A 57,671-nucleotide genomic window follows, 5' to 3' on the forward strand; every position below is an offset into this window, starting at 1 on the left:
TCTAGACGAACCATGCGTAATGCTTCCATTACTCTTGGTTCAATCTCTGCTGCAGGCGTTTTCTGCATACGAAGACCAAAAGCGACATTGTCAAAAACGGTCATGTGTGGAAACAGTGCGTAACTTTGAAATACCGTGTTGACGTGTCTCTGCTCAGCAGGAACCTGTGTTACATCTTGGTCATCCAAAATGATTTGACCGTTATCCGCCGCTTCAAAACCAGCAATCATTCGTAAAACTGTCGTTTTACCACAACCAGAAGGCCCAAGAATCGTCAGAAACTCACCATGATTAACATCCAGATTTAAATTACCGATGATTTCCTTACCATCGAAACTTTTACTAATACCAGATAAACGAATAACTGGCTTTCCTGCTTGCGGTTTTGCGTTCAACGTCTGTATTTCCCCCACGTTCAAGCTGGAATAATCCCAGCTGATGTGACACTAGCCATTCACTTTTGAGGCGCGCATCATAATCACCAAAATTGTGAAATTAAAGCATTTTCTTATCTTGAAACAGAAAAAATTTTGCAGGCAAAAGTCATCATTCCTTACCATACTGTTTTTATAAGATTAATTGGCATTTAAACACAGTTTGATAGCACTAGCCTCTGTTCAATAATTGTTTTCAATTTCATAACTTTGAGAGTGGTTAATTATCAACCATACAGTTGAGATTGCAAGGATAGTACGTGAGTTGTGATGTTAGATGTGGAAAGATTTCTTTATAATAACGGCCACATTAATTGACTGGAATTCCAGTGAAAATTTTACAAGTTAATCTTGGATAAACTATGAACGACGATTTTGAGAAAGATTTCAATCTTGGGGGGAGTGTAGAGCGAGCTTTGTCTGGCAACTACGAGCTTAAAGCTGGGGCTGTTTTCAATGAGGCTTGGCGAGCAACCATCCAGCACTTTTTATCCTTTTCTCCTGCTATTATTGTATTGCTTTTTGTCCAGTTAGGTATTTTCTATATCGCGTTACAACTACAGTTGGGTGATCTGACTGTTATTCTTGATGCATTTGAGAATCCAGAATCATTCACTAACGATATTGTGTCTTCTATTTATGTCGCGAACTTTAGTTATGAGGTGATCAGCGCTCCAATTTATGCAGGGATCAGCTTGATGGCCATGAGCCATATCGCGGGCCTAAAGACTAAGTTGCGCCATGTAGGCAAAGGGCTGCAGTTTACTATTCCCGTGATCCTAGCAACGCTGATGAGCCTAATGCTGCAAGGCGTAGTTGGTATGATCTTCCCTCTACTGTCCCTGTATCTTTCTTTAGCGTTTAGTCACTCTATCTTGTTGATTTGTGAAAAAAGAGTGCCACCAATGCAGGCGCTATTGTTATCACTTCGCGCTATTAACAAGAAGATTTTTGTCGTCGCAGGGCTTTACTTAGGCGTGATGTTGATGTTTATTATCGCTGCGATGTTCTACGGTATTGGCTTGATTTTTGTGTTGCCATTCTTCTTTCATTTGAAAGGCATACTCTACCGAGAAATGTTTGGAATTAAGCTCAAGATCGTTGCAACACAGAAAAACGACAATGATCACGATGGTAACTCACAGGTGTTTGATGCCTAATTCTTTAAAATCAATAAGTTTACGAGTGGCGGCTACCTGTATAGCCGCCACTTTCATTTCTATTGGACCGTATTTACACTACGAGCAACAGTTTAAATATGTTGAGAATCCTGATGTGCTGTCCGGGACAATTAAGCATGTCGATTTGTCTCATTTGCCACACATTGGTGATATCCCTGACTTCAACGCAATAAAAGACACCAAAGAGAAAAAAGCGGCGTTTTTTGATTTTTTAAGGCCTAAAATAGCACTTGAGAATCAACGAATTCGCCATGAACGAGCGTTTCTTACTTCTTTAAAGGTGGGACAAATCACTCAAGAGCAAGAAGAGTACGCTCAGCGACTAGCGGCTCTGTATTCTTTGCCTTTGAGCGACAACAAAGTCGATCACGCGTGGTTGGGTGAAATGCTTGTGCGAGTGAATGTCTTACCAGAAGCGCTGGTTCTAACTCAAGCAGCAAATGAATCTGCGTGGGGCACTTCTCGTTTTGCCACTCAAGCGAACAACTTGTTCGGCCAATGGTGTTATAAAAAGGGTTGTGGAATTGTTCCTGCGCAACGTGGCGCAGGCAAAGCTCATGAAGTTGAAAAATTCGATTCTGTACAGCAGTCGGTTCATGGCTACTTTATGAATGTTAATCGAAACCCAGCGTATGCTGAACTGCGTGAAATCAGAGCTTCTCTAGCCGAAAAGAACAAAGACCTGTTATCGGTCGCAACGGCGTCAGAGTTAACTCATGGATTGCTAGCATATTCTGAACGTGGCATTGCTTATGTACACGATCTTCGCGCTATGATTCGTCATAATAACGCCTACTGGACACAATAAAATAACGGATAAAATGAAAAAGTTAAGCCTAAGTCTATTGGGAAGTGCGGCGCTAATTCTTGTATCGCCAATAACCCAAGCTCAAGAGTACATGTTCACGTACTCAAAGTTATACACCCAACTCAAAAACAACAATAAAGAAGGGCATGACAACGTGAAAGTTGGCGTCTTCTTTGTGGACGCAAAAACTAAGCAAATTTGTACAATAGAAAAAGCTTGGATGGAAAAAGAAGAGCACTATGAAGAGTTTGTTATCCCTGCTTCACAAGAGTTGCCTCTGCCAGTCGATAAAAACTTAAAGTCAGCGAATCCGTTGGTTTTTGTCGATACTCCAAAAGATACTCGCTGCGATTACTCACTTGTCGTGATGACCAAAGAACCATTACAGGGTAACGTTTCTTACGAGCAACTTAAGCCTCTTCTACCTCAAATGCAGACGATGCTGGAAGATTTAGGCGGTATGTTTGCGGGTTGGTTTACACCTAAAGTTCAAGGTGTGACGATGGAGTTTGCAAATCAACTGAATGATAAAGTGATTTTCTCAAACGGAACCGAAAAGCCAATTGTCAATGGCAAGATACAAGTCGCACTAAGTGAAATAGGGCAAGGTGGCACAATGACACTACCAGAACCGACGATGCGAGTGCTACCTTATCTGCCTAACGCAAAGAAGTGAACACTGAGAGTTTAGAAAGGGCTGCAATTGCGGCTCTTTTTTCATTTGTGACGGTAACTAAGCTACCTTTCGTGTCCTTTTCTTAATGTCTCAATAAGACAAGCATTTAATCCTGCGTAAAAAGCTCGTATAATCCACGCCCCAAAGAAACCCATGTTAGGAAGTCCTAGTCGATTTATCGGCGATGTGAGAGCCCGCAATGAACCAAATAGATACAAGAAAAGAAACCCTAGAATTCAACAAGCTTCAGAAACGCCTGAGAAGACATGTTGGAAATGCCATTACTGATTACAACATGATCGAAGAAGGCGATGTTGTGATGGCATGTATTAGCGGTGGTAAAGATTCATTCGCGATGCTTGATATCCTGTTGAATCTTCAAAAAGCTGCGCCAATCAAATTTGAAGTGGTTGCGGTAAACCTAGACCAAAAACAACCGGGCTTCCCTGAGCATATTCTGCCTGAGTATTTCGAAACACTGAATATCCCTTACTACATCGTAGATAAGGACACGTATTCAGTCGTAAAAGAGAAGGTGCCAGAAGGCAAAACCACTTGTGGTCTGTGTTCACGCCTACGACGTGGTACGTTGTATTCATTTGCAGAGAAGATTGGTGCAACTAAGCTTGCGCTAGGTCATCACATGGATGACATCGTCGAAACAATGTTCTTGAATATGTTCCACGGCTCTCGCCTTAAAGCGATGCCACCAAAGCTGCGCTCTGATGATGGTCGTAACGTGGTCATTCGTCCATTGACTTACTGTCGTGAAAAAGATCTGATCAAATACGCTGAACACAAGGATTTCCCAATTATTCCGTGTAACCTTTGTGGTTCTCAAGAGAACCTTCAGCGTCAATCTATAAAAGCAATGTTGATTGAATGGGATAAGAAGACGCCAGGGCGTGTGGAAGCGATTTTTAAATCAATTCAAAACGTAAGCCCAAGCCAACTAGCAGACCGCGAATTGTTCGACTTTGTTAACTTACCGCTAGACCGTGAAGGTAACCGCGAAGAGTATGAATTTAATGAGGCTGTCGTTTCTTCGACGAATATTGATGAATCAATGTTTATCGATGTTACGAACATCTAACTCGTAAAAAGGAGGTCAATTAGACCTCCTTTTTTGTATTCAACGCTTTAACTGTCCCCAAACAAAAATCCCCCTTTATTAGGGGGATCTATTAGCGTCTGTTTGAAAGCGCTCATAAAGAGAGATTAGGTTGCTGTGTTTGGATCAAGAGGACTAATGTAGCCTTTTGGTTTTAGAGCCAATACATCGCAATTTATTTTATCGATCACGTGCTCAGCTGTATTACCAATAAAGACAGCAGAAAGCCCGGTTCGCCCTGTAGTGCCTAAAATAACCATTGCAGCATTCAAGCGCTCTGCTGCTGCTGGAATGACATCTTCAGGTAAGCCTTGCTCAACAATCGTTTGCTCTTCATCAAGGCCGTGTTTTTGGCGTAATGCTTTCATCGCAGTTAAGTGATGACCTCGAACGGCATCGGTATAAGTCGTTGGATCAAACTCAGGAAGTTCAATGGTAATGTTCGCCGGTGTAACGGGATACGCATTAACAAGGTATGGTTTGGCATCCAGTCGGGTGGTGACTTCTTTTAGTCGCTCGACCATGGCATCGTTGAGATCAATATGAGTTGGATTTTCAGAGCCTACGTGCACCGAGGCAAGAATGCTTGCTTGTTCTGGCCAATCTGCATTTTTAATCAGAAGTACTGGGATAGGGCATTTACGTAACAAGTGCCAATCGGTCGGAGTGAAAATCACAGATTCTAACACGTCGTGCTTACGTGTGCCTTTAATGACTAGGTCATGGCTGCCTGCATAGACCTCAGCGATAATTGCTTCGTAAGGACGGTTGTGCCAGACGACACATACATCAAAGTCGAAGCCATCGTTTAGATAAGGTTGAGCAATTTTACGCATCCACTGCTCACGTTGATGGATAACACCTCGACGCATAGCATCTCTTTCATCCACTGATAGCATTGACGTCATGTCATAAGAGAAATCGTAAATGGATAAAAAGAAAGTGATTCGGCTTCTAGATACACTTTTTTGAGCTAATTGAACAGCTCTTGCAAGTGCGGGCTGCTCATCATTATTGATGTCAGCTACAACAAGGATCTTACTGTATATACTCATAACTAAGCCCACTTCTATTGCAAAACCAGATACTGAATATAAATTAAATCAGTATTTTGGAGTACTCACCGTACATTTTTACTGTAGCTTAGTTTGGGTAACTTTTTGAGGACTTTCGAAAGGAATTTATGAGAAACATGATGTAGCTCATTTTCGAGCTACATCAATAATTGGGGTGTATTATTCTTTAGTTACACCAGCAAGTTCCATCAATGCATCGTGGTCTAAGATAGTGATATATTTACCTTTTACACTTAGGATCTCGGATTTCTGGAAACGACCCAACAAGCGACTGATTGTTTCCACTGTAAGACCAAGATAGTTACCAATATCACCACGAGTCATCGTTAAACGAAACTCTCTAGGGCTGAAGCCACGTTGAGAAAAACGAGTTGATAGGTTGTATAGGAAAGCCGCTAGACGTTCTTCTGCATTCTTTTTAGAAAGAAGCAAAATCATTTCCTGATCACCTTTAATTTCGTTACTCATCAAACGCATAATTTGCTGGCGAAGCTTAGGCATTTTACCTGATAGGTCGTCTAAAATTTCGTATGGGATTTCACATACCATCGACGTTTCAAGCGCTTGAGCAAAGCTAGGGTGGGAGTCACCTGTAATGGCATCGAAACCAACTAGGTCTCCGGCCAAGTGAAACGCTGTGATTTGCTCATCACCTTGCTCTGTGATCGTATAGCTCTTGATGGTACCAGAGCGGATAGCGTACAGAGATTTTAGCTCGTCACCAGCCTTAAAAAGCTCTTGTCCTTTTTGGATAGGCTTCTTACGTTCGATGATTTGGTCAAGCTGATCAAGTTCTGCCTCATTCAGAGTGAACGGGATACACAGCTGACTAATGCTACAATCTTGGCAATGAATGGCGCAACCGCCTGATTGGATACGCTTTGTTGCAGGTTTTTCAGAAATCATAACAACCTTTCACTATTTGATATACATCAATATTTTAGCATCGCTTAATCCTAAAGGGTAGCAAAAATGTCACCTCAATAGAGTTTAACGTTATATGAAACCGAGTAACTCCATGGCTCCTACAGCAGTGTACGAACCATACCCAATAAGGATTAATGCTGAAATATTTCTAAATATTAACGATTTTTGTAATTTCTGAAAATGGTTGGCACCATATCCAATAATCAGCATTGCCGGAAGTGTTCCGAGGCCAAACGCGAGCATAATAAGACCACCGTTTATTGCGCTGCCTGAAACCGCCGACCAAGTTAGCGCAGAATAAACCAAGCCGCATGGTAACCAGCCCCAAATGAAGCCAAATGGTAAAGCATGAAGAGGGTGCTTTAATGGCAACAAACGCTTACCAGCAGGTGAGATAAAGCGCCAAATGTGCTGTCCTAACTTTTCTATTAACAGTAAACCTTGCCACCATCTAGCAATATAAAGCGCAACCAGAATCATGAACAGTGCGGCAATCAGCCTTAACCAAGCAAGAGAATGCGTTAATCCACTTAGCTCAGATAAACCTGATATTGCTCCGCCTACTAATGCACCGATTACGGCATAGCTGCTCAGTCGCCCTAGGTTGTAGAAGAGTGGAATAAGGGGGGAGCTTTTACTTGTAGAAGAGCCCATGGTAAGCAGAGACGCGATACCACCACACATTCCCATGCAATGACCGGCCCCGACGAGGCCGATCATCAAAGCACCAATAAAGTCAGGAGTCATAAAGGTTGCTATTTTTTATCACTATTAGATTTGTCTTCTTCATCAAGAAGAATGTTATGTCCTTGTCGTTCTAGATCTTCAAACTGATCACTTCTTACTGCCCAAAGAAAAACGGCAACAGCAACACAAACGAGAACGATAGCGATGGGAATCAATATATAAAGACTTTCCATGTTTGCTTTCTCTACTTATTTCTCTTTGAGCAGGCGCAAAGAGTTAGATACAACGATAATTGAGCTTGCAGACATGCCAACTACTGCAATGTAGGGAGCCACTAAACCAGCGACAGCTAAAGGCAAAATTAACAGGTTGTAACCCAAAGACCAAGCCAAGTTTTCTCGAATAATCTTTCTTGTACGCAGTGCAAGCAAACGTGCCTCTAGTAGCTTTTCGAGATTATCCCCAAGTAACGTCATATCTGCAGATGCTTTAGCGACATCCGTACCACCGCCCATTGCAACAGAAAGATGAGCTCCGGCGAGAGTAGGTGCGTCATTGATGCCATCGCCAACCATCATTGTGATACTGTCTTCATCAAGACTCTTAAGGTACGCGAGTTTGTCTTCTGGTTTTGCTGACGCAACGACGTGATCGATACCAATTTCATTCGCTACAGGTCGAGCGTTTGAGAGAGAGTCACCTGTTAGCAGCGTTGTCTTAATTCCAGCGTCAGCAAAACGTTGAACAAAGGCTGTGCTTTCTTTTCGGATAGGGTCGCGGTAGTAAAAGCTAGCGACATGCTCGCCATCAACTGAAAGATAGACCGCATGGCTTTCATCGCTTTCCTTGCCTTGAACAAAAACCGCACTGCCTATCTTAACGATTTTGCCATTCCAGATCCCCTCAATCCCTGAACCAATCACGTTTTGCACTTCATACACAACAAAGTCGTCATTGGCGTAACTTGCAAAAGAGCGAGCGATAGGATGGTTTGCATGAGCTTCTAATGCTGCGGCTAGAGAGAGACAATCTTCTTTTGGAAGATCACTCAACACTTTTGTATCGCAGATCTCAATATCGCCTTTCGTCAGAGTACCTGTTTTATCTACAACTAAGTGGTTGATCTTACATAGCGTCTCGAACACATGACCTTTACGAAGCAAAATGCCAAAGTTTCCCATACGAGAGGTAGCACAAGTTAGAGCAGTTGGAGTCGCAAGAGATAGGGCACATGGACAGGTGGCTACCAATACGGATAGCATGATCCAAAACGCATCATCTGGTTTTGTTTGATGCCAGTAAAACCAAGTACCAGCAGAAATAATAAGAATTGCTCCAACAAAGTAACGAGCAACAACGTCTGCAATTTCTGCGATTTTAGGTTTGGAGTGTTGAGCTTCATCTTGTAAACGCACGATATTGGAAATCATTGAGTCGGCTTTGGAACTCATGACCTCTAGCTCAAATGACTCATCACCGTTTAGTGTTCCTGCATAAACCGCATCGCCTTCTCGTTTCACAACATGTACGGATTCACCCGTTAGCATGGATTCATCAATATGAATACGACCCGAAATAACTTTGCCGTCAGCTGGGATATGTTCACCAGGAAGGACGCGAATACGATCACCAACTTTTAGAGTTTTCACTGGTATTTGCTCGCCATCCAGCGTCGTGGCGATCGCTGGGATCAACTTTAATAGGTTACCACTCGCCGCTGCGGCTTTGCGACGCGCTCGCATCTCTAAAAATCGTCCAACCAATAGGAAGAAAGTGAACATTGAAATCGATTCGAAGAAGACTTCGCCCTGTTCTGTAACGGTTGCTATTAAGCTGGCTACATAGGCAAAAATAAGTGCAATCGAGACAGGCACATCCATACCGAGGGTTCGGCCTTTGATGCTTCGCCACGCATTTAAGTAAAACGGAAGAGCAGAGTAGAGTAGGACTGGCGTAGCAAAGATCAAACTTACCCAACGAAAGTAATTTTTAAACTCCGGTTCTAGGTCACCAAAAACTTCTAGGTACAATGCGACGGCTAGCATCATAACTTGCATGGTAGCTAAACCAGCAATACCTAATCTGTATAAGTATTGCTTCATCATTCGATGATAAGAGGCTTCTTGCTTATCAGCTTCAAATGGTGCGGCTTTATAACCCAATTTATGAATGACAGATAGGAGCTCACTTAATCGCACCTGAGTTTTGTCCCAGGCTAGTAATGCGCGGTTAGTGGTTGTATTCACGCGGATAGACACTAACCCAGCCGTATTAGAGACTTGCTTTTCGATTAACCACGCACAAGCTGCACATGAAACGCCTTCTAAAGAAAGAGTTACTTCAGAGACATTTTCACGATTTCGCACAAATTCTGATTGTACATCTTCATTATCATAATGAATTAAAGCTTGGAGTTGCTCTGGTACTAAATCTGCTTTTTCCGCAGGCGCAGTTCTATATTGATAGTAGGATACTAAGCCGCTGTCTACGATGGTTTGAGCAACCGTCTCGCAGCCAGGACAACACATCTTGCGGGATTCACCGAGTATATCAACTTTAAAATCCGTGTTGGCTGGTACATCTTCACCACAGTGATAACAGGATTCACACATATGCTTACTTCATTAACGGTGTTGACGAGGCAGGAAATTCAACTTTACCTTGGATCATCCATTGTTGGTCATGTGGTTGTAGTTCGATAAACCAAGGACCTTGAATAGATTCTTCTGCCGTTAGGCGGTAATTACCAGATGCATCCGCCGTTACGAGCTTTGTAAAGTCACGATCAGGAAGAGTACGATGAGTGAAAGTGGCCGTTAGAGCAGGGTAATGAGATAGCTTCCCTTTAGCGAAAACAATCACAACATTGTTATTTTCAGAAGAAATCTCTGCGTTAAGACCTAGGTCACGAGCGACATTCATTTTACTAATGTCGATGTTAATGCCTTTGCCTTTTTTATAGTAATCCTCGGCGACTAAAGAAACAGAGTTGTTCGAGAAAACGACCACAGTAATCACAGTCCAAACTACGACAGTAAGAGGAAGGATGATTAGGAACCACGGCCAAAATTGTTTATACCAAGGCTTTACCATAAAAAAGTTCTCAACAGCTAAATGAAAAAATGTAAGGCGTTAAATTTAAAGGAAAGACAGCCCCTATGAAAGGGGCTGTTATTGCTATGTTACTTAATATCTCAGTTACTTACTCTCTGAGTTACTTAAGCTCCAGACATAAGAGGCAACGAGCTGAACTTTATCTTCACCCAAAATGTCTTTCCACGCGGGCATTACACCTGAGCGGCCGTTCATTACGGTTTCGGTTACAGCTGCACGAGAGTCGCCAAATAGCCAATCTTGGTCTGTAAGATCAGGTGCACCGACTGCAGGGTTACCCTTACCATCAGTACCGTGACAAGCTGCACACACGACGAAACGTGCTTTACCTGCCGCTGCTTCACGAGCATTCACTTTACGACCAGATAGGCTAAGTGTGTAGCTTACAACTTCTTGCACACCTTGCTCACCAAGCGCATCTTTCCATGCTGGCATTTGACCAATACGGCCATGCATGATGGTTGTTACGATTGCAGCTGGTTCACCGCCGTATAGCCATGCATCATCAGTTAGGTTAGGGAAACCTTTCTGACCACGAGCATCAGAGCCGTGACATTGAGAACAGTTTTGCAAAAACAAACGTTGGCCAACTTTTAATGCTTCAGGATCTTGCGCAATTTCAGGAATTGGGCGTAGACCACTGTCATTGTGCGCGAGTTTACGGAATGCTTCGCCGAAGTAAGCGTCGGCATCATCCAGTTCTTTTGCATATTGGTTTAGTTGCTTGTTCTCTTGTGCTGCAGCGATGGCTTCTTTTGACTCTTCTAGTGAGCGAACGGTTTGAGCCGAACTCTGCCAGTTTAAAAAGCCCTTGAAGCTACCTAGACCTGGGAATAGGGCAAGGTAAACTGCTGCGAACACAAATGTGCTTACAAACAGGTAAGTCCACCACTTTGGTAGAGGGTTGTTTAGCTCGCGAATACCATCGTACTCGTGGCCCATGTCTTCCCCTTCCTCGACGCCCATTTTATCTTTAGCGCACCAAGTCAGGAGAATCGCACAGCCTACCAGCGTACCGACAGTAATCACGATAATCCAGAGACTCCAGAATGTAGTCATTACTTCTTCACTCCTTGGTTATTTGGGGTCGTTTGTTCTTCGTCAGCAAACACCAAGTTGGCATCTTCTTCAAAGCGTGCTTTACGCTTTTTACTAAATGCCCACCATACGATGCAGATAAAACTAGCGAAGAGTACAACGGTATAAATACTATGAATTGTACCGAAATCCATATGATCCCCTTACTTCATTGCATGACCAAGAGACTGAAGGTAAGCGATGATTGCATCCATCTCTGTTTTACCTTCTACTTCTTTAGCCGAATTCGCGATCTCTTCATCAGTGTATGGAACACCGAACTGATCACGAAATAGCTCAAGTTTCTTCTGAGTTAGCTTACCGTCTAAAACGTTTTCAGCTAACCACGGGAAACCTGGCATGTTTGACTCAGGCACAAGCTCACGAGGATCTAGTAGGTGAACGCGGTGCCATTCATCAGAATAACGACCACCAACACGAGCTAAATCCGGACCTGTACGCTTAGAGCCCCAAAGGAATGGGTGTTCCCAAACACTCTCACCAGCAACAGAGTAGTGACCGTAACGTTCAGTCTCTGAGCGGAAAGGACGAACCATCTGGCTGTGACAAACGTTACAACCTTCACGGATGTAGATGTCACGACCTTCCATCTCCAGAGGAGTGTAAGCACGCAGATTCTCTACAGGTTCAGTCGTTTGCTTTTGGAAAATCAGAGGAGTGATCTCTACAAGAGCACCCCAGCTGATAGCAAACACGATAAAAATAGCCAACAAACCGACATTACGTTCTAAGATTTCGTGGCGATTATTAGAATTATTACTCATTCTTAAATCTCCTTATGCCGGATGTGGGATAGCTTTTAGGCTTTCTTTTGGTGCACTTACCGTTTTGTACGTGTTGTATGCCATTAGGAACATACCAGATAGGAAGATAAATCCACCTAAGAAACGTACAAAGTAGAACGGATAAGACGCTTCTACAGACTCAACAAAGCTGTAAGTTAGCGTACCGTCAGAGTTAACCGCGCGCCACATCAGACCTTGCATTACACCAGAGATCCACATCGCAACGATGTAAAGAACGGTACCGATTGTTGCTAGCCAGAAATGCACATTCACGAGACCAACAGAGTACATACGCTCTTGGCCAAATAGGCGAGGTACTAAGTGATATACAGAGCCGATAGAAACCATCGCAACCCAACCTAACGCGCCAGAGTGAACGTGACCAATGGTCCAGTCTGTGTAGTGAGAAAGTGCGTTAACTGTCTTAATCGACATCATTGGACCTTCAAAGGTAGACATACCGTAGAATGACAAAGAAACGATTAGGAAACGTAGGATAGGGTCATAACGAAGCTTATGCCATGCACCAGATAACGTCATAATACCGTTGATCATACCACCCCAAGAAGGAGCAAATAGAACCAGCGACATCACCATACCTAGAGACTGAGTCCAGTCCGGTAGCGCTGTATAGTGAAGGTGGTGAGGGCCTGCCCAAATATATAGAGAAATAAGCGCCCAGAAGTGAACGATAGATAGACGGTAAGAATAAACAGGACGTTCAGCTTGTTTAGGAACGAAGTAGTACATCATGCCTAGGAAACCAGCGGTGAGTAGGAAACCTACCGCATTGTGTCCATACCACCACTGAACCATCGCATCCACTGCGCCTGAGTAAATCGAGTAAGATTTACCAAGTGACACAGGAATAGCCATGCTGTTCACGATGTGAAGTACTGCTACTGTGATAATAAAGGCACCGAAGAACCAGTTTGCCACATAAATATGTGACGTGTTTCGCTTCACCAGTGTGCCGAAGAACACCACCGCATATGATACCCATACTAGCGCAATTGCGATATCAATAGGCCATTCTAGCTCAGCATACTCTTTACCCGATGTTAAACCGAGAGGCAAAGTAATGGCTGCTGCCAGGATGATTGCTTGCCAACCCCAAAAGGTGAAGGCAACGAGTGGGCCACCAAAAAGACGTGTTTGACATGTACGCTGTACAACATAATAAGACGTTGCGAACAGAGCACTTGTACCAAACGCAAAAATTACCGCATTAGTATGCAGTGGACGTAAGCGACTGTACGTCAACCACGGCGTATCAAAGTTTAGCTGTGGCCAAACTAATTGAGCGGCAATCAAAACACCAACAGCCATACCAACTATGCCCCATAAAATGGTCACAAGGGTAAATTGGCGAACGACTGTATAGTTGTAGTTTTGTTCAAGCTGCTTTACTTGGCTCATTTGCATGCTTCCAATTTCTAATTAACTACACTTTTACTTCCAACACGACTTGCGTCGTAACACCACCCAAGTAAACTCTAGAATTCAAGTGTTATCATCACCTTATTTCCATTGCTGACTTTAATAAAAAGTGGCATTTTCAGCGTGACACTATACTTGAATTAACAATTCAATGACAGGGTAGTAACCTTACTGGCCCCCTGGAAATCATTTTTTATTTAAAAAGTTTGAAGTTTGTAACAAGGATATTAGTAATTATGCCTGCACAAAAGTTAACAAAGGCGCGACTTGCACAAATCTTAATCATGCTCAGTGTGTTAATAGGCGCATTTTTCTGGCGTACCTTTACACACGAGAGCGTTACTAGCATTGACTGTTCACAAAAAGAACGATGCGATGTAACAATTGAAGGTGAAATAATCACAATTAATCGTGACTCAACGGGAATTTCGCTCGAAACGATAAAAAGTAGCACTCTAAAAATTGATCCAAATCAATCTGGCGAATTTATCAATCTCGATCGAGAGCATAAGAAAATAGAATGGGACACAATACCTGAATCAAAAAAAATCACCTTTAAAAAAGGCGAAAACATTGTTGTAGTTCAATTATAAATACGATCTGTCACGAGATAATCGCAACTTCTTAATGAAATTTTCACCTTCTTACCTAGAGAAAATTGGTTGGAATGGTATAACAGCAGAGTGATACCCAATTATAAAATCGTATGCATTGCCAATCAGTTTTTACTCATATTAAAGATGAAGACTCAGCGATAGAAACGCTTAGGTCCGAGCTGACACAACAGAACTTGTCTTACGTGATGTGCTACTACACGGAAGAGTACGACTTCGAGTTAATTCGAGAAGCTTTTCTTGAACATTTTCCTGGAGTGCCTTTTCATGGAGCTAGTTCATGCCAAGCAGTAATGACAGACCGGGGGTTTCATACGGGCCCAGTGATTGCGGCGCTCGCAATTTATGATTCAGGCCCTCATGCTTATGGAACTGGTATTTCTAACTATGACTCAGGTGACAGTGTAACTAGAGCCTTAGATATGGCTCTTGAGAACGCTAACCGTGTAGGAGAAGTGCCAAACTTAATACTGCTTCATGCAACTCCAGGGCAAGAGGAATCAATCATTGCATCTATAGATGAAAGGTTTGGTACGCTGATCCCAATTATTGGTGGTTCAGCCGCTGATAATCATATCGCGGGAAAATGGTCTGTTATTACCGCCCAAGGATCTCAAACTGCAGGTTTAAGTCTGACATTGTTTTACTCCTCACAACCTGTAGATATTGCTTTTAGTGCTGGGCACACTCCAACCAATATTAAAGGGGTTGCAACCAAAACTAACGATAGGTGCTTACTAGAAATTGATGACGAACCAGCCCTCAATGTTTATAGAAAGTGGACAAACCATCAAGATAACCAAGTAGGTAAAAACAACCTGCTATTTACAAACTCGAGTGCTTATCCACTAGGGCGTGTCGCTGGCCACCTCTATGAGCGTCCATATTACAAATTGTCCCATCCAATTCGTGAGACGCGAGATGGAGGAATTGAGCTATTTACACGAATAGAAGAGGGTGATGAACTCACTTTAATGAAAGGAAGCAGAGAACACCTCGTTGCACGCGCCGCTAAAGTTGTAAATGCAGCCTTTAATCAAAAATTAGAAGAATCTCGAAAAATTGGGGTGATAAACATCTTTTGCGCAGGTCCTATGTTGCACTTAATGCAAGACATGAATAGCGTTTGTGAACAAATTAACCAAGAACTAGAACAGTTACCTTTTATTTGCCCTTTTACTTTTGGTGAGCAAGGTAGATTTATTGGTGGTGAGAATGGACATGGAAACCTGATGATTTCATCAGCGATATTCCATAAACCTTATGAAAGATAAATACTTAGACATATACCAACAGGAAGCGCTGCAAGAAGCGTTAGTCGAACTAAAACAGGCTAGGCAAAGAGAACGACTGCTCGCCGATGAGAATAAAGCTATTCTTTCAGCGATATCCGCGATGAGTGAAGCAAAAAACCGGCACGAGATATTTACGGGATTAAATAATGTCCTTAAGAAGTACATCAACTTTGATGATTTTATCGTTCTAACTCGTGATGATGAGAGGTACCCCTTCAAAACGTTGATATCGACAAATAGTGTATTTGATAACATATCTTGGTTACACGGTAACGCATCTGAGAGGGCGCTGAATGGCGAATGTATTCTGCTGTTCGAACCAGATAGGCTTGCGGAGTTTATTAACCTGAACAGCTTTATAAAAAGCCATGTAAACTCGGTAGTCCTAACGGGCATACGTTCAGAAGTAACACAAACGGTCATCTTACTTATTGGTGCTAAGAAAGGGCACTTTAGCATAGAAAATAAGGAAACCTTAAGACGCTTTCGGCCTTTAATTGAGAGGGCTGTCATCGATATTGAGACCAAAGAGAAGTTACAACGTATTGTTGAAGTGCGAACAACTCAGCTTGCTAAAGCAAGAGAAGAAGCAGAGCTTGCAAATCGCTCAAAGTCAGAATTCTTAGCGATGATGAGTCATGAAATTAGAACCCCTCTAAATTCCGTCCTTGGAATGCTCGATATTCTGAAACAATCCACCTTATCAGAAGAGCAAATCGATGCCCTGAGCCAAATGGAATGCTCAGCGGAGTTGCTTCTCGCGATTATCAGCGACATCCTTGACCTCTCAAAAATTGAATCAGGTCGCTTTCAACTCAATGAGCAGTGGGTTAATTTAAGAGACACTGTCACTTTTGTTATTTCTCAACAAAAACAAATAGCTAAGAAGAAGAGCCTTCAATTTAAACTCAATTGCATGGTAACTACCGACAAACAGTTTTGGATTGACTCTACGCGATTATCTCAAATCCTGTTTAATCTTATTGGGAATGCAATAAAGTTTACTGATGAAGGAGAAGTAAAAGTTTCAGTATCTGAGCAAGACTCCGAGCTTGTAATTTCAATATCAGACACCGGAATTGGTATATCTAAAGCCAAGCAAGAACATCTATTTACGGCATTTCATCAAGGTGATCGTTCCATCACGAGACGCTTTGGTGGTACAGGACTAGGGCTAGCAATAACCAAGCATTTAGTTGAAATGATGCGCGGCAAGATTATCGTTAAAAGTGACGAGCATGTCGGCTCAACATTTACTATTAAGATTCCCGTTTTAACTCGGTGCAATCAAAATCGTCCAGTTAAAATAGAAAACAACCAACCAATAAAAGCGATGGATCTTCTCGTAGTCGAAGATACCGAGTCGAATCAGTTTGTAATAAAGCTTATTTTAAATAAGCTTGGTCATAATGTTCATATCGCAAGTCATGGAGCAGAAGCATTAACGTTCTTAGAGGAAAATGAGGATTTAATCGACCTGATTCTTATGGATGTCTCGATGCCAGTGATGGATGGGATTACTGCAACAAGGCTTCTCCGAGATAAAGGCTTCAAGACTCCAATCATCGCATTAACCGCTCATGCGCTAGAAAGTGATAGAGATAAATGCCTTGACGCAGGTATGGATGGATTCATTTCCAAACCAGTTCGAAGACAAGATATCTTTGAAGCTATACAGCCATTTCTGTAAGTAGAAAAAGCATTAATATAGATCTTAACAATCGATAGATTATTAAGATCTATATTAAGTATTTTATGGTAAATAGCCATTATGTTTAATGGTTATGATGGGGACCTTAAATTTCAAATCCACAGGGGAATAGGAGTGCTCATTGGCAACATTTGGCGTACGAACACTCCCAATTTAACATAACACATATAATGCGCACTGTAATAGTGGTTCCTGTGGACTTGCAATCACTAAGGCCAATCCGGCACAAACCATTGAAATGCTTGATAATCCAAGTCCGTTATACTTTTTTGCTATTCCTTCCCATACTGCTTTTATCTGCGGATTATTATTGCGATCTGCATTCCCAACCAATTACACGAGAGCCACTTCATTTTCATCTAGTTCATCGAGTCTGAAAGCTTTGCGCTCTTGCTGCCCGATGCTTCTAATCAACATTGAAATCACGAACCTGTGGCTATATGAAGCCGAATATACTTTTCTGGATATTTATAACGATAGCGTTTTCCTTTCCTCAAGTTGGATTTCACATACCGACAAACTTTTTTGTCACCACTACTGGTTACTCTTTTTATTACTGCTTTTTTACCTTTGTGTTCCATCTCTATCATGACATCGCAATAACCTTGGTAGCCATCAAATTTATTGTCCGCTTTCCTTTGAATCTTAGTTTTAATCTTTTTAGCCAATGGGTTCGTTTCCGAGTCGTCAGACAAAGCTGGAGTGCTTACGAAGAGTAAGAATATTAAAGTTACAACGTATCGCATAATTTAAGCCCGTTTATCTTATTGATTAATCAATGATAAATAATTTTTCTATAGATACGAAAATGGGACGCTATATTGCGTCCCATTTAACACGATTAAGTAACTGATATGTAATTAAGCTCGCTTCTTGCCTTTGCTCGCTTTGAAACCTTGATGCGGAAAAACGTTGCGAATCCGCTGTTGGATTTTTTTGGGAACGTCCTTGGAAAAGCTCAAACGCATGCCGGTTCGTTGGCTATATACCTTCATTTCACCACTAAACGGATTGTGTTCACTAATATCTTGTAAGTTATGTTTGAAAGAAGGTGGTAGATGCCCTTTTACGTTACTGATATGGCCGTTATCAAACTTTACTTTTAGCACTGGTCTATCAACTGCGATCAACCAAAAGATTACGATGGCAGCAATTAAGATTACATATAACATTTGGCACTCCCTATCCTAGCTAGATAGCAATTTACTCAAATCCTCTTTGATCGAGGTAACTTTTTGACTCGCTTTTTCACTTCTCGATGCTTCAGAAAGTAGATATTCAATTGCGTCAGATAATGTACAACCGAGCTCGTTTGCTCTGCTAGAAAGCTTTTCCCAAACTCGATAATCTAAGTCAATGGACTTTTTCTTTGTATGGACTTGCTCTGCATTGAAATGACGCTTCCTTTTCGCTCGGATAGCCTGCTTGAGTTTGTTGTCCAACTCTTCTGACATGTGGTTTTCTATCCAAGCTAATACAAGCGTAGGTTCGTGTTCAAGACGTTTTAGCTCTGCAACCGCGGCATCTGCTTCACTTGTATCAATATGTCGGGTAATTGCTTCACCATCTTTCCATTTCTTGATGAGATACTTCCATTTCCACCCACACTCTAGATTCTCAAGCTGCTGATATTTCATTTATTCCGACCCATAAACATAACCTAGTGACAGCGTAACCCAGATAATTTACTTGGGCAAATAAAACTCTTAGAAGTATCGATGTTGATCACTCATTTGTCTAAGTATTGTTCATTGAGTGTTGAATGCCGTGAGCGAACCAAATTGGTGCTAGGGTGTTATAGTCCATTTCGTTATAATGTCGGCAAGATTGAATTACGATGAATTTTAATGAACCAACTTAATTGGCAAGACGTAACACCTTCACTTGAGCAGTACGAAGCACTTTTAAAGTCTGCACCTTCGTTACCAAAGAAGTCTTTTACTGATCTTCAACCGAGGATGTCGGCAACGATATCTCGCTTTTCCAAAATGTCGGGATTGACACGCGTGCTACTCATTAACTGCGTCGATAATTCTGTCTATAGAGATTTCATCAGTAAAGCTCTTCAGAGTCATTCTAACGCTGCGATTGTTTTGTCGGAATCACTTGATGCCAAACGTTTATTTGACCGTTACAGTGTTGATGTAAGTGGTGATATTGCCTTCCAACCAGGCTTGATTTCACAAGCTGACGACGGTTATTTGATTGTACCTGCTAATCTCATTCTGGCTAACCCGGGACTTTGGCCGAATATAAAGTCTGCAATTCAACAAAACCTTATCGAACCACTGAACCTAAGCCCTACTCGCTTACCTACTTCAGTACCGCCATCTAAAGCTTATGATGTAAAACTGATTGTAACTGGGGAAAGAAGTCAGTTAGCAGAGCTAGAATATATCGACGAGGACTTTTGTTCAGGCTTTGCCATGTATACCGAAGTTGAAGAAGATATTCATTTGTCAGAGCAGAATTTGACAGATTACTTTGGTTTGGTGAACTGGATATGTTCTCAATATCAGATGCCTCACTTAACGGAATGTGGCTTTAGAAGACTGTTGCTAGCTGGTATGAGATTTACTGAAGATCAACATTATTTGCCGTTAGGTGTAATGTGGCATTCTCAACTTCTAACACTTGCCAGCCAGTTCAGTGATGGCCAAACATTAGATTACGAGTCATTAGATAAAGCGATTGACGACAAGTATTACCGCGAATCCTATCTTCCTCAGCGTGCCGTGTACGATATTTTAGATGGACAAGTCATCATTGAGACAACTGGGGAGCAAGTTGGCCAAATCAATGGCCTAACCGTCATCGATATGGCTGGACACCCTGTGAGCTATGGTGAGCCTGCCAGAATATCGTGTGTAATTCACTTTGGTGATGGCGATGTTTCCGATGTTGAGCGCAAAGCTGAACTTGGCGGCAATCTACATGCGAAAGGCATGATGATTATGCAAGCTTTCTTAAGCTCTGCTCTAAAATTAGATGAACCTCTGCCTTACTCTGCCTCGATCGTATTTGAACAGTCTTATAGTGAAGTTGACGGTGACAGCGCATCTCTCGCAGAACTTTGTTGCTTGGTGAGTGCGTTATCTGAATCTCCAATTAATCAACAAGTTGCGGTTACAGGAGCCGTCGATCAGTTTGGTCGAGTGCAAGCAGTCGGTGGCTTGAACGAGAAAATTGAAGGTTTTTATCAGGTTTGTAAACATCAGGGTTTTACGGGAAATCAAGGCGTTGTCATGCCGAAATCAAACCTTAAACACCTTGCATTACATAAAGATGTAATAGAAAGCATTAAAAATGGTGAGTTCCATATTTGGTCCGTCTCTACGGTAGATGAAGCTATTCCGATTGTTATGAATAAACCCTTCAGAGGCGAAGACGATAGCATTATTGGCAAAATAGCGGAACGTATTGAAAACTTTGAAAGACATGAGCATCCAGAAGGAATTGTGCAGCGCATCAAAAACTGGTTTGTCTAGTACTGATCGGAGTTGTTTAGCGTACACGTGTTCACTAAGATGCAGCTATCAAAAATTGGAGTAATTGATAATGCAAAACAAACGTGATTCTTATAACCGTGACGATCTACTTGCTTCTAGCCAGGGTGAGCTATTTGGACCAGGTTACCCTCAGCTTCCTGCACCAAACATGCTAATGATGGATCGTATTACTAAAATGTCTGAGACAGAGGGCGATTTTGGTAAAGGTTTGATCTTGGCGGAATTGGATATTACTCCAGATTTGTGGTTCTTTGATTGCCACTTCCCTGGTGACCCGGTAATGCCTGGCTGTCTTGGCCTTGACGCGATGTGGCAACTTGTTGGCTTCTTCCTTGGCTGGGTTGGCGGTAAAGGTAAAGGTCGCGCTCTAGGTGTTGGTGAAGTGAAGTTTACAGGCCAAATCTTACCGACGGCGAAAAAAGTAACCTACGAAATCCATATGAAACGCGTCGTAAACCGTAAGCTGGTAATGGGTTTGGCTGACGGTCGTGTATGCGTAGATGGCAAAGAAATCTACGTTGCGAAAGATTTGAAAGTTGGTTTGTTCCAAGACACTTCAAACTTCTAATCACGACTTTAATCGATTTATAAAGGCTCCTATTTAGGGGCCTTTTTGTTTGCCTAGTCTATAAATGTAGAAAAGGCTCCGTAGAGCCCTTTCGAATCCTTCTTTTTGTATGTGGAGAGTTTATTTGTAGAGTCCAGATTGTCTTTCATCTCTGGCATCACGCCAACCACCTAACCAATACGACCGAGCATCAACTTGTTGATATGGGCAAGCCTCTTGAGACCTTCCATTCAACCCAGCTTTATAGCCTTGAGATTGAGCTCGTTCTAGGCGATCACGCTTTTGTCTCTTCATAGTTAATTCCTCATACAGGTCCATTTACTAACGTACAGCTGTTATTGTGAAACTTTGATGGAGTTTTTATGACTCCACTTATAAGAATCGATCAAGTTGAGTGATTTCTCAAGGCATAAAAAAAGCAGAGGCTCAAATGTGTGAGCCTCTGCTTGATTTAAAAATTACTGACGATTTTTGACTATTTTCTACGGAACCCAAACAATCCAAGCATGGTCAAAGCTAACCAACCAAGGCCTGCACCTTGACGCTCTGTTGTCGTTGAGTCAACGCTTCGAGACACAATGTCCTTCTCAGTCGCACCTGCAATAGGCACCAATTTTACAGCTACGATTTGTTCATCAGAACTACATGTCGCATTGTTTGCTGTTGTACTGTAACCGCCAGCACATTTCATCGCGGTACCAGAAATCACACCTGCATCGTTGATATCGGTTGCGTCAAGAATACGGAACTGGTTGTTTTGTTCAGAGTAGTCACCGCCATTAGTCAAACTATCTAGGAACCAAGCTTTTCCATTAAATAGTGTTGAAGCACGTTCACTAGTCTCACCACCTACACTATATGGGTAGATAAAACCGCGCTTACGACGTGGCTTACCATCGTCTTCACGTGTCGTTTCCGCATCGAGCTGTCCGACAATTTCATTGTAAGAGTTGATCCCGCCCATCTTACCGCCCGCACCGCTAAAGAAAATACCTGTAGTTGGGTAAAAAGCGTTAATAGAATCCTTACGAACATCATTTACGATAAAGAGACGATTTGGAGCAGAGCCCGTTGGCATTAGATATCCGCCGGAACGTTTTGCTTCACCAATAGCAACAAAATTTGAGTTAACATCGGTTAATCGTGAGTTTGTATGAACCGTATCATCACCTTCACGCTGTCTAGCTCCTACAACAACTTTGTTTTTCCAAGTTGCGTTTTCAACGCTACCTTCTGCCTCTAGTGTTCCAACAAAAACAGTAGCATTCAGATAGTTATCATCACTGTATGTGTTGTAACCCACGCCGTAAACCGTTGTTCCATCTGTGACAAGGTCACGCATGCTTCCTTGAGCCAGTCTTTCTCCATCTTTAGATGTGCCACTTGGCCAAGCCAATTCACTGACGGTTCCACTTTGATCCCAAATAGCTGCTTTCGATGTGTGGTGAGCGCCATTGGTATTACTTGCTGTTCGAGATACACTACCAACGGTAAAAGTGCCATCGGTTTTCCAAGCGTGGCTTTGCACAACGCTTGCGTCGTTATCACCTGTAACAAAATTTGGTTCAACAGGTGCTACGACGGTATTTCTTGTTTCCAGTGTCGACTTGTTTTCACTGTTGACTTTACTTTGATTACCGACAGCGGCACCATCTTCGGTAAGCTGATTGATAACATTGTTATATTCATTTTTATAAGCAGCAGAATCGCCTTCTACAAATGCTAACGCATTAGAAGTAAAGTCTTTACTACGCTCTTTGTTCCATGGGGTCCAGTTTACAGAAGCCCAAGAGTCACAAGTAGAATAGCGAAGCTGGTTATAACAGTAACGTTCAAAATCTTTGAGTTCTTGGATGTAATAAAAGCCCGCGTCCAATCCAAATGGAATTTCCTCACGATAGCTATTTCCATCCACGGCTTGTGTTGCTGAAATAGGTGTTGTGCGAGTTTCCATCGCAAGCTTAAATTGGTCTGGTGTACAGTTTGCTGCCGCATCAAAACAGCCCAAAGCGAAAGGGGAACCTGTTGAAGGATCTGTACCCGCATCACCTTGCTGAATTGCAACCCCATAAGCCGTTTGGTAGTCACCGTTTGAGCCATGATCCTGAGGTGAAACCTCAACCACTTGATACAATGCCGCCTGTGCGTTCATTGTGGTACCAACCATCATTGCAATGGCGGTCAATTTGAATTTATTACTACAATTCATTGAATTCTTAACTATCCTGTTGCATTGCTTCGAGTTCTTCCCATCTCTCGAATGCGATTTCCAACTCCTGCTCTAGTGCAGCAAGCTGTTCCAATACCGGCTGAGTTTGCTCTACAGGTTTAGCAAAGAACTCTGGATCGTTCACTTGCTCCTGAAGGCCCTCGATATCCGACTCTAATTGTTCTAGTTTAGCTGGTAGAGCTTCTAATTCTCTTTGCAGCTTATACGATAACTTCTTCGAGTTGTTCTTAGGTTGGGTTGTTTTGGGAGTTTCCTCAACCACTTTTTCTTTTTTCGCTGGCTTTTCAACCGCTTGACGAACCGCCAATACCTGTTCACGCTGCTGTCTTGCATCGTGATAACCACCAACAAACTCTTCAATCACTCCGTTTCCTTCGAAGATCCAGCTTGTGGTAACAGTATTGTCAACAAACTCTCGGTCGTGGCTAACTAAAAGCAACGTGCCCTGATAGTTGGCAAGCATTTCTTCTAAAAGTTCCAACGTTTCGATATCCAAATCGTTGGTTGGTTCATCAAGAATAAGTAAGTTGTTTGGTTTCAACAAGATACGAGCTAGCAGTAATCGGTTTTTCTCACCACCAGAGAGCGCCTTAACCGGGGTTCTTGCGCGCTTAGGTGCAAATAAGAAGTCTTGAAGATAACTCAGCGCATGACGCTGACGTCCCCCAACCATTACTTCTTGTTTCCCATCCGCTAAGTTATCGATCACTGTCTTTTCTGGATCCAAAATCTCTCGGTACTGATCAAAGTACGCGACTTCTAATTTTGTTCCGCAGTGTAAACGACCAGACTGCGCTTCCAATTGCCCTAATAGCAATTTAAGTACCGTACTCTTACCGCAGCCATTTGGTCCGATAAGTGCAATACGGTCACCGCGCATAATGTTAAAGCTAAAGTTGTCGACGATTGTCTTGCCTTCGTAAGCAAAAGATATGTTTTCTGCTTCAAATACAATTTTCCCTGAACGTGAAGCATCATCGATATTAAGGTTAACTTTGCCTTGGACATCCCGGCGATCGCGACGCTCTTCACGAAGTTTCTTCAATGCGCGTACACGACCTTCATTTCGAGTTCGGCGTGCTTTAATGCCCTGCCGAATCCAAACTTCCTCTTGAGCAAGCTTTTTGTCGAATTCAGCATTCTGCATTTCTTCAACGCGGAGCATCTCTTCTTTTTCTTCTAGGTAGTTGTCGTAATCACCAGGGAAAGAAGCTAATTGCCCGCGATCTAAATCAACAATGCGTGTTGCCATTGATTTGATGAACGCACGGTCGTGAGAAATAAAGATGATCGAGCCTTTGAAGTCTTTTAAGAAGTTCTCTAACCATTCGATAGTTGTTACATCAAGATGGTTTGTTGGCTCATCAAGAAGTAATACATCAGGGTCACAAACCAGCGCGCGAGCTAAAGCGGCTTTACGTTGCCAACCACCGGATAAATCGGTCAGTTGAGTTTCTGGACTTAGTTTTAAAGCACCAAGTACGTTCTTAACACGGTCATCAAAACGCCAAGCATTAGAATGGTCAAGCTGCTCTTGAACCTTGGCTAAACGGTTGATGTTTTTCTCACTCGGATCTTGAGCAACAAGATCGAGAAGATCGTGATAGATCTTCAGTTGTTCGCCGATTTCAGCCAAACCGCCAGATACGTATTCGTAAACCGTACCCTCTTGATTACGCGGTGGATCTTGTTCAAGTCGAGAAACAACGACGTCTTGAGTGATTTGAATCTTGCCGTCGTCCAACAAAATGTCGCCGGCAAGCACTTTCATTAACGTGGACTTGCCTGCTCCGTTGCGACCCACTAAACAAACGCGTTCGTTTTCTTGAAGAGCGAACTCCGCTTTGTCCAGCAATGGGTGGTCACCAAATGCAAGTTGTGCGTTATGAATGGTAAGTAATGCCATTATTATCCAACCAATGTGTGAGTTGTTCTAAGTCAAACGGCCAGTTCAACTCAGAATCTTGATACTTTAATACGGGTATTGTGACGCCGTAACGAGAAAACAGTGCATCATCGAACGCAATATCAATGATATCTGTTTGCTCGGCCAAACCAATTTGGTCTACTAGAGCAAATGCCATCTCACAAAGATGGCATCCCTCCGTGCTATACAATATCAGCACGTATTAATCCTTTTGTTTATACTACGCGTGCGTTACTAGCCAACAGTTATGAATCTGTTTATTACGCGCAAAATCTAATGGTAACGTTTGAGAAGAAATATTCTGAGCCTTCAAACCAAGTTCAGCCAGCGACTCTTCATCCATCTTGAAGTGGCGCTTGTTATTCGAGAATACGATAGTGCCTTCACTTCTTAGTAAACGTTTAAGATTCTTCATCAGTTTAATGTGGTCACGTTGTACATCGAATGATGTTTCCATACGCTTAGAGTTAGAGAACGTAGGTGGATCAATAAAGATCAAGTCGTACTCACCTTTCGCGTTTTCTAGCCATTGCAAGCAGTCTGCTTGTTCATAGCGATGCTGACGTCCTACACAGCCGTTAAGCTGCATATTGTCTTTCGCCCAGTTCAAGTAGGTATTTGACATATCAATAGTCGTTGTGGAACGAGCGCCACCAACCGCTGCGTGAACCGTCGCACTCCCAGTATATGCAAACAAGTTTAAGAAATCTTTACCTTGCGCCATTTCACCTAAGCGACGACGAGTGATCTTATGATCCAAGAACAAGCCAGTGTCTAGATAGTCATGAAGGTTTACGATCAGCTTCACACCGTACTCGTTTACTTCAAGCGTCTCTGATACCTGACCTAATTTTTGGTATTGGCTGCGACCCTTCTGCTTTTCACGAACTTTAAGTACAACTTTGTTCGCCTCTACACCTGTCACCTGAATCGTTGCACGAATGATATCCGTTAGGCGACGTTTTGCTTTTTCTTCTGGAATGTTTTTTGGCGCAGCATACTCTTGAATTACGATTTGATCGCCGTATACGTCTATCGCCACATTGTATTCAGGAAGATCTGCGTCATAGATTCGGTAGCAACCTAATTTCTCTTTACGAGCCCACTTGCCAATCTTGCCAATATTTTTCTTTAAACGGTTTGAAAAGTCTGGTGCGATTTGAACATTAGTATCAGCCCCGTTCACTTCATCAGCACTGCGCTCTGCAATACTGTAGTTCTTTTGGTGACAAGGTAACGCACCATTATTCAATTTAAACTGTTTATCAGCACGCATACGAAGACAGCTCAGAAGCTCGTCTGAACTCGAGAAGATAGAGGCTTTGCATCCACCAAACTCAGATTTTAGCTGTCCACCAAATGCGGTGTAGAGCGCAATTAGCCCCGGCTCAGTTCCCAGACGTTCACCGTAAGGTGGGTTTGAAACGATAACACCGTGTTCAAATCCTGCAGGACGAGTAATAGTTGCAGCATCACCTTGTGCGAACTCAATCAATTCTTCAACGCCTGCTCTGCGCGCGTTTTCTTGAGCAACTTTTAATACTTTAGGGTCGTTATCGAAGCCAAAAAACTTAGCGTCAACTTTCTTGACACCTCGTCTAGCTTGAACATTAGCCTCTGATTTAATCTCTGCCCAAGTCTCTGGTTCAAAGTCTTCCAACACTTCGAAACCCCATTGCTTTCGCTTAACGCCAGGAGCCATGTTGGCAGCCATCATCGCAGCTTCAATAAGCAAAGTACCAGAACCGCACATTGGATCGAGTAATGGTTGATGCCCATCCCAGCCACAACGCATGATAATCGCAGAAGCAAGCGTTTCACGTAACGGGGCACGACCCGATTCTGGTCGGTAGCCACGTTGATGCAAACCACTGCCTACCATATCGATCCCAAGCAACGCTTTATCTTTATGCAAACGAACGTGGATACGAACATCTGGGCGTTCTTTACTGATGTTGGGACGCGGCAATCCTTTATTTTCAAAGCAATCTACGATGCCATCTTTGACTTTCATCGCACCGTACTGGCTATTTCTGATCTCACGGTTTGTGCCGTTAAAGTCCACAACAAAACGTTTAGAGCTATGAAATTGGTTAACCCAGTTAATAGCAGATGTAGATAAATACAAGTCCATGTCGTTGTTACACGTGAACTCAGATAAAACACGTACAAATCGAGACGCTAAACGGCTCCACAAACAACAGCGATAAACCTGTTCGTTTGTCGCTTTAAATTTTACGCCTGCCTGTACTGGTTTCGCATTTTCAATGCCTAGTTTAGTCAGTTCTTCAACAAGCAAATTTTCCATGCCATTTGAAGTTACCGCGAGATATTGATTCATAGTGTTCTTTCGCTGATAAAAAATGGCTTCAATTATACCTGACTTTACGATCAATGCCTCGTTTTTAAAGGAATTTCCCCACCTGTTAGTTCAAATCATCACCAACAAAATGATCTGAAACTTTCAACATCTTCAATTTGAGTGTTTTTTATTCACGAACGAAATTTTGTTCCCTTGGAAAGAAGTGAATACTTATTTACATCAATTTTGGTATATACCAGACAATGATTATTGATGTAAGTTACTTACATTTTTGCCTTATAGGGGAATAAATGGGGTCATTTTAAGCGCTAGGTTGCCTAGTTAAGGGAGTCATCAGATTGAAATAAGTAAAATAAAAGTGACCAGCTTCATGTTTGCATGCATAGAAAACATACAGTTTCATGGCTGATGGGGCTCTAGTATCAAACGAAAGGACAAAAAAAATCGACCTAACGAGGTCGACTAATGCAAACAAAGGAACGAAATAAAGAAAAAATTAAACAGGTTTACCCCACCATTGCCATAGGGGTTATTGCAAAGAGGTGATTTGCACAAGCCATGCGGTCATGCATTACTTTAATCGGCTGCCCAAACTGAAGCGCCTTATTGCCATCAAGCACAAACGCTTCTTGGTTAACGTAAGCACATAAGCTCGACGTCTCGCCTGGTTCTAACACGATGAACATGCCATCAGAATATTGGTTTGTTAGAAAGACCATGTCCCCTTCTTCAGGCTCGTAACCTGAGGACTGTGCGTCAAAGAACCAGCTTTTAGGCTGTACAGGTTTATGAAAGCGCTTTGCCGCAACACAATACAGTGTTAACTCAGCTTGGCGGTATTCACTGATGTCGAGGCATCGAATACGTTCATTAAACGTTTGGAATGCACTGGCGTCATCAACGGTAAATTCATTGTTTGAGAAGGCACAGTTAACCAACAATTTTCGGGATAAATTGGTTTGGAAAATCATTTCCTCCCCCAGATCCAGCATTAAGCAAGCTTTTTGCTCGTCAAAATACCAATTCCATTTGTCGCTGGGTTTAAGCATTATTCCGTTCTCTCTTGACTAGTTAAATCAGTGGTAAAGAGGTAAGACGCTTAATTACCTACTCGTGATTTTTAAATTTTACAAACGAACGGATAAAAAAAAAGAGGAAACAAAGTCCTCTTTTTTATGTAATAGCTACTGATTTTTCAGTGGTTTTTGATGTGTATGTTAAAGATTCTTAACAATATCACGTACTAGGCCTGGGCCGTGGTAAATAAAACCGGTGTAGACTTGAACAAGTTTAGCGCCTGCCATCAGCTTTTCTTTGGCTGCAACATAGGAATCCACACCACCAACACCGATAATTGGAAGTTTGTCTCCTAGCTCTTCATGAAGCTTACGTACGACTTCCGTAGAGCGTGATTGCACAGGGCGACCACTTAAACCACCTGCCTCATTGGCGTGTTTCATTCCTTCTACGATCGTGCGATCCAGAGTTGTGTTAGTCGCGATCACACCATCTATATTGTTTTTCAATAAAGAATCGCAGATTTGGCAGATTTCTTCGTCACTCAAATCAGGCGCAATTTTTAATGCTAGCGGGACGTATTTGTTATATTTCTCTGAAAGTTCCGCTTGTTTCGCTTTTAATTCAGAAAGTAGTTCATCAAGCGCTTCACCATATTGAAGTGAACGAAGACCCGGAGTGTTTGGTGATGAGATATTAACCGCAATGTAGCCTGCGTACTCATACACTTTCTCCATACAAATCAGGTAGTCCTCTGCCCCTTTCTCAATTGGTGTGTCTTTGTTTTTACCAATATTAATTCCGAGAACACAGTTGAATTTTGCTTGCTTTACATTCTCGACCAAATTATCAACGCCTAGGTTGTTAAAGCCCATGCGATTGATGATCCCTTCAGCTTCGACTAAGCGAAATAAGCGTGGTTTATCATTCCCTGATTGCGGACGAGGTGTTACTGTGCCAACTTCGACAAAGCCAAAGCCCATGGCATCAAATGCTTCAATGCATTCACCGTTTTTATCTAAGCCAGCCGCAAGACCTACTGGGTTACGGAATGTTAGTCCCATACACTCAACTGGACGAGTTGGTAATTGTTGGCGGTAAAAGAGATCAAGTGGTGTGCCGTTAAAGCGTTGGAAGTTCTTGATTGCAAGATCGTGTGCCTTCTCGGCATCGAGTTGGAAAAAGCCAGTTCTGGCTAGACGGTAAAGCATTGTGCCTCCGAAAGAAAAAAGCCCCGTATAAACGGGACAATATTATTTACTGTTTTTCATCGTAATTCAATGAAAATGAATGTATTAAGTAAAAACCTATATCTTTCTAATATTTTCAAATATAAAACAAACAATTAGAGTAAGATTTCAACAATAAAATTTATAACTAACCACCCTAAAGCAATCGATTTCAGCCTATTTTAACTTCCCAGCGCTGTTACGCTGTAACTCACCCGCACTATAGTAGAAACGATGAGCAACAAAAAAGCCTCGCTAAATAACGAGGCTTTTATTTACAATTTGACTAGCTCATCTACTCTTTCGACGAACAGTTGAGATTCAAGAGTACTAATTCTCGAAGTGCTACAGAAAACTTAGCAAATTCGTGGACAGAGCCAACTTTGAACTCATTCAAGATGCTTTCCCAACGGTGCAGTGATTGCTCGTTAGTTTCCATCCAATCTTCTAACGCTTTCATCACGTCTAGCTCTTCCGTTGCACAGCCGCAATTTAATACCTGAGCCGTAAGTTGACGTTGTTGCCAGTCCAAATCTTCTCGGAATGCAGCTCTTGCTAGTGCCTGCCAGTTATTATCAACGGCTTGGCTGTTAATTTGCTTCAAGAACCAGTGTAACGATAAACGGTCACCCAAGTTAAAGTAGAGCTTCGATGCTTGCTCAACCGTTTTACCTGTTTCACTCGCCACTGATGAGATATCCAGTGCAGATTGTAAGCTGGATAAACGAGCGACTTGATGTGCAAGTTTCTCTTCTACCCCTTTCTCAATCCACCCTTGAGCAAGTTCATTGTGTTCTTCTACTTCAGACTCAACCAGCATAGTGTCTAAGGTTTCAGTGATAACATTGACATCTTGCTTGTAGATAGCAATCAGCTCACCAACTGTGCATTTACCACTGCGGTTGCGAAGCAACCAACGTGCAATTCGACGTAGTGCTCGACGAACATAAAACATGATTTCGTACTGAGCTTGAGCAGTGGCGATATTATCGAGTTCACGAGTCTGCTTAAGAATTGCTTCTAGATCGAAAATTTCACGAGCCGCACTGTATGCGTTAGCAATATCGACAACACTTGCACCGGTTTCTTCTTGCAAACGAGTGACGAAGTTACAGCCCATTTCATTAACCATCTGGTTAGCCAATGCTGTAGCGATAATTTCAGCTCGCAGTGGGTGATTAACCATTTGATCTTTATAGTTACGTCGTAACGCACTTGGGAAGTACTCAACAAGCTGTTTCGCATGGAATTCGTCATTCGCGATTTCATCCGTAACGAGCTGCTGTTTCAGTACCATTTTACCGTAAGCGACTAAAACCGATAACTCTGGACGAGTCAGACCTAGCCCCTGTTTTTCACGCTCAATTAGCGTTTCATCATCAGGGATGTATTCGAGAGCACGATCCAAGTACCCTGCTTTTTCCATGGTATGGATGAATCGAATTTGTTCCTTAACAATGCCAACACCTTGCTGTTCAGTAACGGAGATCGACTCAGATTGACGGTAAGCATCATCTAAGACAATTTCACCCACTTCGTCTTCCATAGACTCTAGAATTTGGTTACGTTGCTTAACCGTAAGATCGCCATTTGAAACCAGTCCATTAAGGAAGATCTTGATGTTGACTTCATTATCCGAACAGTCAACGCCACCCACGTTATCAACGAAGTCTGTGTTCACTCGGCCGCCAGTCAGTGCGTATTCAATACGACCAAGCTGAGTCATACCCAAGTTACCGCCTTCGCCAACCACTTTTGCTCTTAAGTCACGGCCGTCAATGCGCAGCATGTCGTTAGCACGGTCACCAACATCCGTATGAGTTTCTGTCGATGCTTTAACGTAAGTGCCGATACCACCATTCCAAAGCAGATCGACTTTCATTTTCAAGATCATCTTAATCAGATCATTAGGCGCTAAAGATGCTTTCTTAGTACCTAACATTTTCTGAATTTCTGGCGTTAACTGGATCGATTTTGATCGACGAGAGAAGATGCCACCACCTTGAGAGATCAAATCTTTATTGTAATCTTCCCAGCTTGATCTTGGCAGATTAAACAAGCGGTTGCGCTCTTCCCAGCTGGTGGCTGAATCTGGATTTGGATCAATAAAGATGTGCATGTGGTTAAAGGCAGCTTGCAATCGAATGTGCTTCGATAACAGCATACCGTTACCGAACACGTCACCTGCCATATCACCTACACCGATTGCGGTAAAGTCAGTGGTCTGGCAGTTGATGCCCATTTCACGGAAGTGACGCTTAACAGATTCCCAACCACCTTTTGCAGTGATACCCATCGCTTTGTGGTCGTAACCATTTGAACCACCTGAAGCAAATGCGTCACCTAACCAGAAGTTGTACTCTGCAGAAACAGAGTTCGCTAGATCTGAGAATGTTGCTGTGCCTTTATCTGCAGCCACTACTAGGTATGGGTCATCTTCGTCATGGCGCACAACGTTTTGTGGTGGCACGACTTCACCTTCAATGATGTTATCTGATACATCAAGTAGAGCACGAATAAATCGTTTGTAACAACGTTGGCCTTCAGCAAAAATCTCATCACGGGTTGTGAGAGATGGCTGGCGTTTACAAACAAAGCCGCCTTTTGCACCCACAGGTACAATAACAGTGTTCTTAACCTGTTGCGCTTTCACTAGGCCAAGAATCTCAGTACGGAAATCTTCTTGACGGTCTGACCAACGTAAACCACCACGAGCCACTTTTCCGCCACGAAGGTGAACACCCTCAATATCTGGTGCGTACACAAAGATCTCGAACGCGGGTACAGGCTGCGGAATCTCTGGAATATCGCTCGGTTTCATTTTCAAAGATAACCAAGGCTTAGGTTGCTTGCTTTCGTCTAATTGATAGTAGTTAGTACGAAGTGTCGCCATGATCATGTCGATGTAACGACGAATAATACGATCATCATCCAAGCTCTCTACACGATCCAACTGCTCTGTTAGCTTTTTAATCAGATCGTTTTGGCCTTTTTCACTGCCTTTGTGTTTCGGATCGAATCGCTTGGTGAACAGCTTGACTAGACCTGTTGCTAAGTCTGGGTAGTGGCTTAGCGTGTCTTCGATGTATTGTTGACTGAATGGGAAACCGACTTGGCGCATGTATCGAGCATAAGCACGAAGAATGGAAATCTCACGCCCAGATAGCGACGCACCTAGTACCAATCGGTTAAAACCATCACTTTCAAGGTTGCCCGCCCAAATTGCGGCAAATGCTTGTTGGAAACGATCACGAGCCTCACGAAGATCAACCGTTTTCTCGCTCTTATGCAGCATAGAGAAATCAAGGATCCAGAATGTCTGTCCGTTGTTTTTCTCGATCTCATACGGTGATTCACCGATCACTCGTAAGCCAAGGTTTTCAAGCATTGGCATTACGTCAGAAAGATGGATTGGCTCATCGCGATGGTACAGCTTCAAGCGAACAGCTTTTGAATCCGCCCCCTCTTCTTGAGGTCGGTAGAACAACATACCAAGTTTATTATCATCACTTAACGCTTCTAAGCGTTCAATATCTGCAACCGCAGAACCTGGCATCATGTCCTCTTTGTATGAGCGAGGGAACGCACTCATGTATTCTTTTGAAAGAGGAAGGCCTTTGCTTTCACCAAAGTTAGCAATGATGGATTCTTTTAGTCTGTCATCCCAAGAGGTAGAAACTTCCATTAGGTTTTGCTCGATCTTTTTCACGTCTACGTCAATGTTGTTATTGTCTACACGAACAATGTAATGTGTTCTCGCTAGTGGGCTTTCTGAGAAGAACGTTGTAAATTCAACCTCTTGCTCGCAACCAAAGTACTGCTTAAGAATGCGTTGAGTTTGACGACGTAACTCTGTGTTGTAACGATCTTTAGTGACATAAACCATGCAGCTAAAGAAACGACCAAATGGGTCCTTACGAACAAATAAACGCAGTAGGTCACGATCTTGCATTTGTACAACACCCATACCCACCTCAAGCAACTCTTCTTCATTTGCTTGGAGTAGTTCATCGCGTGGGTAGTTTTCTAAGATATTGTGCAATGCTTTGTATGAATACGATCCGTGACGGTATCCGCTCGCTTCAAGGATACGGTCCACTTTTTCACGGATCAGAGGGATGCTTTGTACCGCTTGGTTATACACGGCAGAGGTATATAAACCAGTAAAGCGATGCTCACCTATTACTTTACCGTTTTCATCAAACTTCTTAACACCGATGTAATCAGTATAAGCTGGTCGGTGAATACGAGATGCTTTGTTACCTTTTGTGATAATCAGAGCGTATGGCTTTTTCGCTTCTAACCGCGCAGAGTCTGAAAGCTCAGATAGCTTGACGCTACGTACACGCTTGTCATCAGCAAATAGACCAAGTCCTTTCTCTTTAGCAGGAACAAGCTCGGTATCACCATTGACTTCTTCTAAGTCATAATCTTTGTAACCCATAAAGGTAAAGTTATGATCTTCTAGCCAACGAAGAAATGCGATCGTTTCATCCATACGATCTGTTTGGATGGAAACACGATCTTTATTTTTCTCAAGTTCATCAGTCACAAGCTTAAGCTTATCAACCATTTGCTTCCAGTCATCAACGACTAAACGAGTGTCAGATAGAATTTTTAACAGCTCTTCTTTAAGCGCTTGCATCTCTTCTTTACTAGTAAGGCGGTCTACCTCGATATGGAACAGTGATTGAAGAACACCACCCTCACCGTTTACGCCGGTAACTTGACCTTTTTTATCACGCTGTATCTGTGTTGGGTTGTTTAACATTAGGTGGCAAACAAGGTCCAAACGCGCTAAAGCCATTTTGACTGAGTCCACTAAGAATGGACTATCTGGAACAACAATTTCTACGATTGTGTGTGTGGATTGCCAGCCTTGACGACTTACGGTCGGGTTAAATACTCGTACCGAAATCTCTTCTGGTTTTTTTTCATTGATATGGTGCCAAAGGCTGACGACAGCACCATAAAGATCGGATTCGTTTCGCTGAATCAGGTCATCATCAGCAATGTTACTGAATAAGTGTTGAGCAAGTTTAGTTACAAGCGTTTGGTGAGAAAGCTCGAGTTTGTCTTGAATCAGTTGGTAAACTTTTTCAAGCAGAACCGGCACTACATTTTCACGCGCGGTCATATTCACACTCCACATTAGAATTGTTGTTTTGTAGGGGGACTTAGTAGCTAGGTTGTTACCTTAGAAACTAAGCATAGGTAATGCATGTGCCCATTGTAAAAGCATAATTACAAATGTTTAACAACTAATCGTGGTGGTAAGAGGTGAAATGTCCGATTCTGTGACTAAGATTCCTATTTAACTCTCTGCAAATACAATACATCACAGAGTTTCTAACTTAAGAAACTTATTATTTTGGTCAGTTGTTAGTCTAAACTGGCCTTTAATGCCTAATTGACTAAGAAATGGTCTGAATCGTGCGGCGGGTAACTGCAAACGTAAACCGTTATGTGTGACGACTTGAACAACACTTGCCGCGCCAGAATAATGGGATAAAAACGTTTGATATGAAATGTTGAGGTTGAAGTAGTAATAGTTCATGAAGTAAAAACTAAGTGACATAAACAATAAGGTGGCCTTAATGACCACCCTATTGTGTTGTTTACTATTCGTCTAGTGCTTTAGTCACTTTTTCGAATAAGTCTTTAGCAAGATTATCCATTGCTTTGAGCTTTTCAAGTTCTGCTTTGATCAAAGCTTGGCGACCTTCATCGTATTTACGGAACTTAAGCAAAGGATCAATCATTCTAGATGCAACTTGTGGGTTCGAATCATTAAGTTGGCGAAGGATTTCTCCTGCAAATTGGTAACCTGCACCGGATTTATCATGAAAACGCACAGGGTTGGCACTTAAGAACGAACCAATCAAACTGCGCGTACGGTTCGGGTTCTTCAAACTAAATGCTTCGTGGTTCATGGTAGCTTTCACTTTTTCAAGTGCATCCTCTGCAGGATTGCTACCTTGAAGTGCAAACCACTTGTCCATAACCAAACCATCGTGCTTCCATTTATCGCTATAATCTGCCATTAGAACTTCACGACACTCAAGCTGTGCACTATTTGCCGCACTCATCGCTGCAATCGTATCTGTCATGTTATTTGCAGATGCGTATTGTGCTTTCACTAAATCATTACCTTTTTCCGTATGTGCTAGGTATTGCAGACAACGGTTACGTAATGCACGCTTGCCAATCGCAGCATGATCGATCGTGTACTCTGTTTGCTTCAGTGTATGATAAGTTGCACTTAGCTCATCTTCTAACTCTTGGGAAAGTGACACTGTAATGCTGTTTAGAACTTTGTCTACGGCATCGATGTCAATTTGCTGGTACCAGCCAGTAATCTCATTAATTGAAGGCAAAGAGAAAACTTGAGCAATGAAAGCTGGCTCAAGCGTCTCATCCAATAGCACACCACGGAACGCATCTATCACGCCTTCAGAAAGCGATACTTCTTGTCCGGCTTGAACGTTTTTCACGTTCTGACGAATGTACTTAGCCAATAGCATTTGGCTTGCATCCCAACGAGCGAAGTCATTCGTCGCGTGCTTCATCAAGAAGACTAATTCATCATCACTGTAGTCGTATTCTAGTTTTACTGGTGCCGAGAATTCACGCAACAAAGATGGCACTGGCTGTTCTTCGACATTTTCAAATACGAACGTTTGCTTATCTTGTTTAATATCTAGCACGTTATGAACCGATTCACCGTTAATCATCAACGGGATAACGTGACCTTTCGAATCGTACAGCTCGATATCAAACGGAATGTGCAGCGCTTGCTTCTCAGCCTGGTCTTGCGTTGGCTCCGTAAATTGCTCTACCGTTAGTGCGTAAGTTTTTGCATTGGCATTGTATTCGCTATTTACGCGCAGCGTCGGTGTACCAGACTGGCTGTACCATAGACGGAATTGTTTTAAATCGACACCGGTGGCATCTTCCATTGCAGAAACAAAGTCTTCGCATGTCGCAGCAGTACCATCGTGACGTTCAAAGTAAAGTTTCATCCCTTTTTGGAAGCCCTCTTCGCCAAGGAGTGTATGGTACATGCGAATAACTTCGCTGCCCTTTTCATACACTGTTAGCGTGTAGAAGTTGTTCATCTCAATGACTTTGTCAGGACGAATCGGGTGAGACATTGGGCTTGCATCTTCTGCAAACTGAGGGCCACGGATGATACGTACGTTATCGATGCGGTTATCTGCACGAGAGCCTAAGTCAGAAGAGAATTCTTGGTCACGGAATACGGTTAAGCCTTCTTTTAGACTTAGTTGGAACCAGTCACGACAAGTGACACGGTTGCCAGTCCAGTTATGGAAGTACTCATGACCGATTACAGCTTCGATACCTAAGTAGTCACGATCGGTCGCCGTTTGGTCATTCGCCAGAACATACTTTGAGTTAAAGATGTTTAGGCCTTTGTTTTCCATTGCGCCCATATTGAAGAAATCAACGGCAACGATCATGTAAATATCCAGATCGTATTCAAGGCCAAAGCGTTCTTCATCCCACTTCATCGAGTTGATCAGCGATGTCATCGCATGGCCTGCACGATCTAAGTTACCTTTATCAACAAAGATTTCTAAATCAACACTGCGACCTGACATCGTTGTGTATTTGTCACGCAGTACGTCAAAGTCCCCTGCGACAAGAGCAAACAAGTAAGCTGGCTTTGGATGCGGGTCCTGCCATTGAACCCAATGACGACCGTTCTCTGCATCGCCTTCTGCAATTCGGTTACCATTGCTCAGCAAATATGGATAAGCGGATTTATCTGCGATCACTTTTGTCGTGTACTTTGCCAGAACATCAGGACGATCTAAATAATAAGTAATACGACGGAAGCCCTCGGCCTCACACTGAGTACAAAATGCGCCGCCTGATTTGTACAAACCTTCGAGTGCTGTATTCGCTTCAGGATCAATTTTAGTGACGATTTCAAGTTCAAACTCGGATGGAAGATCGGTCAGTACAAGCGATGATTCTTTCACTTCGTGATGAGCCCAATCCTCACCATTTACTTTTACAGCGCGTAGCTCAAGCCCTTCGCCATCGAGTTCTAGCGTTGTTATATCGCCTTTTTGAACAACCTTTGATATCGCCGTAACGATGGTGTCATTGTCATAAAGATCAAACGTAAGATCGATATCGGTAATCGCGTGAGATGGCTCTTGATAATCTTTACGATATTTGGCCTGGGGAGCTTGGGACATGAGCATAAATCCTTGTATGTCGAACAACAAAAATACCAGACTGCATGATCAAAAATGCAGTTCTGGTATCACTATATAAGCTATTTGTAGGGGTTGTGGTATCAGAATACAAGTCTTTCCATCAAAAAACGGAGCTTTTAGTGCTCTAGCTCCGTTTTTTGATTAACATTTAAACAACATTGACAATTTACCGTATGCTCGCGTAATTTGTCGTAGCAAGATAAGCTATCAAGGCGTTACCCGATTAAGTACCGCGTACATATCGCCATTTGAATCTTCAATCGTTAATTCATTTTTGTTGAGCTTATAGGTGGTCCCGTGCTCGCCATTTTCATAGAGCAAGACTAAATATTCATCTTCTGTATAGAAAACACCTTGCTTGATTGACTCATCTCCTTCTTCGTTGGATACCCGAAACATAAACACGAAGTCAGGTTGAAGTATCAGATCCATATGGTTGATGTTGTTTGCCACAAGGCCATCTCCGGATACATAAGAGCTAGACCATATGCCCGCTAGCGAGTTAGACAACCCTTTAGTAAAAGTCACACCATTAAGATCAAGCGTATTGTGATTATTGCGATAGGCATAAATTTGAGGCTCATCTGTGTTTAAGCCAAGAACGATGGTGTCTTCATTGGCGTTATACAATCCTTCCCAATGATCGACAGAATAATCTTTCTTTTGAATATCAATAGAAAAGCTGTAGTCGGAACCCAGTGACAGTTTTATCGCACGAAAATTTTCAGCCGACTCTTCGGGGTTTGGGTTCATTAAATACCAGTCTCCGATGAGAAACGGCGTGTCAAAGTGACTTAATTCATCTTCTCTGGTGTTTTCTCCGCTAAACACACTAAAGCAGCAAAAGCTAAGTAAAATAAAGAACCATTTCATATCGGCATCCTTATCGTTTTCTTTTAGCTTAGGCAGTAGTCCTCACTTTCGCGAAATTTTAGATGTAGATCACGTAAATTATTGGGAAAAAATAAGCGAATATCTTACTTGATACTCAATACAAACAAAGATGAAAAGACATAAAAAAAGAGTGAGCCTGAAAGACTCACTCTTTTTACTTTGAATTGCCAGTTATTATGACTGATTTTTCTGCTTGAGTAGATCAACCATAATCGCGACAGACTCATCTAAATAAACATCAGGCGCTTCATAATCTTTAGGTATATCATCCAATGTTTTGAATGCTTCCTTACCTAAAGCAGCTTGACGCTCATTGATGCGTTGCAAACGAAGTGCTTCCGCTTTATCCGATTCAGCCTTACGAACTTTCTCGTTCAAAGACAACATATTATCGTCTTTTTCTTTACGATACTTCTCTATGTCTTCATTGATGAAACGGAATTCCATCTCATCAGAAATACGCTTGTTATGAAGAGCGGTGAGTTTTTCAACTAGTGCTTCGTTGCTTGGGAAGGTTTGATATTTTGCTTTATCAATCTGATCCCAAGGTAGTGCATTGTCTTCTACACTTTCACCCGTTTCAGAAGCTTCAATTGGTGTTGGGTACGAAATATCGGGTGCAACACCGCGATTTTGCGTACTTCCACCGTCAATACGGTAGAACTTCTGAATCGTGTACTGAACGTAGCCTAGCTCTTTATCGAAAAGATCGTAGATATGATTCAGTGAACGATGCTGTTGAACCGTACCTTTACCGAAAGAATTTTCACCTAAAATAATTGCACGATTATAATCTTGCATAGCTGCTGCAAAAATTTCAGACGCTGAAGCACTGTAGCGGTTAATCAACACCGTCAGCGGACCATCGTAGCTCACTTTTCCGTCAGTATCGGCGTTCACCTTAATACGACCATAGCTGTCACGAACTTGAACAACAGGACCTTCTTTAATGAATAACCCTGTTAATGCTGTCGCTTCTGTTAATGCACCACCACCGTTGTTACGTAGATCAACGATTACGCCGTCAACGTTTTTGGTTTTTAACTCAGCAAGCAGTTTATCGGTATCTTTCGACAAACCGACGTAGAAACTTGGCACTTCTAAAATACCAATCTTCTTACCATCTTTTTCGATGATCTCCGACTTCACTGCGCGATCTTCTAGGCGAACTTTGTCACGAACAATTGTGACAATGTAACTCTTCGCATCGTTACCTTCTGGCAAGATCTGTAGATTAACCTTTGTGCCTTTTGGGCCTTTGATTAATTGAACTACATCATCCAGACGCCAACCGATCACGTCGACAATCTCTTCACCGTCTTGTCCAACACCGATGATTCGATCCCCTTCGCCAAGCTGCTTGCTCTTCGACGCAGGGCCACCAACAACAAGTGAACGAATTACTGTGTAATCGTCAGTCATTTGTAAAACAGCACCAATGCCTTCCAGAGATAGGTTCATTTCCGATTGGAATTGCTCAGCATTACGTGGAGAAAGGTAGCTAGTATGAGGGTCGACTTGTCGGGCGAAGGCATTCATATATAACTGGAATGCATCTTCGTTATTAGTCTGTGTGATCCGCTTCATCGCGTTGTTATAACGCTTCTCTAAAACTTCTTTAATCTCTGGCCATTCTTTGCCAGTCAGTTTCAGATTTAACGCGTCATATTTCACGCGCTTACGCCATAACTCGTTGAGCTCCGCTTCGTCTTTTGGCCATGCAGCTTCAGAACGGTCTAACTCTATCTCGTCGTCAGTATCAAACTTGATCTCTTCGTCGAGTAGCGTTAACGCATAAGCAAAGCGCTCAAAACGCTTTTGCATTGAGAGGTTATAAACATCAAAAGCAATTTGGTTGTTACCAGCTTTTAGCTGATCATCAAGCTCAATTGACCAGTCTTTAAAAGAATCGATGTCCGCTTGAGTAAAAATATTTCTATTATAATCAAGCAATTCTACATAGCGTTCAAAGATCGCTTTGGAGAAATCATCATTGAGGCTGAAATGCTTATAATGAGAGCGGGTAAATCGAGAGGTGACTCGTTTGCTAGCTGTTTCGTGCTGAACTTCAGGAGCGAGAACCGGCAAGTCATCTTTATGTAGTTTGGCTTCGAGAGCCTGAGCTGATGCTGCTAGCCATAAGCTAGCAGCAATCAGTGTCACTTTTGAACGGCAATTCATGCGTAGGAGTATCTCCTTTATGCGCGCAAGTGCTCCGCTTTCACAACCATTTGTAGGCCGTTAGCAAGTTGAACACGTACATCATCCTTATTGATCTCAACAATGGTCGCTGCCATGTTTCCTTTGCCCATGTTCACGTTAACTGCGTTACCTACTGTGATTTCGTCAGCATTTAGAGCGCGCGTTTCTACAGGCTTAGTTGTTTTTTGTACTTTTGGTTTGTTAGTACGACGAGGCTGTTGAGGCTTTTTAGCCGCTGGTTTCGCTTTCGCCTTACCCTCTTCACGAGCTTTTTGTGCTTGTTCTTTACGACGAGCTTGAACTTTTGCCTTGCTTTCTGCAAGTGTCGCTTTCGCGTGTTCAACGTGCTCTTCTTCTAGCTCACCACAAGGGTTGCCGTCTAGGTCTACACGTACTGCACCTGGTTTTACACCATGTAGGTAACGCCATGATGAAGTGTACTGTCTTAACGCTGCACGAAGCTGTGTTTTGCTTACTTTTTCGTCTTCACTTAGACGTTCCGCAAGATCTTGAAAAATACCAATTTTCAGAGGTTTTGCTTCACCTTCTAAAGTAAAGCACTTAGGGAAACATTCAGCAATATATGCAATAACTTCTTTGCTGTTTTTTAACTTTTCAGTCATGAGGGTTCCTGATTTGAGCGGATTTCCGCGAAGCATTAAGAAAAAATATTCTCGTATTATAGTGACATGCCAAGGAAAAACCACACTCGAGGGCTAATTTATGCGTCGTTCGCGTGTGAATTAAGCAGCTTTTCTACTTCAGCCATGAAATGAGTGAGACCTTCTTCGTCTGTTTCATTGAATCGACCAATACTTGGGCTGTCAATATCAAGGACACCAACCACCTCTCCATTGATAGAAAACGGAATCACAATTTCCGAATTACTCGCTGCATCGCACGCTATATGTCCCTCAAATTCATGAACGTCGTATACTCTTTGTATGGTGTTAGTTTTTGCAGCAGTACCACAGACACCGCGCCCCATAGGAATGCGGACACAAGCTGGTTTTCCTTGAAACGGACCAAGAACGAGCTCTTCACCTTTTGCTAGGTAAAAGCCAGCCCAGTTAAGATCGTCCAATTCCATGAAAAGCAGTGAGCTCAAGTTTGCTAGGTTAGCAATAAAGTCTGGCTCAGACTCAATTAGAGCAACGGCTTGTTTGGTTAGTCTATGGTATTGTTCTATGTTCATATTAACTTCCTACTTACTATAAAAGCTTCCATTCTCACTGTATGGCGCTAAAATGCAGCCCTACTTTATAATAGGACTTATTCTCAATTACAATGCTTCTGAAAAATGACACTATTAGCCGTTCTTGGTTGATAACACAAGTAAAAAAGCACAAGTCCAAGCTGATCATAGCGAACTTGATAGCGGTGCTTGCAACCTTGATTAGTGTTCCAATCCCCCTTCTCATGCCGTTGATGGTTGATGAGGTTTTATTGGACCAACCAGCAAAAGGCTTAGCTGCTATGAATGCCATTCTCCCTGAAGCGTGGCACACTCCGACGGGTTATATATTTTTCACCCTTTTCTTGGTCGTCCTGATGCGAGCTGCGAGTCAGGGGTTAAATATCCTTCAAAGCCGACAATTTACACTTGTTTCTAAAACGATCACGTTTGAGATGCGCAGTAAAATGATCGACAAGCTTGGTCGTATCAGCATCCGCCAATACGAAACCAAAGGCAGCGGAGGCATCAACGCCCACCTTATCACTGACATTGAAACGATCGATAAATTTATTGGTTCTACGTTAGCAAAATTCGTTATCAGTTTTTTAACGGTCATTGGTACTGCCATCGTTCTGCTTTGGCTCGACTGGCGACTTGGTCTATTTATTCTGCTAGTCAACCCTATTGTCATTTACTTCTCACGTAAACTAGGAAGTATGGTTAAACATCTGAAACGGAAGGAAAATCATTCTTTTGAAATTTTCCAAAATCGTTTAGTTGAAACATTAGATGGCATTTACCAGCTGCGCGCAGCCAATAAAGAGCGAGAATTTCTCCAGCAACTCAAAGACAGTGCGAACCAAGTTCGTGTGGATGCAGACAAGTATGCGTGGCAATCAGAGGCAGCAGGTCGCGTCTCTTTCCTACTCTTCTTAATCGGTTTTGAGTTATTCAGAGCCGTCGCCATGCTGATGGTCATGTTTAGTGACCTCACTATTGGTCAAATCTTTGCTGTTTTTGGTTACCTATGGTTTATGTTGTCTCCTGTTCAAGAGCTGCTCGGCATTCAGTTTTCTTGGTACAGCGCGAAAGCTGCGTTAAAACGCATCAACGACTTATTAGTATTAGAAGAAGAACAAAGACCAGTACCTAAGGTAAATCCTTTCAAAGAAGACAGAGAAGTCGATGTTAAAGTAGAAAACGTAGACTTCTCTTATAATAATGAAAACAAAGTTCTAGATAACCTTTCTTTACATATACCGGCAGGAAAGAAAGTGGCGCTAGTTGGTGCGAGCGGAGGCGGTAAGTCGACCTTAATACAACTACTTATTGGGGTTTATCGTCAAAACTCCGGTAGCATTCGCTTTAATGATGAATTAACAGAAGATATTGGTTTTGAAGTAATTCGTGACAAAATTGCCGTGGTATTACAGCAACCTATACTATTTAACGACACCTTGAGGCATAATCTAACACTCGGTGGGAATTTTGACGAAATGTCACTTTGGCGAGCTCTTGAAGTAGCTCAGCTGCAAGATGTTATTTCTCAACTGAACCACGGTTTGGATACTCAAGTCGGCCGTAACGGCATTCGTTTGTCAGGTGGTCAACGACAACGCCTTGCCATCGCAAGAATGGTGCTGAGTGATCCTCAATTTGTTATTTTAGATGAAGCCACGTCTGCGCTTGATACCGCTACTGAAGCGGCATTGCACAAAGCATTGACTGAATTCTTACGTGGTAGAACAACATTAATCGTTGCGCACCGTCTATCAGCCGTAAAACAAGCCGATTTGATCTACGTGCTTGAAGATGGAAAAGTGACGCAAACAGGTACTCATGGTGAGTTAGTTGAGCAAGAAGGCTTATATCAAACCTTATATGGGGGCATACAGTCCCACGCTTAAATCGTTCAAGTTAGAGAGGTCGTTATGACCTCTCTGTCTAAGCACGCCATGCAGCCAAATAATGTGCGCTTGTGCCAAGGTTGCGAATTGCCTGTCGATATCGTCGACTTACCCAATGGAAAAAATGCACACTGTCCTCGTTGTGGCACACAGTTGTATCGAGGCGGTAGCCCTAGCCTCTCAGGTAATTTAGCCGTCGCGATAACCTGTATCCTGCTATTTATTCCATCACACTTTTTTAACTTTATTAGTATCCGACTCTTTGGTGTGATGATTCCGGCAACCCTACCTTCAGGGATGATCACATTGATGGAAGAAGGCTTTGTTCTTCTTTCACTGCTTATTCTATTTTGTAGCTCTCTAGCGCCGCTGACGGTTTGTGTTTCAGTGGTTACGGCACATATCTCGCTGCATCAACGGTGGTTTCGAGGGCTTCGTGTTTCACTGTGGCTAATTCAACATTTGAAACATTGGGTAATGCTGGATGTGTTCTTAGTTAGCATCGCCATTTCCTGCTTCAAACTCCAAGATTATTCCGACATTTTTGTAGGCCCAGGGTTAATTGGTCTGGTTCTTTTGCAGATATTTACCGTTTTGTTAGTTTCTCGAATCAGTGTGCGTCGTTACTGGGAAGCCTGGAAGCCAGAACGTCTTTATTCCTTTGAACACAAAGACGTGCATTGCCATGAGTGCCACCTGTCTCAACCTGAAGGTGACCATTGTCGGCGTTGTCACCACGAGTTATATCATCGCAAGCCCAACTCCATTCAGAAGACATGGGCTTACCTCATTGCGGCAACGATAGCGATTTTCCCAGCCAACTTGATTCCTATTTCCATCTTGCTGACCAATGGCAAACGTTTGGAAGATACTATTTTCTCAGGCGTAGCTGGGTTGGTAAAAAGCGGTATGTATGGCATCGCAGTGATCATTTTTGTGGCCAGTATTGTTGTGCCAGTTGTAAAAATACTTGGCCTTGCCTACATCATGCTTTGCATTCAATTCAAACGTTCGGTGTTTAAGAGACAACGAATGATGGTTTACTTTGTTGTTAAATGGATCGGTAAATGGTCTGTGATGGACTTGTTTGTTATTTCTATCATGATGACCTTAGTCGATCGTGGTCAGATACTTGATTTCACACCAGGATATGGCGCCGTGGCCTTTGGTGTTGTCGTGGTATTGACCATGCTTGCAGCGGAAAGTATTGATCCAAGGCTAATCTGGGACCAAACAGGCCCAACACAATCAGAAAAAGAGTCAATGAATGAGTGATCAGAACAGTTCTCAAACGTCATACGTACCAGATGTAAAGCGGAGCAAAGGCATATCTCCTCTTTGGCTTTTGCCAATTTTGACTATGGTCTTATTAGCTGGCTGGCTTGTGGTGAAGTCGATACACGATGCCGGACAACGGGTGCAAATCTATTTTTCTGACGCTGCTGGCTTGGTCGCCGGGCGAACCACTATCCGTTACCAAGGGCTAGAAGTCGGTATGGTGAGAGACATTAACCTCACTGAAGATCTCGGCAGTATTTATGTTGATGCCGATATCTACCCTGAAGCGGCAAAATTGCTGAACGATAAAACTCGCTTTTGGCTGGTAAAACCAACAGCAAGCCTAACGGGAGTTTCTGGGCTCGATGCGCTCGTGTCGGGTAATTACATATCGATTCAACCTGGAGATGGTCAAGAGTTTGAAACAACGTTCCATGCGTTAGACTCTGCACCAACAGATTTGCGCGTTTCACAAGGTTTGAACATTAAACTCAAAAGCCGCGATTTAGGTGGTGTGTCGATTGGATCTCAAATTGTTTATAAGAAAATTCCAATCGGTGAAGTCTACAGCTACCAGCTGGATGAAGACGCAAAATCTATCACGATTCAAGCCAACATCCAGGATCAATACCGACATATCATTAACAACCGCAGTCGGTTCTGGAACGTAAGTGGAATCGGTGCCAGCATCGGTTTTGAAGGCGTCGATGTAAGGCTAGAAAGCATGAGTGCTCTACTCGGAGGCGCGATCGCCGTCGATTCTCCGGATGACGGTGAGCCTGTAGAAGAGAATACTGAATTCCGTCTGTATAAAGGTTTGAAAACCGCAGGTCGAGGTATCGCTGTTAAAATCGTCCTCCCTGATGACAGTAAAATCAGTGGCGAAGGCGCACCCATTATGTATCGCGGAATCGAGATTGGCCAAGTTACAGACTTAAGCCTATCCGAAGGGCGAGAAGTGATATTAGCGTCAGCGGCAATTCAACCAGCTTTCAGTGACATGCTGACGACAGGTACCCGATTCGTCTTAGAAGAAGCAAAAGTGTCCCTCTCTGGTGTTGAAAACATTGCCAATCTCGTGAGAGGAAACTTCTTAACCATTGTGCCAGGTGCCGGTGATCGCTCTCGCCGCTTTACTGCCATTCGTAAAAACGTTTTTAACCAACAGCAAGAAAAGTCCATCGCTATTCGTTTAGTGTCTGACAACTCGTTTGGCCTAGATAGCGGTGCCAACGTGCTTTACAAAGGCATCGTTGTCGGTTCAATTATCAACGTAGGCTTAGTTGAAGAAGGTAAAAAATCGCAACATGAAGTATTTATGGACGTATTGATTGATCATGAATACAAACACCTGATCAAATCAAACAACCGTTTTTATGTAACCGGAAGTGCCTCTGCAGAGTTAACGGAATCGGGCCTCAGCGTTACCGTTCCTCCGGCAAAACAGTTGTTAACTGGGTCCATTAGCTTTGTAAGCGAAGGCAAGCAAGATATTCAAAAAGAGTATCAACTGTTCCAGAACGAATCATTGGCAGAACTAGCACAGTACAACCAAAGTGGCTCTAGAGCACTCACACTGTTTGCTTCTGAATTGCCGCCGATTTCCAAAGGCAGCCCTCTGCTCTATCGTAATCTTCCTGTTGGTAACGTCTCCGATTTCCAATTGGTTGATGGCGGTGTGTTAATTAAAGCAACCATCGAAAACCGCTTTGCTTACCTCGTAACACCGCAAACCGTCTTTTGGAACCGTTCAGGGATCGAGATAGATGCATCGCTAGCCGGTGTGAGTGTAAAAGCTCACCCTTTAAAATCGTTAATCGAAGGAGGCATCGCTTTTGACTCTGTTCCTGGCGTTGAAAACAAAATTGGAGACAACTGGAAGTTATATACAGATCAAAAAACCGCTCGCAAGTTTGGACGCGTCATTGCTTTAGAAACCGACGGCTCGCAAGAGATTGCTAAAGGAATGCCGATTGAGTATCAAGGCGTCAAAGTTGGTGAAGTCACACTGGTTGTACCGAATTTTCGTCGCAATATGGTTGAAATTACCGCAAGAATTCTACCTGAATACGTAGAAAACATTGCGGTTGAAGGCTCACATTTTTGGCTAACTGAGCCAGAGATTGGCTTAGGGGGCGTGAAAAACCTTGGCGCATTGGTGTCGAAATCCATCAGTGTTGAGCCAGGTAAAGGTAAAGCTAAATTTGATTTTCAGTTGGAAAACGGTTCAGAACGTGTTCAGGGCATGATGTTTACTTTACAAAGTGAACAACGAGGCTCAGTACAAGTCGGAACGCCTATTCTTTACCGCCAGATGGAAGTCGGCCAAGTAACCGACGTGAGCCTAGGAGAATTTGCCGATCGCGTTGTCACGACCATCAAGATACAGCCTGAATATGCTTACCTCGTTCGTCAAAACAGTGTGTTTTGGAATATTTCAGGAGTAGATGTCTCCATCGGAATTACTGGTGCGAACATCAAAGCGGGCACATTTGATAGTTTAGTTCGCGGAGGAATTGCGTTTTCAACGCCAGAGCAATCGACTATTCCACCAGCGGCAAAAAGTGGGCAATCTTTCTTTTTATATCCACAAGCTGAAGAAGGCTGGACTCAATGGCGTACTGCGATTCCTAAGCCGTAGAATAAAGCTCAATTCACATACAATTGAAGTTTGATTACCTTAAAAGAGCAGCAATCGCTGCTCTTTTTTATTGCTCGGTCCTTGTCACTATTCGTTTCTGCTTCGCTTTCGTATATTATTTGCCACAAATTCTGCAAACGAGATCCCACATTGCATCCTAATGTTTACATCCCAGACGCGTTTCTGGAAAAAATCCAAACTATCCTTCCTGCTCACCTCAACATGGAAGACTTTATCGCATCGTGCCAAAAGCCACTGCGCAAAAGTATTCGTGTTAATACGTTGAAGATCAGTGTTGAAGCGTTTCTAGAACGTGCAGACGCAAAAGGCTGGAAGCTTTCTCCTGTGCCTTGGTGTGACACAGGGTTTTGGATTGAAGCGGACGAGTCAGTTGTACCATTAGGCAACACTGCAGAGCACATGTCAGGCTTATTCTACATTCAAGAAGCCAGTTCAATGATGCCAGTATCTGCGCTGTTTATGAATGACGAATCTTACGATGCCGTGTTAGATACAGCAGCTGCACCAGGATCAAAGACCACTCAAATCGCGGCTTTAATGAACAATGAAGGCGTTCTCGTGGCTAATGAATACGCCGCAAGTCGTGTAAAAGTGCTGCATGCCAACGTGGAACGTTGTGGTGTACGTAACGCCGCACTAAGTAACTTCGATGGGCGCGTTTTTGGCGGTTGGCTACCAGAACAATTTGATGCGGTTCTGCTCGACGCGCCCTGCTCCGGCGAAGGCGCCGTTCGCAAAGACGAAGATGCAATGAAAAACTGGACGCAAGCTTCCGTGCTCGACATAGCTGACACACAGAAAGATCTTATTGAAAGCGCCTTCCATACACTAAAGCCCGGTGGTGTGATGGTTTACTCAACGTGCACACTCAGTACCGAAGAAAACCAACAAGTTTGTCATCACTTGAAAGAAACCTTTGGTGATGCCGTTGAGTTTGAAAGCCTTGAGACCTTGTTTGAAAACGCAAATGCTGCTCTAACTGAAGAAGGTTTTTTGCATATCTTTCCACAGGTCTACGACTGCGAAGGGTTCTTTGTTGCAAGAATTCGTAAACTGGCTGCTGTTGAACCACCAAAGGTCAAAAAGCGCATGGGCAAGTTCCCGTTTACCAAAGCATCGAAAAAAGAATCGGTTGAAATTGCCCAACAGCTGCAAAGTGCGTTAGGTATTGAACTTCCAAATGACAGTTCTGTATGGCTTCGCGATAAAGATGTCTGGTTGTTCCCTAATTCTTTAGAGCCAATGATCGGCGAATTACGCTTCTCCCGTATGGGTATCAAGATCGCGGAAGCCCATAAAAATGGCTACCGTTGGCAGCATCAGGTGGCAACGGCATTAGCGACAGGCTCTGAGGCAAACGCCATTGAACTCAGTATTGAAGAAGCGCGCGAATGGTACATGGGACGTGATGTTCGCCCACAAACGATTCCTGAGGGAATGAAAACAGGTAAAGGCGAAGTGCTTGTCACCTATCAAGGCGCAGTCATTGGCCTTGGGAAATGGGTAAGCAACAGAATAAAGAATGGTCTTCCTCGCGAATTAGTACGAGATAAGAACTTATTTTAAAGAAGTAGCAAATCATAAATAAATGAAAAGCCATCGTATTTGCGATGGCTTTTTAATTCGTAAGTATGAAAGCAACTGGGCTCGCTAGCGATCCGGATACGCTGTACTAAACTAGTTGTATCAAAGTAATGCTTTGATATGGCATTTCTCTCTATGTTCACCAACAAAATTATTGTTGGAAAAAGTTTAGCGCAGGCTCTGCGGAGCCGTTTCCCCTAGGCCCAAAAAAAGGAAAAGTTTGGGCCGTTTTTTTGGCTGCCGATCCGCTATACGTGAGTTTGGGCTACGCCAGACGAATGCCGTCTTTCTCGATAACAATCTTGCCCTGCTTGTACAATCCACCAATGGTCTTTTTGTAAGTACCTTTACTTGTACGGAAAGCGTCAAAAATCGCTTCAGGAGAAGACTTATCGTTCAAAGGTAAAAAGCCGCCTTTCTTCTCTAACAGATCAAGAATCTTGCTAGAAAGATCGTCCATTTTTGCCACGCCGACTTTTTGTAGCGCGAGATCGATTTTGCCATCTTCACGAATTTGCTTAATAAAGCCTTTCAGTTTCTTACCGATGTAAAGCTTACCAAACACATCTGATGGGAAAATCATGCCCCAATGCTTTCCGTTAACAATCGCTTTGTAGCCAAGTTGACTGCGCTCTGCGATGATCAAATCAACTTGTTCGTTAACTTCATAATTCGCCGGAGTTTTGTCTAACCATTTGTTGAACTTAGTCGTACCAACAATGCGGCCTGACGCTTTGTCAGTATAAACATAGACAAGAATAGTTTGTCCCGCAGAGAAGCGAGTGCGTTGCTCACTAAAAGGAATAAGTAAATCCTTCTCTTTGATGCCCCAATTTACAAAAGCACCTGTCGCGTTGACGCCCTCAATCTTCATTAAGCCCCATTCACCCACTTGGGCAATAGGTCTTTCAATGGTCGCAGCAAGCTGGCTTTCTGAATCGAAGTACAAAAATACGTCTACATGATCACCAATTTCAGTACCCTCTGGTACATACTTATTAGGCAGTAGAACAGAACCGTAATCATCACCATCCAGAAATACGCCAAAATCAGCCTTTTTAATGACTTCTAAGCTGTTAATTTGACCAATTTTAATCATTGATTTTGTCTCTTTTTAAATTTACGTGGAATTATACCTAAACTAACAAGAAAATCAGAGAGAAAAGCATAGTGCTCTGTTATGCTGTTGTCGTTCAGCTATATGCCCCAGTCACTCTTTTAGCACTTTTATGCTTACCTGCTCAACAGTACGCATAAGTTAAGAATGCTTTAACAAAGTCAGGAGCTTTCTTTGGTCACCGTCGATAAACAAGACTCAATAACATTAAAAATCAGTCATGCACTCGCAAAGAGCAAAAGTGTCGACCTAGATATTTACTTTTTTATACCTGGTGAGCTTGGTTTAAACGCCGATATCATCAGTGAATCCGAATTTTATTACACTTCAATCACACAGCAACGCTCTTATTACAGTACTGAAATCCTTCTACCGCTAGTACACAGTCGACTTGCCAAACGTGGACGCCTGTCGAATCAACAATACCGAGTAAGTTTGAGTTTGTTCGCGTACCAATACGTTATCGCGCTAGATAAAGCGGTAGCAAGTTTAAACAAGCATCAGAACAACTCCGTAACGGAAGATGAAGTAGACGAAGTTATCGAGCTCACGCTTGAGATCTTAAAGCGCTTGCGACGTTCTATTCCTTATGAAGAGAACTTAAAACGGTACTACGTTAACATCGATAACTATCTGTCTTGGTATACCGAGCAAAAGTTTTTATCTCTAGTGGCTCATCTCCCGCGTGAAGGCGATTATGGCACGATTAAGAAACGCTTGATCACGCTCTGTGAAAAAGAGCAAGCCCATCGAAAACTCAACAAGTACAACTCTCCAAGAGTCGTTGAAGACGTTACTCGCCTATCTAACAAAATGCGCTTGCTAAGACGCTTGATTGAACACCCTATCGTGCTTCGTGAAGAAACCATATCAATGGGTAACAACATCAAGCGTGCTATCAAAGGTATTGCTACTGGCTTGGTGATGGTTGTCGTGACCTCAACCGTGATTCTCGCTCGCGATTACCTTGGGGAAATTTCCGCGTCCTTCATTATCGCGATGTCATTTATTTATGCTCTACGAGAAATCTTTAAAGATGATTTGCGCGATGCGATGTGGCGATGGATCCGTAAAGGCAAGCCAAAGTGGCGTAAGAAGTATGTTGATCCAACAACGAAAAAAGTGGTCGGCAGAAAATTAGAGTGGCTCGATTATCGTACGTTAAGTAGCTTGCCAGATAAGATTCAAAGAATACGTAAGAAGCGCGTCGTGCAGCGCGAAGAGCAGATACTTCATTATCACGAGAAAACCGAAATGGCGACCTCTCTATTCTTGAGTGGTTATGAGCAAACAAGAGAAACACTGAACATCAGTTTGCGCCCTATCATCCGCTTGATGGATAAAAGCTCAAACCGAGTTTACCGTTTAAATGAAGGGCAAGTGACCAAAGAGTCGGTAGAGAAACGTCATTTGCTCAATGTGATTGTCAAAGAGGACAACCACACCGATGAGCCTGTTTATTACCGTTGGAAAGTGGTCTTAAACCGCTCCAAAATCGTCTCGATTGAGCAGATTGAACTCAATTAAAGCGATATTCTTTAAAACAGCAAACCACTAAGCAGCCTCTTTTCCTTGTTGGGCTGCTTTTTTTATCGAAAGAGTCAACGAGAATTCAGCCATAGGTTCGTCACCATGTAAGCTAGGACACAATGCGACGATTTTTACATCGCGATTCACTCGTTCACCCGTTGCCAACGTATGATCGAGCATCTCATCAATAACATCACCATCGTTACACACAAAGTGTACATCCGCTTCCGGACGTTTTAAAAACTCGGCTTTGACGCCTTTAAATGCTAAAGAGATCGCTTCTCCTTTTTCTTGCGCCTTGCTCATAGCAAGAAAACCACCAGCTACATCCGCCCCAACAGCTAAAGCGCCGAAATACATGCTATTCAAATGGTTCTTTGTTCTTCTTCGCAAAGGGATTCGAACCTCAACGTGCTCGCTATCTATCGCAATGATCTTAGGGTGACAAAGCCAAATCAGAGGCACTTTAGAAAAGCCGAATAGATTTAGATACAAATTTGCACGACGTACAGCTGATAACATTTTGGTCTCCTTACCAATCTAGTCAGACCAGTTAATCAACGAAAGAAATAGATGTCAAAGAAATGTTAACAAAAGCTCGATCTCACGAGTTATTTAGCCACCATTTTAGTGACATTGTCACACAGATAAACATGAGGTTTGCCGCAGTTATCTTGATTGCCGAACGGTGAGATAGATGAAATGGTTATAAATTCAAATGTATATATATTGATTTAATGATCAAGTTTTGTCATTTATACATAAGTCATTTAAATGAATACCTACACCTTTGTATACAATTCGGTATTTCCTGGCGAAGATTCCCGTGAAACGGTTTATTCCTGCCTGTAATTCCGTTATCTTTACCCCTTCGCAATAGAGAATAAAGCTATAACATGCCTATAAAAACAGATGAATTGAGAACCCAACCTTTGGGTCCAATGCCTACCCCAGCAGAGCTAGGTAGTGTACATCCTATTACGGATGACGTTGCAGACCGTATCGCTCAATCTCGTCGTCAGATTGAAAACATTTTATCGGGTGAAGACGATCGCCTTCTTGCGATTGTAGGTCCGTGTTCTGTTCACGACACTGAAGCTGCCATTGATTACGCCACTCGCCTGAGTGAAATCCAAGACAAGTACAAAGACGAACTGTTTATCGTGATGCGTACTTACTTTGAAAAGCCTCGTACAGTAGTTGGTTGGAAAGGTTTAATTACCGACCCTAACCTAGATGGCTCTTACGCGCTTGAAGCTGGTCTCCATAAAGCACGTAAACTACTACTGGATATCAACAAGCTTGGTCTTGCGACTGCTACTGAGTTTCTTGATATGATTACTGGTCAATACATAGCGGATTTGATCACGTGGGGCGCGATCGGTGCTCGTACAACAGAATCGCAAATTCACCGTGAAATGGCATCGGCGCTGTCTTGCCCAGTTGGTTTCAAAAATGGCACAAATGGCAACGTAAAAATTGCAATTGATGCAATTCGCGCATCGAAAGCCTCGCATTACTTCTACTCTCCTGATAAGAATGGCCGCATGACGGTTTACCGTACAAGTGGTAACCCATATGGTCATATTATTTTACGCGGCGGAGAGAAAGGCCCTAACTTTGATGAAGCGTCAGTAAAACAAGCGTGTGATGCTCTAGCCGAGTTTGGCTTGCCACAACGTTTGGTTGTGGATTTCAGCCACGCAAACTGTCAGAAGCAGCACAGAAAACAAATCGACGTTGCTCAAGACATTTGTAACCAAATTAAGTCAGGCAGTACTCGTATTGCGGGTATCATGGCTGAAAGCTTTATTCTTGAAGGCAATCAGCCAATGACTGACATCAACAACCTAACGTATGGTCAATCTATTACAGACCCATGCCTAGGCTGGGAAGATACTGCTACAATGCTAGATATGCTGGCAAACGCCGTTAAATCCCGAAAGTCCCTATAACAAAATAATCAAGGAATCTTCATGCCATCGTTTGATATTGTTTCTGAAATCGATACGGTTGAACTACGTAACGCCGTTGATAATGCTAACCGTGAATTGTCTACTCGTTTCGATTTCCGCAACGTTAATGCGAGCTTTGAGCTAGTAGAAGAAAACGTAAAAATGTCTGCGGAAGGTGACTTCCAACTTAAGCAAATGCGCGATATTTTACGTGGCCACTTGGCAAAGCGTAATATTGATGCAAACGCAATGGATGCACAGGACCCAGATGTAACTGGTAAGAACTGGCACCAAACTCTGCTTTTCCGCCAAGGTATCGATACACCAACAGCCAAAAAAGTAGTGAAACTTATTAAAGACGCAAAGTTAAAAGTACAAGCCTCTATTCAAGGCGACAAGGTACGTGTTACTGGTAAGAAACGTGATGACCTGCAAGCGACAATGGCAGCGATTCGTGAAGCAGAGATGGGCATACCATTCCAGTTTAACAACTTCCGTGATTAATCTGTCTGAGAAGTAACTTAGTTTAAAAACGCCAGCGCATAGTTCGCTGGCGTTTTTGTTGGCCTTTTAATCGAGAAGCCAAGTGCCCACTTTTTAACGTGGTTATATCACCAAGTCCTGCCCTTGCAGCAATAAGAACTCGCTCGTCCCTTTAGGGATAAACACGCAAACTCGAAGCTTTTCAGATTTAGCCTTGGTCAACATATCAGAGAGTTCAGCTGCGCTGGAGAAAGCTTCTCGCTCTGCATCTCTTCGTATTAGCTCTAACACGTTCGCTTCGCATCGAGTTGAGTAAAGTGCTAGCTCGGCTTGTTGCATGTAGCGCACGGCCTTAATTGGCAACATCTCAACGTCTTTCCCTACCTGTATCCAAGTACAACTTCCCTTTTCATCCAAAGGTGTTGCCATGGTCGCTTGGTAAATCGTTTCTAACTCTCTATTATCTCGCGCGTTTTCAACCTCAGGATTCGAGAAGAATTGCTCCCAAAACTTACGACGTAAATCGACGCTAGGTAGTGCTTCTTTAATCGAATTACGCTTTGAGTTAGCAAAGTCCGCCATCAACCCCATGTTTTGTGGGAGTATCGATTCAAGCTTTTCACGGATGTTTCGAATTAAAACTGGTGAGGCGCCGCCACTAGAAATAGCAATTTGTATGCGGCCACGATTGATCATAGAGGGCGTAATGAAGTCACAATAAGGCTTATCATCCACAACGTTCACTAGGATGCCTAATTCTTTCGCATCTTTATACACTTGGTGATTTAGCTCAGGATTATCTGTCGTGGCCCACACTTGAACAAAGCTTTTAGTGACAATGTCACTTGAATAGAAACGTTGCACCCAGCGCACTTGATGCTCTGCAGCAAGCTTAGACAGAAAATCGACCAACGTTGGAGAAACGATAGTGACATCCGCCCCTGCTTTTAGCAAAGCTTCCACCTTTCTGCTTGCCACTTCACCGCCGCCCACGACAAGAACGGGTTTATTGATTAAATCTAAGAACAGAGGAAAATATCGCATTTCAATCCATGATTACTCTAATTAGCTGTTGCAGACCATGCTACCAAAAATGGGGCAGGCTCATCACCCTGTTTCGGTATCACAAATAATTTTTGTTCGAATTTTTACTGAACTTCGCCAAGCTCAGCTAATGACAGTTTTAATAACAACTTTTTATTCTCTTGTATTGTTCACTCTTCTATTGATTGTTCTGATGCACCAAATTGTCCATGATTTGCACTATTTACAAACAATTAACATTTCGTCATTCTAAATCTCAAGGCGCTTTGTAAGTTCTCTCAAAACTTCATTTAAATTATATATTTGAGAATTAACAGATCCTTTCCTACGCTTATAACTGGTTGATCTATCGAATACCGTTTCTTCGAAAATCAATCACGTAGGACGATAACTCTAACGAATTGGACACGTTATTTCAGGTCACTCCTGATTAAACATGGATCATACAGGAAGGATACAAATGGCAAATAAACTCACAGTTCTTGCTTCCGTCGTAGCGGCTTCTACTGCGATGATGGCAACATCAGCTCAAGCAGCAGACACTACTCTGGACAAAGTCACAAAACAAGGTTTTCTTACTTGTGGCGTAAGTACCGGTCTACCTGGTTTCTCTAACCCTAACTCAAAAGGTGAATGGGAAGGTATCGACGTAGAATATTGCCAAGCACTGGCTGCAGCCGTTCTTGGGGATAAAACGAAAGTTAAATATGTACCCCTAACCGCGAAAGAACGTTTCACTGCGCTTCAATCAGGTGAGATTGATGTGCTTTCTCGTAACACCACCTGGACACTGCATCGTGATACTGCACTTGGCCTCAACTTCGTAGGGGTAAACTACTACGATGGTCAAGGCTTCATGGTGAAGAAAGATCTTGGCATCTCAAGCGCAAAAGAGCTTGATGGTGCATCAGTTTGCGTACAGTCCGGTACAACAACTGAGCTGAACCTTGCTGACTACTTCCGTAATAGCGGTATGTCATACAAGCCGGTCGTATTCGATACGGCAGCCCAAACGTCAAAAGGTTTCGATGCAGGACGTTGTGATGTGTTAACGACTGACCAATCTGGTCTTTATGCATTGCGCCTGAACCTGAAAGATCCCTCTTCTGCAGCCGTTCTTCCGGAAATCATTTCCAAAGAACCACTAGGTCCCGTCGTTCGTCAAGGTGATGACCAATGGTTCAACATTGCGAAGTGGACATTATCAGCAATGATTAACGCTGAAGAGTATGGTATTAGTTCGAAAAATGCGGATGAAATGCTGAAATCGAAAGATCCAAACATCAAACGTATTCTTGGTGTTGACGGTCCGAAAGGCAAAGGTTTGGGTATTCGTGATGATTGGGGCTACCAAGTTATCAAGCAAGTCGGTAACTATGGTGAAAGCTTCGAACGCACAGTCGGTACTGGTTCGCCGTTAGAAATTTCTCGTGGCGTTAATGCGCTATGGAATGCAGGCGGCTTTATGTACGCGCCACCAATCCGATAGAACGAGTTAATCAGGGCGGTTCATGCCGCCCTTTTTCTTGATTTTATCCATCTGTATGAGTAAGGACCGCTCATTGAATGGCAAGAAGTATTCGCTTAGACAGGCTATTTCAACTCGAATATCGCCGTTTAGCTCTGGTGAAAACATGCTTCGACCAGCAAGGACGTGACTATTTATACAGGCAGATATCTATAACTAAGGTTTGAGGTTATCGCTGTATGAAACCGACAAAAGATGCATCGCCAAGTACGATGTCCAAACCGAGCGGAAGCAAGAGCTTGATTTATAATCCCGCCTTTCGTTCTGCTATTTTCCAGATCATTGCCATAGCTGCACTGGT

Annotated in this window: 50 protein-coding genes and 1 pseudogene (2 of these 51 running past the window's edge); 18 read left to right on the forward strand and 33 right to left on the reverse strand. The window is 42.8% G+C overall.

What is annotated here, in order from left to right; all coding sequences use genetic code 11:
- Positions 1 to 395 carry the beginning of a spermidine/putrescine ABC transporter ATP-binding protein PotA gene (gene potA, locus L3V30_RS10315; protein ID WP_005396475.1) on the reverse strand. The gene continues 721 nt to the left of window position 1, outside the view, so 395 of the gene's 1,116 nt are visible here — the first part of the coding sequence; its start codon is at positions 393 to 395; its stop codon lies beyond the left edge, outside the window.
- Positions 396 to 796: 401 nt separating this feature from the next.
- Between potA and L3V30_RS10320 the strand changes: the two genes are divergently transcribed.
- From L3V30_RS10320 to ttcA, 4 genes are all read left to right on the forward strand, one after another.
- Positions 797 to 1,594 (forward strand): hypothetical protein, encoded by a 798-nt coding sequence (locus tag L3V30_RS10320; protein ID WP_005396476.1) that lies wholly within the window; start codon positions 797 to 799, stop codon positions 1,592 to 1,594.
- Positions 1,587 to 2,423, forward strand: a complete 837-nt coding sequence (locus L3V30_RS10325) for a glucosaminidase domain-containing protein (RefSeq protein ID WP_031780554.1) — start codon at positions 1,587 to 1,589, stop codon at positions 2,421 to 2,423. The genes L3V30_RS10320 and L3V30_RS10325 overlap by 8 nt, the downstream gene beginning before the upstream one ends.
- Positions 2,424 to 2,436: 13 nt before the next feature.
- Positions 2,437 to 3,099 carry a DUF2987 domain-containing protein gene (locus L3V30_RS10330; RefSeq protein WP_237308863.1) on the forward strand — a complete coding sequence of 221 codons (663 nt, stop codon included), beginning with the start codon at positions 2,437 to 2,439 and terminating at the stop codon, positions 3,097 to 3,099.
- Between the two features lie 199 nt (positions 3,100 to 3,298).
- The gene (gene ttcA / locus L3V30_RS10335) at positions 3,299 to 4,192 is read left to right on the forward strand and encodes a tRNA 2-thiocytidine(32) synthetase TtcA (protein WP_005377502.1); all 894 of its coding nucleotides are present in this window, start codon (positions 3,299 to 3,301) and stop codon (positions 4,190 to 4,192) included.
- A gap of 125 nt (positions 4,193 to 4,317) precedes the next feature.
- Here ttcA and uspE read toward each other — a convergent pair whose 3' ends face one another.
- The 10 genes from uspE to ccoN all read right to left on the reverse strand — a co-directional run bounded on the left by uspE (position 4,318) and on the right by ccoN (position 13,316).
- A complete protein-coding gene (uspE, locus tag L3V30_RS10340) occupies positions 4,318 to 5,265 on the reverse strand; it encodes a universal stress protein UspE (protein ID WP_053807422.1) in 948 nt (315 codons plus the stop codon).
- Positions 5,266 to 5,445: 180 nt separating this feature from the next.
- Entirely contained in the window at positions 5,446 to 6,192 is a 747-nt protein-coding gene (locus L3V30_RS10345) for an FNR family transcription factor (RefSeq protein ID WP_005377497.1), read from the reverse strand.
- Positions 6,193 to 6,282: 90 nt separating this feature from the next.
- Positions 6,283 to 6,960: a sulfite exporter TauE/SafE family protein gene (locus L3V30_RS10350; RefSeq protein WP_006742590.1), complete on the reverse strand. Its 678-nt coding sequence runs from the start codon at positions 6,958 to 6,960 to the stop codon at positions 6,283 to 6,285.
- Between the two features lie 8 nt (positions 6,961 to 6,968).
- Positions 6,969 to 7,133: a cbb3-type cytochrome oxidase assembly protein CcoS gene (gene ccoS, locus L3V30_RS10355; RefSeq protein WP_012841826.1), complete on the reverse strand. Its 165-nt coding sequence runs from the start codon at positions 7,131 to 7,133 to the stop codon at positions 6,969 to 6,971.
- 15 nt (positions 7,134 to 7,148) lie between these two features.
- Positions 7,149 to 9,512 carry a heavy metal translocating P-type ATPase metal-binding domain-containing protein gene (locus L3V30_RS10360; protein ID WP_237308864.1) on the reverse strand — a complete coding sequence of 788 codons (2,364 nt, stop codon included), beginning with the start codon at positions 9,510 to 9,512 and terminating at the stop codon, positions 7,149 to 7,151.
- A gap of 4 nt (positions 9,513 to 9,516) precedes the next feature.
- A complete protein-coding gene (locus L3V30_RS10365) occupies positions 9,517 to 9,993 on the reverse strand; it encodes a FixH family protein (RefSeq protein WP_046875302.1) in 477 nt (158 codons plus the stop codon).
- A 105-nt stretch (positions 9,994 to 10,098) separates the two neighbouring features.
- Positions 10,099 to 11,073 carry a cytochrome-c oxidase, cbb3-type subunit III gene (gene ccoP / locus L3V30_RS10370; protein ID WP_005377487.1) on the reverse strand — a complete coding sequence of 325 codons (975 nt, stop codon included), beginning with the start codon at positions 11,071 to 11,073 and terminating at the stop codon, positions 10,099 to 10,101.
- The gene (locus L3V30_RS10375; RefSeq protein ID WP_237308865.1) at positions 11,073 to 11,246 is read right to left on the reverse strand and encodes a CcoQ/FixQ family Cbb3-type cytochrome c oxidase assembly chaperone; all 174 of its coding nucleotides are present in this window, start codon (positions 11,244 to 11,246) and stop codon (positions 11,073 to 11,075) included. The genes ccoP and L3V30_RS10375 overlap by 1 nt, the downstream gene beginning before the upstream one ends.
- Before the next feature lie 9 nt (positions 11,247 to 11,255).
- On the reverse strand, positions 11,256 to 11,876 hold the full coding sequence (gene ccoO / locus L3V30_RS10380) for a cytochrome-c oxidase, cbb3-type subunit II (protein WP_005377475.1): 621 nt from the start codon (positions 11,874 to 11,876) through the stop codon (positions 11,256 to 11,258).
- A 12-nt stretch (positions 11,877 to 11,888) separates the two neighbouring features.
- Positions 11,889 to 13,316: a cytochrome-c oxidase, cbb3-type subunit I gene (ccoN, locus tag L3V30_RS10385; RefSeq protein ID WP_005396488.1), complete on the reverse strand. Its 1,428-nt coding sequence runs from the start codon at positions 13,314 to 13,316 to the stop codon at positions 11,889 to 11,891.
- A 257-nt stretch (positions 13,317 to 13,573) separates the two neighbouring features.
- Here ccoN and L3V30_RS10390 point away from each other — a divergent pair, with 257 nt between their 5' ends.
- The 3 genes from L3V30_RS10390 (at position 13,574) to L3V30_RS10400 (ending at position 16,936) form a co-directional block, all read left to right on the forward strand.
- Entirely contained in the window at positions 13,574 to 13,930 is a 357-nt protein-coding gene (locus L3V30_RS10390; protein ID WP_104971694.1) for a hypothetical protein, read from the forward strand.
- Between the two features lie 113 nt (positions 13,931 to 14,043).
- Positions 14,044 to 15,225 carry an FIST N-terminal domain-containing protein gene (locus tag L3V30_RS10395; protein ID WP_048626396.1) on the forward strand — a complete coding sequence of 394 codons (1,182 nt, stop codon included), beginning with the start codon at positions 14,044 to 14,046 and terminating at the stop codon, positions 15,223 to 15,225.
- The gene (locus L3V30_RS10400) at positions 15,215 to 16,936 is read left to right on the forward strand and encodes an ATP-binding protein (RefSeq protein ID WP_048626397.1); all 1,722 of its coding nucleotides are present in this window, start codon (positions 15,215 to 15,217) and stop codon (positions 16,934 to 16,936) included. The genes L3V30_RS10395 and L3V30_RS10400 overlap by 11 nt, the downstream gene beginning before the upstream one ends.
- A gap of 174 nt (positions 16,937 to 17,110) precedes the next feature.
- Here the strand turns inward: L3V30_RS10400 and L3V30_RS10405 are convergent.
- The 4 genes and pseudogenes from L3V30_RS10405 to matP form a co-directional block, all read right to left on the reverse strand.
- Positions 17,111 to 17,314: pseudogene (locus L3V30_RS10405) on the reverse strand (DUF3693 domain-containing protein); the annotation flags it as partial.
- 65 nt (positions 17,315 to 17,379) lie between these two features.
- Positions 17,380 to 17,703 (reverse strand): hypothetical protein, encoded by a 324-nt coding sequence (locus L3V30_RS10410; protein ID WP_237308866.1) that lies wholly within the window; start codon positions 17,701 to 17,703, stop codon positions 17,380 to 17,382.
- 114 nt (positions 17,704 to 17,817) lie between these two features.
- On the reverse strand, positions 17,818 to 18,129 hold the full coding sequence (locus L3V30_RS10415) for a DUF3634 family protein (protein ID WP_005396496.1): 312 nt from the start codon (positions 18,127 to 18,129) through the stop codon (positions 17,818 to 17,820).
- A 15-nt stretch (positions 18,130 to 18,144) separates the two neighbouring features.
- Positions 18,145 to 18,594 carry a macrodomain Ter protein MatP gene (matP, locus tag L3V30_RS10420; RefSeq protein WP_005396497.1) on the reverse strand — a complete coding sequence of 150 codons (450 nt, stop codon included), beginning with the start codon at positions 18,592 to 18,594 and terminating at the stop codon, positions 18,145 to 18,147.
- Positions 18,595 to 18,804: 210 nt separating this feature from the next.
- On the opposite strand from matP, the gene L3V30_RS10425 reads away from it, so the two are divergent.
- Both L3V30_RS10425 and fabA read left to right on the forward strand, forming a co-directional pair.
- The gene (locus L3V30_RS10425; protein ID WP_005396498.1) at positions 18,805 to 20,445 is read left to right on the forward strand and encodes a Lon protease family protein; all 1,641 of its coding nucleotides are present in this window, start codon (positions 18,805 to 18,807) and stop codon (positions 20,443 to 20,445) included.
- Between the two features lie 70 nt (positions 20,446 to 20,515).
- A complete protein-coding gene (fabA, locus tag L3V30_RS10430; protein ID WP_005396499.1) occupies positions 20,516 to 21,034 on the forward strand; it encodes a bifunctional 3-hydroxydecanoyl-ACP dehydratase/trans-2-decenoyl-ACP isomerase in 519 nt (172 codons plus the stop codon).
- Between the two features lie 120 nt (positions 21,035 to 21,154).
- On the opposite strand, the gene rmf is transcribed toward fabA, so the two are convergent.
- The 14 genes from rmf to L3V30_RS10500 all read right to left on the reverse strand — a co-directional run bounded on the left by rmf (position 21,155) and on the right by L3V30_RS10500 (position 42,300).
- Entirely contained in the window at positions 21,155 to 21,328 is a 174-nt protein-coding gene (gene rmf, locus L3V30_RS10435) for a ribosome modulation factor (RefSeq protein ID WP_005377453.1), read from the reverse strand.
- Positions 21,329 to 21,509: 181 nt separating this feature from the next.
- On the reverse strand, positions 21,510 to 23,243 hold the full coding sequence (locus L3V30_RS10440; protein ID WP_006743220.1) for a DUF3466 family protein: 1,734 nt from the start codon (positions 23,241 to 23,243) through the stop codon (positions 21,510 to 21,512).
- Between the two features lie 7 nt (positions 23,244 to 23,250).
- Entirely contained in the window at positions 23,251 to 25,170 is a 1,920-nt protein-coding gene (locus tag L3V30_RS10445) for an ABC transporter ATP-binding protein (RefSeq protein WP_237308867.1), read from the reverse strand.
- Positions 25,148 to 25,390, reverse strand: coding sequence for a glutaredoxin family protein (locus L3V30_RS10450; RefSeq protein WP_074190119.1), 243 nt, complete (start codon positions 25,388 to 25,390; stop codon positions 25,148 to 25,150). Before L3V30_RS10450 ends, L3V30_RS10445 begins: the two co-directional genes overlap by 23 nt.
- Positions 25,391 to 25,411: 21 nt before the next feature.
- Complete coding sequence (gene rlmKL, locus L3V30_RS10455; RefSeq protein WP_237308868.1) at positions 25,412 to 27,532, reverse strand: bifunctional 23S rRNA (guanine(2069)-N(7))-methyltransferase RlmK/23S rRNA (guanine(2445)-N(2))-methyltransferase RlmL; 2,121 nt, start codon at positions 27,530 to 27,532, stop codon at positions 25,412 to 25,414.
- A gap of 488 nt (positions 27,533 to 28,020) precedes the next feature.
- A complete protein-coding gene (locus tag L3V30_RS10460; protein ID WP_005396505.1) occupies positions 28,021 to 28,563 on the reverse strand; it encodes a cell division protein ZapC in 543 nt (180 codons plus the stop codon).
- A 168-nt stretch (positions 28,564 to 28,731) separates the two neighbouring features.
- Complete coding sequence (gene pyrD, locus L3V30_RS10465; protein WP_237308869.1) at positions 28,732 to 29,742, reverse strand: quinone-dependent dihydroorotate dehydrogenase; 1,011 nt, start codon at positions 29,740 to 29,742, stop codon at positions 28,732 to 28,734.
- Between the two features lie 313 nt (positions 29,743 to 30,055).
- Positions 30,056 to 34,897 (reverse strand): NAD-glutamate dehydrogenase, encoded by a 4,842-nt coding sequence (locus L3V30_RS10470; RefSeq protein ID WP_237308870.1) that lies wholly within the window; start codon positions 34,895 to 34,897, stop codon positions 30,056 to 30,058.
- Between the two features lie 201 nt (positions 34,898 to 35,098).
- Positions 35,099 to 35,317 (reverse strand): DUF2835 domain-containing protein, encoded by a 219-nt coding sequence (locus L3V30_RS10475; protein ID WP_046876238.1) that lies wholly within the window; start codon positions 35,315 to 35,317, stop codon positions 35,099 to 35,101.
- Between the two features lie 64 nt (positions 35,318 to 35,381).
- On the reverse strand, positions 35,382 to 37,988 hold the full coding sequence (gene pepN, locus L3V30_RS10480) for an aminopeptidase N (protein ID WP_237308871.1): 2,607 nt from the start codon (positions 37,986 to 37,988) through the stop codon (positions 35,382 to 35,384).
- Positions 37,989 to 38,216: 228 nt separating this feature from the next.
- Entirely contained in the window at positions 38,217 to 38,882 is a 666-nt protein-coding gene (locus L3V30_RS10485) for a hypothetical protein (protein WP_005396553.1), read from the reverse strand.
- Between the two features lie 195 nt (positions 38,883 to 39,077).
- Positions 39,078 to 41,084: a carboxy terminal-processing peptidase gene (gene prc, locus L3V30_RS10490; protein ID WP_005396554.1), complete on the reverse strand. Its 2,007-nt coding sequence runs from the start codon at positions 41,082 to 41,084 to the stop codon at positions 39,078 to 39,080.
- 17 nt (positions 41,085 to 41,101) lie between these two features.
- On the reverse strand, positions 41,102 to 41,728 hold the full coding sequence (gene proQ / locus L3V30_RS10495) for an RNA chaperone ProQ (RefSeq protein ID WP_046876216.1): 627 nt from the start codon (positions 41,726 to 41,728) through the stop codon (positions 41,102 to 41,104).
- Between the two features lie 98 nt (positions 41,729 to 41,826).
- The gene (locus L3V30_RS10500; RefSeq protein WP_065646467.1) at positions 41,827 to 42,300 is read right to left on the reverse strand and encodes a GAF domain-containing protein; all 474 of its coding nucleotides are present in this window, start codon (positions 42,298 to 42,300) and stop codon (positions 41,827 to 41,829) included.
- A 92-nt stretch (positions 42,301 to 42,392) separates the two neighbouring features.
- Here L3V30_RS10500 and L3V30_RS10505 point away from each other — a divergent pair, with 92 nt between their 5' ends.
- The 4 genes from L3V30_RS10505 to rsmF all read left to right on the forward strand — a co-directional run bounded on the left by L3V30_RS10505 (position 42,393) and on the right by rsmF (position 49,695).
- Positions 42,393 to 44,189, forward strand: a complete 1,797-nt coding sequence (locus L3V30_RS10505; RefSeq protein ID WP_053807440.1) for an ABC transporter ATP-binding protein — start codon at positions 42,393 to 42,395, stop codon at positions 44,187 to 44,189.
- A 24-nt stretch (positions 44,190 to 44,213) separates the two neighbouring features.
- Positions 44,214 to 45,464 carry a paraquat-inducible protein A gene (locus tag L3V30_RS10510; protein WP_006743266.1) on the forward strand — a complete coding sequence of 417 codons (1,251 nt, stop codon included), beginning with the start codon at positions 44,214 to 44,216 and terminating at the stop codon, positions 45,462 to 45,464.
- Entirely contained in the window at positions 45,457 to 48,108 is a 2,652-nt protein-coding gene (locus tag L3V30_RS10515; protein ID WP_237308872.1) for an MlaD family protein, read from the forward strand. Before L3V30_RS10510 ends, L3V30_RS10515 begins: the two co-directional genes overlap by 8 nt.
- A 150-nt stretch (positions 48,109 to 48,258) precedes the next feature.
- Entirely contained in the window at positions 48,259 to 49,695 is a 1,437-nt protein-coding gene (rsmF, locus tag L3V30_RS10520; protein WP_237308873.1) for a 16S rRNA (cytosine(1407)-C(5))-methyltransferase RsmF, read from the forward strand.
- A gap of 283 nt (positions 49,696 to 49,978) precedes the next feature.
- On the opposite strand, the gene L3V30_RS10525 is transcribed toward rsmF, so the two are convergent.
- Positions 49,979 to 50,812 carry a S1-like domain-containing RNA-binding protein gene (locus L3V30_RS10525; protein WP_005396561.1) on the reverse strand — a complete coding sequence of 278 codons (834 nt, stop codon included), beginning with the start codon at positions 50,810 to 50,812 and terminating at the stop codon, positions 49,979 to 49,981.
- A 192-nt stretch (positions 50,813 to 51,004) separates the two neighbouring features.
- On the opposite strand from L3V30_RS10525, the gene L3V30_RS10530 reads away from it, so the two are divergent.
- Positions 51,005 to 52,357 (forward strand): hypothetical protein, encoded by a 1,353-nt coding sequence (locus L3V30_RS10530; protein ID WP_006743263.1) that lies wholly within the window; start codon positions 51,005 to 51,007, stop codon positions 52,355 to 52,357.
- Between the two features lie 27 nt (positions 52,358 to 52,384).
- Here L3V30_RS10530 and L3V30_RS10535 read toward each other — a convergent pair whose 3' ends face one another.
- The gene (locus tag L3V30_RS10535) at positions 52,385 to 52,882 is read right to left on the reverse strand and encodes a DUF4442 domain-containing protein (protein WP_065646463.1); all 498 of its coding nucleotides are present in this window, start codon (positions 52,880 to 52,882) and stop codon (positions 52,385 to 52,387) included.
- A gap of 374 nt (positions 52,883 to 53,256) precedes the next feature.
- Between L3V30_RS10535 and L3V30_RS10540 the strand changes: the two genes are divergently transcribed.
- The gene (locus tag L3V30_RS10540) at positions 53,257 to 54,315 is read left to right on the forward strand and encodes a 3-deoxy-7-phosphoheptulonate synthase (RefSeq protein WP_006743262.1); all 1,059 of its coding nucleotides are present in this window, start codon (positions 53,257 to 53,259) and stop codon (positions 54,313 to 54,315) included.
- Between the two features lie 21 nt (positions 54,316 to 54,336).
- Positions 54,337 to 54,819 carry a YajQ family cyclic di-GMP-binding protein gene (locus L3V30_RS10545; protein WP_005377415.1) on the forward strand — a complete coding sequence of 161 codons (483 nt, stop codon included), beginning with the start codon at positions 54,337 to 54,339 and terminating at the stop codon, positions 54,817 to 54,819.
- Between the two features lie 102 nt (positions 54,820 to 54,921).
- On the opposite strand, the gene L3V30_RS10550 is transcribed toward L3V30_RS10545, so the two are convergent.
- A complete protein-coding gene (locus L3V30_RS10550) occupies positions 54,922 to 55,842 on the reverse strand; it encodes a bifunctional precorrin-2 dehydrogenase/sirohydrochlorin ferrochelatase (protein ID WP_006743261.1) in 921 nt (306 codons plus the stop codon).
- Positions 55,843 to 56,302: 460 nt separating this feature from the next.
- Between L3V30_RS10550 and L3V30_RS10555 the strand changes: the two genes are divergently transcribed.
- Entirely contained in the window at positions 56,303 to 57,331 is a 1,029-nt protein-coding gene (locus L3V30_RS10555; RefSeq protein ID WP_005396567.1) for an amino acid ABC transporter substrate-binding protein, read from the forward strand.
- 6 nt (positions 57,332 to 57,337) lie between these two features.
- On the opposite strand, the gene L3V30_RS10560 is transcribed toward L3V30_RS10555, so the two are convergent.
- Positions 57,338 to 57,478, reverse strand: coding sequence for a hypothetical protein (locus L3V30_RS10560; RefSeq protein ID WP_165615986.1), 141 nt, complete (start codon positions 57,476 to 57,478; stop codon positions 57,338 to 57,340).
- A 71-nt stretch (positions 57,479 to 57,549) separates the two neighbouring features.
- On the opposite strand from L3V30_RS10560, the gene L3V30_RS10565 reads away from it, so the two are divergent.
- Positions 57,550 to 57,671, forward strand: the 5' portion of a protein-coding gene (locus tag L3V30_RS10565) for an amino acid ABC transporter permease (RefSeq protein WP_006743259.1). It continues 1,084 nt past the right edge of the window; only the first 122 of its 1,206 coding nucleotides appear in the window; it begins with the start codon at positions 57,550 to 57,552; its stop codon lies off the right edge, out of view.

The organism is Vibrio sp. A1-1 (assembly GCF_021728175.1).
Lineage (GTDB): Bacteria > Pseudomonadota > Gammaproteobacteria > Enterobacterales > Vibrionaceae > Vibrio > Vibrio diabolicus.

Bases quoted from the DNA above. Each gene is read 5' to 3' on its own strand.
- L3V30_RS10320 (WP_005396476.1), top strand. From the start codon at position 797: ATGAACGACGATTTTGAGAAAGATTTCAATCTTGGGGGGAGTGTAGAG.
- L3V30_RS10325 (WP_031780554.1), top strand. From the start codon at position 1,587: ATGCCTAATTCTTTAAAATCAATAAGTTTACGAGTGGCGGCTACCTGT.
- L3V30_RS10330 (WP_237308863.1), top strand. From the start codon at position 2,437: ATGAAAAAGTTAAGCCTAAGTCTATTGGGAAGTGCGGCGCTAATTCTT.
- ttcA (WP_005377502.1), top strand. From the start codon at position 3,299: ATGAACCAAATAGATACAAGAAAAGAAACCCTAGAATTCAACAAGCTT.
- uspE (WP_053807422.1), bottom strand. From the start codon at position 5,265: ATGAGTATATACAGTAAGATCCTTGTTGTAGCTGACATCAATAATGAT.
- L3V30_RS10345 (WP_005377497.1), bottom strand. From the start codon at position 6,192: ATGATTTCTGAAAAACCTGCAACAAAGCGTATCCAATCAGGCGGTTGC.
- L3V30_RS10350 (WP_006742590.1), bottom strand. From the start codon at position 6,960: ATGACTCCTGACTTTATTGGTGCTTTGATGATCGGCCTCGTCGGGGCC.
- ccoS (WP_012841826.1), bottom strand. From the start codon at position 7,133: ATGGAAAGTCTTTATATATTGATTCCCATCGCTATCGTTCTCGTTTGT.
- L3V30_RS10360 (WP_237308864.1), bottom strand. From the start codon at position 9,512: ATGTGTGAATCCTGTTATCACTGTGGTGAAGATGTACCAGCCAACACG.
- L3V30_RS10365 (WP_046875302.1), bottom strand. From the start codon at position 9,993: ATGGTAAAGCCTTGGTATAAACAATTTTGGCCGTGGTTCCTAATCATC.
- ccoP (WP_005377487.1), bottom strand. From the start codon at position 11,073: ATGACTACATTCTGGAGTCTCTGGATTATCGTGATTACTGTCGGTACG.
- L3V30_RS10375 (WP_237308865.1), bottom strand. From the start codon at position 11,246: ATGGATTTCGGTACAATTCATAGTATTTATACCGTTGTACTCTTCGCT.
- ccoO (WP_005377475.1), bottom strand. From the start codon at position 11,876: ATGAGTAATAATTCTAATAATCGCCACGAAATCTTAGAACGTAATGTC.
- ccoN (WP_005396488.1), bottom strand. From the start codon at position 13,316: ATGAGCCAAGTAAAGCAGCTTGAACAAAACTACAACTATACAGTCGTT.
- L3V30_RS10390 (WP_104971694.1), top strand. From the start codon at position 13,574: ATGCCTGCACAAAAGTTAACAAAGGCGCGACTTGCACAAATCTTAATC.
- L3V30_RS10395 (WP_048626396.1), top strand. From the start codon at position 14,044: ATGCATTGCCAATCAGTTTTTACTCATATTAAAGATGAAGACTCAGCG.
- L3V30_RS10400 (WP_048626397.1), top strand. From the start codon at position 15,215: ATGAAAGATAAATACTTAGACATATACCAACAGGAAGCGCTGCAAGAA.
- L3V30_RS10410 (WP_237308866.1), bottom strand. From the start codon at position 17,703: ATGCGATACGTTGTAACTTTAATATTCTTACTCTTCGTAAGCACTCCA.
- L3V30_RS10415 (WP_005396496.1), bottom strand. From the start codon at position 18,129: ATGTTATATGTAATCTTAATTGCTGCCATCGTAATCTTTTGGTTGATC.
- matP (WP_005396497.1), bottom strand. From the start codon at position 18,594: ATGAAATATCAGCAGCTTGAGAATCTAGAGTGTGGGTGGAAATGGAAG.
- L3V30_RS10425 (WP_005396498.1), top strand. From the start codon at position 18,805: ATGAACCAACTTAATTGGCAAGACGTAACACCTTCACTTGAGCAGTAC.
- fabA (WP_005396499.1), top strand. From the start codon at position 20,516: ATGCAAAACAAACGTGATTCTTATAACCGTGACGATCTACTTGCTTCT.
- rmf (WP_005377453.1), bottom strand. From the start codon at position 21,328: ATGAAGAGACAAAAGCGTGATCGCCTAGAACGAGCTCAATCTCAAGGC.
- L3V30_RS10440 (WP_006743220.1), bottom strand. From the start codon at position 23,243: ATGAATTGTAGTAATAAATTCAAATTGACCGCCATTGCAATGATGGTT.
- L3V30_RS10445 (WP_237308867.1), bottom strand. From the start codon at position 25,170: ATGGCATTACTTACCATTCATAACGCACAACTTGCATTTGGTGACCAC.
- rlmKL (WP_237308868.1), bottom strand. From the start codon at position 27,532: ATGAATCAATATCTCGCGGTAACTTCAAATGGCATGGAAAATTTGCTT.
- L3V30_RS10460 (WP_005396505.1), bottom strand. From the start codon at position 28,563: ATGCTTAAACCCAGCGACAAATGGAATTGGTATTTTGACGAGCAAAAA.
- pyrD (WP_237308869.1), bottom strand. From the start codon at position 29,742: ATGCTTTACCGTCTAGCCAGAACTGGCTTTTTCCAACTCGATGCCGAG.
- L3V30_RS10470 (WP_237308870.1), bottom strand. From the start codon at position 34,897: ATGACCGCGCGTGAAAATGTAGTGCCGGTTCTGCTTGAAAAAGTTTAC.
- L3V30_RS10475 (WP_046876238.1), bottom strand. From the start codon at position 35,317: ATGAACTATTACTACTTCAACCTCAACATTTCATATCAAACGTTTTTA.
- pepN (WP_237308871.1), bottom strand. From the start codon at position 37,988: ATGTCCCAAGCTCCCCAGGCCAAATATCGTAAAGATTATCAAGAGCCA.
- L3V30_RS10485 (WP_005396553.1), bottom strand. From the start codon at position 38,882: ATGAAATGGTTCTTTATTTTACTTAGCTTTTGCTGCTTTAGTGTGTTT.
- prc (WP_005396554.1), bottom strand. From the start codon at position 41,084: ATGAATTGCCGTTCAAAAGTGACACTGATTGCTGCTAGCTTATGGCTA.
- proQ (WP_046876216.1), bottom strand. From the start codon at position 41,728: ATGACTGAAAAGTTAAAAAACAGCAAAGAAGTTATTGCATATATTGCT.
- L3V30_RS10500 (WP_065646467.1), bottom strand. From the start codon at position 42,300: ATGAACATAGAACAATACCATAGACTAACCAAACAAGCCGTTGCTCTA.
- L3V30_RS10505 (WP_053807440.1), top strand. From the start codon at position 42,393: ATGCTTCTGAAAAATGACACTATTAGCCGTTCTTGGTTGATAACACAA.
- L3V30_RS10510 (WP_006743266.1), top strand. From the start codon at position 44,214: ATGACCTCTCTGTCTAAGCACGCCATGCAGCCAAATAATGTGCGCTTG.
- L3V30_RS10515 (WP_237308872.1), top strand. From the start codon at position 45,457: ATGAGTGATCAGAACAGTTCTCAAACGTCATACGTACCAGATGTAAAG.
- L3V30_RS10525 (WP_005396561.1), bottom strand. From the start codon at position 50,812: ATGATTAAAATTGGTCAAATTAACAGCTTAGAAGTCATTAAAAAGGCT.
- L3V30_RS10535 (WP_065646463.1), bottom strand. From the start codon at position 52,882: ATGTTATCAGCTGTACGTCGTGCAAATTTGTATCTAAATCTATTCGGC.
- L3V30_RS10540 (WP_006743262.1), top strand. From the start codon at position 53,257: ATGCCTATAAAAACAGATGAATTGAGAACCCAACCTTTGGGTCCAATG.
- L3V30_RS10545 (WP_005377415.1), top strand. From the start codon at position 54,337: ATGCCATCGTTTGATATTGTTTCTGAAATCGATACGGTTGAACTACGT.
- L3V30_RS10550 (WP_006743261.1), bottom strand. From the start codon at position 55,842: ATGCGATATTTTCCTCTGTTCTTAGATTTAATCAATAAACCCGTTCTT.
- L3V30_RS10555 (WP_005396567.1), top strand. From the start codon at position 56,303: ATGGCAAATAAACTCACAGTTCTTGCTTCCGTCGTAGCGGCTTCTACT.
- L3V30_RS10560 (WP_165615986.1), bottom strand. From the start codon at position 57,478: ATGTTTTCACCAGAGCTAAACGGCGATATTCGAGTTGAAATAGCCTGT.